Origin of the sequence: Algoriphagus aurantiacus, from assembly GCF_035156405.1 — a bacterium.
Lineage (GTDB): Bacteria > Bacteroidota > Bacteroidia > Cytophagales > Cyclobacteriaceae > Algoriphagus > Algoriphagus aurantiacus.
On sequence record NZ_JAXRUT010000018.1, the window covers coordinates 1 to 57,671 of the forward strand.

Here is a 57,671-nt window from a genome sequence, read left to right on the forward strand (position 1 = left end):
TCAATTTCTATAATTGTCTGGTTACTATATATACCGATCAAGTTAGAAGTAGTCGTAAACTGACCTGTAGTGAATAAAGTTACTGAATTCGTCCCAGCACCGAGAGATCCAGTATAGGTATTCGTCCATCTGCCATCCCACTGATTTTTAGCAATCACTGAATATAGCATGTGTGAAAAATTACCACTTACTTCTCCACCGGAAGCTTGTGATATTCTCAAAGGAAGGGAATATCTCTTTTCAAAACCAAATTGGTCTGGATTCACGGTTACCATAAAACTAGCTTTCTTTTCTCCCTGTGGAATAGTAACAGTAACAGAGTTACCACCCCCTGGAAGCTCATACATATTGTCTTCAATAAGAAAATACTCATCTCCATCAGATAGACCTTGGTCATCATTGTATGCCTGGATATCAGAAGGTGAAAGCTCTACAGTGACAGTAATATCCTCTGGAGCATTATAAGCACCGGAATATTGAACAATTACTTCAAACTGATCTTCAGGAACTACATCAAATGCAAGCGTATTCATTGGAAAAATACTACCTACAATTTCAAGCGGTGCTTGCTCTACTAGTTCGATTACACCAGTAGTTTTATCGGGATCGAAAAGCGGATCCTCATCCAAACAAGAAGTAAGTGTCACCATAGCAACAGCAAACATTCCTATTCTAGTTAATATATTTTTCATATCTATTTCTATTTATTTAGATTATTGTGGCTGCCAGAAGATCACATCTGTAAACTGATTAACGCCAGTAGGGACATTCTCAGGATTAAGCTGAAATTCAGAGGAAGCGTAAAGGTATCTTACTGGTAACTTATCTGCTCTACTAGAAGAAGATAGGATAGAAGCAAAACTTAATTCAGGATTAGAGGAGCCATTTACAATTGCAGGATAACCTGTTCTTCTAAAATCTGCCCAAGACTCATGTCCATTAATGAAGTTTAAAGCGATATACTTTTGAGTGATAATAGCCTCTAACTTCTCCTCAGCAGAACTAGTCAAAGAATAATTCACCAAATAATTATCAGGGTTGTCAGTCTTATAAAGTGCCACATCTGTGTCAGGATCCCAATCCTCAGAAGTTGCGCCACTAATATCCTCATACAAATATCTGAAAGAAGCAGTTACGCCATTATCAAAAGCCTCCTGATCGTCTCCTGAAAGATATCCTTTCAAATAGGCTTCTGCTTGAAGCAAATAAGATTCAGTGGCTAGCAAGATTGGAAAGTCAGCTGTTCTTCCTTTAAGAAGACCGATAGTTGCATTCGCATTAGCACCAGTACCACTTCCTACAAACCAAGCAGTCTGGCTAGAAAGTGCAGCAGGATTATCTATTAAATTCCCTAATTGACCAATTGGAGTGTTCGTAGGATAGCTTCTATACGTTGCAGCACCTCTACCATAATCTAGGATTTTTGTACCATCATAGAAAGTGTAGATATAGATACTTGGGATTGCTGATCTACCAAAACCAGAAAGAGAACCAGCGGCGTTAGAGTGATATCTCTCCCACAATGGATTCTGCTTACCAGCAGTAGCTATAAAACCCGGGTTAATCTTAGCATCTTCAGTTAAAAAACCTATAGTAGTATTCATTGCAGCAAACTCACTTGAAGCAAAAGAACTGGTCTCAGAAGAAGCCGCCATTTTTAAAAGCATTCTAAGCTTCAGTGTGTTGGCAAATTGAGCCCACTTAGTTACATCACCACTGAACATTACATCAGCTGAACCAAGGCCATTAGCACCTTCTGCCGTTGTAAAAGTAGTTATTGCTGTATTCAGCTGAGCTACTAAGTCCTGGTATATTGCAGTCTGGCTATCGTAAGCAGGAGTTACATTTGCCGATCCTAGAAGTCCTTCAGTATAAGGGACATCCCCAAATACATCTACCAACATAGCATAATCAAAAGCTTTCATCACCTTCGCCACAGCATTGAAATAAGCTTGGCTAGGTTCTTCAGCTGTGGACGTTTCGATGTATTGATAGTTGATCAAATCATCGTATGTAGCAGACCAAAGTCCATTATATGATGTTGTGGTCATGTTATAAGTAACAGTTGCACCCCATCCGCCAAAACCACCTGCATTGACAGTATATCCATTGATCCACATAGCATTAGTGTGGTAAGACAAAAGCAAATTTGCAGAACTTGTCAAAGCATTTGGCAATACCAACTCAGGCGTAGCAGATGTCGCCTGATTTGGGTTCTCATTATCTCCTAGAAATGACTCACAAGCTGTGAGGGAGATAAAGGAAGCGAGTATAAATATTCTTAGTATATTTTTCATTTCAATCTAATTAAAATGTTAAGGTGATGGAACCACCAAAGAACCTGGTTGGAGGTGTTGCAGCCAGAGTTACGATACCCACTGCGTTATTGTCAGAGAAATTGTAGTCAGGATCCGTGTAAACATTTGATTTCGGAGTGAAGATCAACAAGTTTCTTCCCTGTGCAGTAATAGTAGCACCTTGGATAAACCCAAATCTACTCATGAAGCTTGCAGGGAAGTCATAAGAAATCGCAACTTCTCTCAGTTTCCAGTAGTCACCGGAAACAAGGTAATTTTCGGCAATGTTTCTTCTAAATGAACCATCCGTCCAAAAGCCTGCTCCACCGTCTGATACTGTTACATTGGTATTCTCGATGTAAGACCCAGGATTTTCCGGGTCTTCATAGGAAGAATTGGGAATCACAAAACGCTCTCTGTTGAAATAGGTTGTGGTAATACCCGATCCAGAGAAGTCAAATAATCCACCACCATCATAAAGGATGCTGTAACCACCTCTGTATTCAGCTAAAGCAAATAATCTGAAGCCTTTGTATAGAATTTCAGCATTTACCCCTAACCTATGTCTAGGAGTGGTATTTCCTAGAATAACTTGCTCTTCAGCAACACTTGGATAACCAGACTGACCATCCACAATGATTCTATCCTGCTCATCTCTCTTATATACGGATCCTATCAATACCGGAAAGGTTTCGCCTTCTACAGCATATACTTGAGCATTTCCTCCAGTAGAAAGCCCCAGTCTTTTAGTGTCTTCAGCAAGCTCAAGCACTTTATTGTCATTGAAAGTATAATTAGCTCCTACGATAATCTGAAAGTTATTTCTTGCATAGGCCGTTACATTTAGCATAGTTTCAATCCCCTCGTTCCCAACTAGACCTGTATTTTGTAGGAAAGAAGAGAAGCCAGTTGAAGTAGCCACTCCTGTAGGAATTGTCTGATTTTCAGTCTCAGATTTGTAGTAAGTGAAGGCACCGTTTACTTTACCGTCAAACAAAATGAAATCTGTACCAACTTCAAATGAGGTTGTAATCTCTGGCTTTAAATCAGCGGCTACTAAACGATTATCCAAAGTATAACCAGAAAGGCTACCAAAAGGGAATCCATTAGAAGGGCTGAAAGTCGGATTTAATTGATAAGCACCAAAATTATCTCTGTCACCTAAGTTAACTTGACCTACCTGAGAAACACCACCCCTTAACTTCAACTGGGAAAAGAAGGTTGAATTTTGTAGAGCAGATATAGCTTCTGAAGCGACAAAAGAAACGTTAGCCGCAGGGTAGAAGAATGATCTATTATCCTTAGAAAGCGTAGAAACCCAATCATTTCTACCTGTTAATTCAAGGAATAAGTAATCTTTGTATGCTGTCTTGAACTGTGCAAATACACCTATTTGGCTAGCCTCGTAATTACCTTCACCTGCACCAGCCTCTCCTACTCTGTTGGATACGTTATATAGTCCAGGAATTACAATACCATTAGCACTTACTCCAATGCTTTTAGATCTATTCTGTCTTATCTGGTTACCTAACAATAAGTTGAAGAATAAATCCTCACCAACTGGTTTCTTCAAATTGATCAAGAAATCAGAGATAATCTGGTTGTTGAATCCAGACCCATCAGTTACACCACCGGCGATATCAGTCTTTGCAGCTGATATACCTTTGGTGTAATCACTGAATATAAACTGACCAGAAGTATTCTTATTGTAAAAGCTTCTATTAGAGATACCTACACGGTAAGTAAAGTCCAACCACTGAAGCGGCTTGTACTTCAGTTCCACATTACCTACGATATAATCGTTACCAGAAAGCTGGCGGTTGTTATCAATCGCAAAGTACGGATTATCGTAATACTCATTGTAATAACCGTTTGGATTAGCAAATGGATCATTTCTCCAGTCTTTGTAGCTAGTCAAAGGAATATGAGCAGGAGTTTGCAGAATATTGTCAAACATACCACGAGTAACTGTAGTGATGTCATATCTATTCTGGACGTAATTAGTTGATATATTTAGGCTAAGTTTATCATTGAACTTTCTAGTGCTGTTAAATCGAATAGAAGCTCTTGTAAAATTATCACTAGGTGTAGTACCATCGTTGTCCAAATACTGAGCAGAGAAGAAGTTTGTTGAATTTTCATCCCCACCACTAATAGAAACATCTGTTTGATTGGTAACTCCAGTTTCCCAAAAATCATTTTTGGCTCCGGTAGCAGAATAAGGTATAGTCTGGATAGAACCATCTTCTAAAGGCTTACCAATCTGCACCATAGACCCGTCGAATCTTGGTCCGTACTGCTGATTCTCATAAGGTACATACTGTTGAGGGTATCCACCTGCATATCCAGATCCAAATTCATTCTGAATTTCTGGATAGAAACTTACTTTCTCAAGGTTAACAGTATGTCCAACAGTTACTTTAGGAGCACCAGATTTACCTCTCTTGGTGACTATGATTAATGCACCGTTAGATGCTGCAGATCCATAAAGTGCAGCTGCGTTAGCACCATTAAGTACAGTAATTTCTTGTACATCCTGAGGATTAAGATTTCCCAAAATAGTATTTGGAACAATTACGTTATCCACTACGATTAGGGCTTCGTTGTTACCAGTCAAGGAACGGGCACCTCTCAATACAACTCTTACATTCGGATTTACACCCGAACCAGTTGTGTTGATTTGCATACCAGCCACTTTACCAGTCAAGCCAGCTGCTACGTTAGCTGCACGACCTTGAGCTACATCTCTAGTCTCGATACTTGTAGCATTGTAGCCCATCTCTACTCGTCTGGACTCAATACCCGCCGCACCTGTGATCACGACTTCACTCAAGCTCTGCACGTCTGGTTGCAAAGTAACATCGATTACAGATTGCTGTCCAATGTTGATTTCTTGGGTGACAGTTCCGATAAAACTAAACACCAACACGCTGCCGTCAGCAGGAATGTTCAATTCGTACTTACCATCAATGTCTGTGGCAGTACCAACGCTAGTACCTTTAACGAGTACAGTGGCGCCTGGAATTGGCTCACCGTCTTCGCCAGAAGATACTATTCCGGTTACTCTACGCCCCTGTGCAAATGCCAAGGCACTTACTAGGAAAAGCGAAAGCCCTAGGAGTAAAATTTTCTTCATAAGTATTATGATTTGGTTTATATTATGGTCAATGATATTCTTATTGATGGAATATCGCAAAACAGCAGGTTATTAATTTGATAGTGAGCATCTAAGTAGACGTTAATAAAACTCTCCTTTTTATAAAAAAACGAAATTATAATTGGACATAAGACAATATACACCCAGTAGTTGTGTTTTTGTTTTGTTATTTGAACGTTAACAAAAGTTAATTTTTTATTAAAACTATAGATGAGGCTTCAGGAACATAAGCGTAACCCATAAAAAATTTTATATTTCTAATTATGGCTTTTAGACAAAATTTTAATGATTCTATTGCTTAAATTAAACCTAATTATTGCCAGAAATGCCTCTTGAAGAAAATTAAAATCTTAGGACTTATTATTAAATTACTTAAAAACTAATCTAACAAAAATGTAATTTAATTAATAGTTATTTTTTGAGATCATTCTTAACCATGTAATAACATTGACCGCATTTCTATAAAATCTTAATAGTTATCCTACGGTTCAAGGCTTGATTTTGAAGACTATTGTTTGGAACCATTGGTTCCTTGTCCCCTTTTCCTTCCACTAACACTCTAGCTTGATGAAATCCATGCTCCATTAAATAATTCTGTACACTTTTTGCGCGCTGCAAACTTAGGGTCTGATTATAACTTTCACTACCAATATTATCGGTATGCCCTGTGATCAAAATATTTACATTCGGATTTTCTGCTAAAAATTTCACAAGTCTTTTCAGAGATGAGATTGACTCATTCTTTAAGCTATATTCATCAAATTCAAAAAATACATTTTCAAAGACGAATTCTTCTCCTGTCGCTACAGGTACTAAATCCACTTTCAAGTCTTTTACGTTTTTGATATTATCACGCTCTACATTATAAATCTTGGGCAGAAAGCCTTTTTTCTCCACATACAATCCTGAAATGGCTTTATCAGGATAAATCATAGTGAATGCACCTGTTTTCCCATCTGAATTAAATCTATAAAGTGTACTGTCATTGGTTAAGGAAACCAGTGACAAAGTAGCATCTATGGCCTCGCCTGTTTTTGAATTAAAAACTTTTCCTTCAGTTACTGTTAAGTTTTCTCCTAAGGATATTTCATCGGGAAATTTGAATCTATATAATAAGGAGCGGTCATTTTCTTTTTCGGAGGTAGTCAATTCAGTAAAATATGCATAGTCCTTTTGGGCAGTGATAAATAAAGCAACCTGATCCAGTTGATCATTGATTGGCAACCCAAGATTTTGTGGCTTGGTAAATTCCCCATCCACCACTTTTGAAAGTTGGATATCCATTCCCCCGAAACCAGGATGACCATCTGATGAGAAAAACAGTATCTCATTATTAAAAAACATAAATGGTGATATTTCATCTTTTGGAGTATTCACCACACCTCCAAGATTTTTTGCCTCTGACCAGGTAGCATCATTTTGCATGACACTATACCATATATCATTACCCCCAAAACCTCCTTTTCGATTGGAAGAAAAGAATAAAATCCGTCCGTCTGCAGAAAGTGAGGGTTGACTATCCCAGGATCTAGAATTGACATTTTTCCCCATATTTCGGGGACGTTGCCACATTCCATTTACCTTATAGGCAATATACAGATCACAGCTCCCCTCAGAATCCGGCGCATCACATGAGGTATAAATCAGGATATTACCATCAGCAGTAACTGAGCAAGTCCCTTCATTATAAGGCGAATTAATAGTCTGCGCTATACTTTGAGGTTTTGACCATTTACCCTCTGGCGATATAAAGGACATAAAAATATCCTCCTTGTCATTATTTCCAGTACCGTCTCTTTTGGTAAATAGTATCTGCTCCCCATCCGCTGTCAATACGGGAAAATACTGAAGTTGAAATTCGTTGAGAGGTGCTGGCAACTTCTCTTTTTCTATGGGTTGAAAATCATCCAATTGTAAAGCCAAAAACTCCATCTGCTCTTTCATCTCCATGTAGTAGCCAGATTTCCGGAAAGACACATCAAATAAAGGGTCTGTAGACACAAATTCGTCATATGCCTTTTGAAACTCTCCTAGTTTCAAATACAGATTGCTAAATACCCAACCTATGTCCGCTCGATGTTTGGTAGTTGCATTTTTTCCCCCAAGTCGTGCCTTTCCTGCAATGGCTGTTTTCTCAGCATCCTCAAGCTCACCTTGAGTAATCTGTAACTGAGCCAATTTAACGTAGGCCTCCAAAAATGACCCTTCGCGATTGATTGCATCTTTATACTTTGCTATGGCGGCATCATACTGCCGCGAAAGTGTCAGTCCCTCACCTTCTTCATACATCCTGATTGCCCTGCCATCAATGATCGAATAGCTTTGCGCGTTCGCGAAAGAAACGATCAATAAAAGAAGAATTCCGACTAAAACAGGGCGCATGGACTTAGGGTATGTCCATAAATTTATGAGTTTGAAGCGATATTTTCCATTTTGGATGCTTTTTTGCAAAATCTACAATAATTGGAGTGAACTTTTCAGCCTTGCTCCACTCCGGCTGAAGTCGCAATTCACAAGTAGATTTCACCAGCAAAGCATGCTCCTCGGCAAATGAAAAATCACTCTGATGAAAAACCACGACCTTCAACTCATCCGCTTCTGAATAGATAGAAGGGTGTGGTTTCTTGAATTTCTTTGGAGAAAAACAAACCCAATCAAAATCACCAGAGTATGGATGAGCTCCTGACGATTCTATATTGGTTTTAAAACCTTTCTCTTTCAAAAGTGCTGTCAATGGCCACAAATCGTACATCAAGGGTTCTCCCCCTGTGATCACAGCTAACCTTCCCGGATAAGCCAAAGCATCTTCAACAATTTTCTCGATGGAGAAAACAGGCCATTTGCCCGAATCCCATGATTCTTTGACATCACACCAGACACAGCCCACATCACAGCCTCCTAGCCGGATAAAATATGCGGGATGTCCAGTAAATCTACCTTCTCCTTGTATAGTGTAAAATGCTTCCATTACCGGAAGCTGGGTTCCTTGCGCAACGGCTTCTTCTATATTCATCTGAATTTTTGATAAAGCGGGCAATTGAACCGCTGGGTGAATTATGCCGCAAAGGTAAGGGTTTTGAATTGGAAAATTTGAAAATGGGAAAATTGAAAGATTAGCTTCACGAATTATTCTTCTTCAAATTTTACAATTCTTTCATCATCACAATCCGATAATCATCCACAGTACCTTTTCGGATTACTTCTATAATCTTAAAATTCCTGTTTAACCCAAAGGTGATCATTGGAGAAGTCTGTTTCTGGTTTTAAAAAAGATTTTTTCGAACCCGTTATTTCTCGCCCAGCTTTCCTGATATACGGCTAAAGCAGTTGCCACACCTTCCCTTCTAAACTTTGGGACAACGCCTCCCATCCAAGAATAAAAGATGTTGGGATTGTCACTTACATACCCGACCTTAAATCCCGCCAGCTCATCTTGTATTTCTGCTACCAGTGGTAAATGCACTCTGTTTTCCAATCTTTTGCTGTAGAAATCTAACTCCTCCTTGCCTCCAAACTCCGGAATGCACTCATGCACCGATAATAGCTCTTCTAGGGAAGCTTGTCGAACTACTATTTTTGACGAATCACTTTTCATTATGTGAGACTTAAAAATTGGAAAATTATATTCCTATTAACTTCTGCTATTCTGTATGATTCAATCTTTTTTAAGGGTTGGATAACTTACCCCCAATTGCTCCAAATAGCAAACCAGGCAGTTGGAATACCGGAGACACCCATTTCGATCTTAAAACCATTTTCTTTCAAAATCCCGTGAGGTAACTAGACGACTCCACTTCCTGAAAGCCCAATTCAGCAAAGCTGAAAATTTTATCTACCATCACCTGACTCATTTTGGCTTTCTGATCTACCAGATTTGCAGCTTCTTGTTTGAGTTCAGTAATTCTCTTCGGTGTCATTTTCTTTTGGGCAGAAGAAAAATGACTCACCAGAATTACAAACATGAATAAGCCGCCATAGCGGAATAGTAAAGTTGATCTCATAAAATCAGTGACTAGGTTGAAATGGAAAATACTAAAAATGATTAATTAATTCTGACAAAATGATCAAAGGAAAAAAATGGTTGTTTAGAGGAATTGTGAATTTGGATTCCAAAGCCCGTCAATTTTTCTATTTTTGCAGGCGATCAGGTAAAAAATAACGAATAATTCAATCATGGCGGAGTATAATTTTAGAGAAATTGAGAACAAATGGCAGGCTTACTGGGAGAACAACCAAACTTTCCTTGCCAAGGTAAATCCCGAAAAACCTAAATTCTATTCCCTAGATATGTTCCCTTATCCATCTGGTGCTGGTCTTCATGTAGGTCATCCACTAGGTTACATAGCTTCAGATATTGTTTCCAGATTTAAAAAACTGAAAGGATACAATGTTTTGCATCCTATGGGCTACGATAGTTTTGGTCTTCCGGCCGAGCAATATGCAATTCAAACTGGACAGCACCCCGCGATCACAACTGAGCAAAACATCACCCGGTACACCGAACAGCTGAAAAACATCGGCTTTGCCTTTGACTGGAGCAAAGAAGTGAGAACGTCCAATCCTGATTATTACAAATGGACGCAGTGGATCTTTATGCAGCTTTTCAACAGCTATTACGATCAGGAGGCGGACAAAGCACTTTCCATTGAGTCTTTGATAGCACGATTTGAAAAAGAAGGCAATGCAAATGTAAAAGCTGTATCGGACGACGAAACACCAAAATTTACTAGCGAAGAATGGAATGCTTTCTCCGAAAAGGAAAAGCAGGAAATGCTCTTAAAATACAGACTGACTTTCCTAGCTGAAACAACTGTTAACTGGTGCGCTGCTTTGGGCACAGTTCTTTCGAATGACGAAGTAAAAGATGGCTTCTCTGAGCGTGGAGGACATCCCGTGGAGCGAAAGAAAATGATGCAATGGTCTATGCGAATCACCGCGTATGCCGATAGATTATTGCAAGGCTTGGAAATAATAGATTGGTCTGAGCCGATCAAGGAAATGCAGCGGAACTGGATCGGGAAATCCATCGGAGCTGACGTGGTTTTCCAAGTAAAAGATTCTGATCAAACCATCAAAGTATTTACTACGCGTGTGGATACTATATATGGCGTCACCTATTTGGCTTTGGCTCCAGAGAGTGATCTTGCAGCGGCTTTGATTACTGAAGATCAGCGCGAAAAAGCCGAAGCTTACATCGAAGTAGCTAAAAACCGCTCGGAGCGTGAGCGCATGAGTGATGTCAAAACCATCTCAGGAGCATTCACAGGGTCCTATGCGATCAATCCATTCAACGGGGAAGAGATTCAGGTTTGGGTGGCCGATTATGTATTGGCGGGCTATGGTACCGGTGCCGTAATGGCAGTACCTGCTCATGATGAGCGGGATTACAACTTTGCAAAGCACTTCGGACTAGAGATCAGACAAGTGATCGAAGGCTCCATGGAAGAAGGCTCTTTCCCCGGAAAAGGTGGCTTTATCATCAATTCCGGCTTTATTTCCAATCTTTACATGAAAGATGCCATGGACAAAGCCATTGAGTTCTTGGAAGAAAAAGGTATAGGAAAAGGCAAAATCCAATACAGAATGCGGGATGCGATTTTTACCCGTCAACGCTATTGGGGTGAGCCACTTCCAGTTTATTTCAAAGAAGGATTGCCTTATCTAATTGAAGAAAAAGACCTGCCTTTGGTATTGCCTGAGGTTGATAAATACTTACCGACCGAAGATGGGGAACCTCCACTTGCCCGAGCGAAGGACTGGAACTACAAGACTCCTGAAGGTGAATTCCCTTTGGAAAGAAGCACTATGCCGGGCTGGGCAGGTTCTAGCTGGTATTTCTTCCGCTACACAGATCCTAAAAATGAAACTGAGTTTGCCGACAAAGCAAAAACAGATTACTGGGGCTCGGTAGATTTATATATCGGAGGATCTGAGCATGCAACTGGTCACTTACTTTATTCTAGATTCTGGACTAAATTCCTGTACGATCTTGGTGTAGTGAGCATAGATGAGCCGTTCCAAAAGATGATCAACCAAGGCATGATCCAAGGCAGATCTAATTTTGTGTATCGAATCAAAGGCACCAACCAATTTGTGAGCCATGGGCTGAGAGATCAATACGACACTTCTGCTATGCATGTGGATGTAAATATTGTCCACAACGATCAGTTAAATCTGGAGAAATTCAAAGCCTGGAGACCTGACTTGGCAGATGCAGAATTCATCTTGGAAGATGGCAAATACATTTGCGGATCTGAAGTGGAGAAAATGTCCAAGTCAAAATATAATGTGGTGAATCCTGATGATATCATCGAACGATATGGGGCAGATACGTTGAGATTGTATGAAATGTTCTTGGGTCCATTGGAGCAGTTCAAACCTTGGAATACTAATGGAATTGATGGTGTATATAAGTTTTTGAAAAAGCTCTGGAACCTGTATCACAGTGCTTCAGGTGATTTCAAAGTTTCGGACACAGAACCAAGCAAAGAAGAATACAAAGCCCTCCACAAGGCACTGAAGAAAATGGAGGAAGACATGGCTAACTTCTCCTTCAACACCTCAGTATCCAGCTTCATGATCTGCGTAAATGAACTTACTTCACTGAAATCCAACAAGCGTAAAATCCTAGAGCCTCTAGCCCTATTGGTTTCCCCATATGCTCCGCACATTGCTGAAGAACTTTGGAGTTTATTGGGAAATCCAGAATCAATATTTGCTTCCCCATTCCCAGAAGATGATTCGGAATCGAACATCTCAACCACAACTACAACTACTACTGCATTCCCAGAATACAAAGAAGAATATTTGACTGAAAGCACATTCGAATATCCGGTAATGATCAATGGCAAGATGCGCGCAAAACTCAATTTGGATCTTTCACTTTCCAAAGATGAAATCGAGAAAGCAGCTTTGGCTGATGATACTGTCCAGAAATGGCTGGAAGGAAAAGCTCCGAAGAAAATGATCGTGGTACCAGGAAAAATCGTCAACGTAGTAATTTAAGATTCATGTATTTCGATGAAAGGAGTAAGGAAAAAATTGATTTCTTTACTCCTTTCTTGTTTTAAGGACTAGTTTAATTCCCCAAAACCCAACAATGATCATCTACACCTATCCCGTACGAACAGCGTTCACTGACCGTGATTTGGAGATGATCAGCCCAGATTTAGAAATCAAACCGTTAGAGTTTACTCAAAACCCAGTTCAACTTCCATTTTACTTTATTTTACAGTTTTTTCAATTGCTTTGGTACCTGCCGAAAACCACGCAATATCTTTGCTTTTTTGGCGGTTATCATTCTGTATTACCCGTATGGTTGGGGAAGGTTTTTGGCAAGAAATGTATCATCCAAGCCGGTGGAACAGATTGTATCAACATGCCAGAAATCGGATATGGAAATTTCAGAAAAAAAAGGCTGCGAAAAGCTACTATCTACAGTTTCAGAAACTGCAGTTTGATCTTACCTGTGGCTGATGCTTTGGTAAAACAAGAGTATAGTTTTGATCCTTCCATTTCCCCAAAACAAGGACTTTTGAATTTGATTCCTGATCTTAAAACTCCAATTCAGGTAATCCCAAATGGATTTGATACTAAATTCTGGAAAGACACTGAAATTGTGCGATTAACCCAAACTTTCATTTCTGTGGCAACTGGCACTTCAAATCCCTCTAGAGCTATTGTCAAAGGCTACGATTTGATTGAACAATTAGCCTCTTTACATCCAGATTTTAATATCACATTGGTGGGAGACGAAAACTATTTCTCCCCCTATTCAAACATCAAAGTTCTTGGCAAACAGTCAAAAGTCGAATTGCGAAAGCTCTACAATTCTCATGAAATCTACCTTCAGCTTTCTACTTCAGAAGGTTTTCCTAATGCACTAGGGGAAGCTATGGCCTGCGGCTGTATTCCCATTGGGTCCGCTGTCGGTGCAATTCCAGAGATTATTGGAGATGAAAAATTGATCTTGCAAAAAAAGAACTATCCGGATTTAGAAGCCCTCATCTTTAATCTCCAAAAATCAGACGTAGCAAGCCTAGGCCAAATCGCTCAAGCAAGAATTCAGACCCACTTCCCCTTTGAGAAGCGGAAAAAGGACTTGATAAGAATCTTGGATTTCTAGAGCAAAAACGTTCCACTGATTTAATTCCAATATAAGGATCATACAACTAATTAACCACCAGCTATTTCCCTAAACAACCCCGATGTATTCTGCCCTAATCATCTGGAAATCGACAAAAGAAATATTGTGAAATCAGCAGCTTACAAGATTTAATGAAAAAATAATGAGTTTAATAGCACAAAAACATACGAGAAATCTATTCAGTATTTTAATTCTCAAAACAAGCCTTTTCGGAATTTTCAAGAGGGCTTTTTCACTTATGCCAAATTTTCAATTTTAAAGCACCAATCCTAATTCATTCACTCTTTTTAACCAACTTTTTGAATCTTAGCAAAAAAATGATCTGAATTAATAATTTTTTAAACCGATTTTCTCAAGTTAAACAATTTCATCAAAAAGTATTGCTATAAAAAAAGGGGGCTTTTCGGAAAAAGCCCCCAAGAGTGGGTCTATTGTCAATCATCTAAAACCAAATATACTTTTGTAATCCTTGCTGTGTATTTGTTTTTTTGATCTTGATACTTTGATAAACATAACGAAAATGTTTTAAAGCGCCCAAAAACAAATAATTGTTTTCTGCCAAAATTCATAAAAACTAACTCTTTTGGGACTGAAATACTTTTGGAGTTAACCCAAATTCTTGCTTAAATGCGCGAATAAAATAAGTGATATTGCGAAAGCCAGACATGTAACAAACTTCCTGTATCTGAAATCCGCCTATATTCAAAAATTGTTTTGCCAGCTTCAATCTCTCATGAAGCACAAATTCCATTGGAGTCAAACCCAGGTCTTGCTTAAAGGTGCGGATAAAATGCGCTTTGCTCATGCAAGCTTGAGATGCTAGCTCTTCAAGAGAAATTATCTCACGGATATTCTTCTTGATATACTCTACTATATGCGCCATCCTATTTCCAGCAGCCAATTCTTTGTAGGTCTTTTCCATCATGTCCCGAGCTTGGGTCTGACTCAGCCTGATTAAGAGTTCTTTGAGTGCTAGAGAAGCAATTAGGTCTTTTTCCTTTGAACCATCCTTGACTCCTATCCTTATAAAACGATTGATTATTTCTGAGAGATCCTGAGTATTGATCAAATGAAAATGACTGAGATCGAGCCCCCAATCTTTTTCAATCATCTTGTCCGGGAATTTTTCATTCAAAAGATTGAAAGTAGCTTCAATCATTTCTTTCGAAATAGATAGAGCAATGCATTGGGTAGGATTATCCAGTTGAGCCTCGGGAAAGTCGATTTTCATCACTTCATTTGGCGGGACTATCACTGACTCACCTGGCAAGTAATCAAAGCCTGGGCGATCAAATAAATGCATTACCTTTTTGCCTTTGAGCATGGTGGTCAAAACCAGATCTCCAAAAACCAAATTGACATCAGCAGCCTGCTGATGAGTTTCGAAAATATTTAACTCACAGTTATCCAACGTGTAAGTGGTTCGATTCTCCACCAATGTTTTCAAATCTCTGGTATTCCTCCAAGGGACACCAGCAATAAAATTATTTTGGGTCATGCTATTAAATTACAACTAATTCAAGGCTTTCTGAAATCGGATAGCCTTTTACAATTTCACTTAACTCTATTTATGCTCTATCCACATTTATCAACATAGGTTGATGGGATGTTGTTCCAGTGTAATTTTTTGTACTAGATACTATGGAGATTTGAACATAACCAAAATAACCGTCTAGTATGACAACATTAACATTATCTCAATCCAAGCCTCTGGATCGCCCATCCGTAAAGGCAAAATACGATCATTTCATTGGTGGAAAATGGGTGGCACCAAGTTCAGGTGAATATTTTGACAACATTTCTCCTATTGATGGAAAACCATTTACCAAGGCAGCAAGAGGAAACAAGGAGGATGTAGAAAAGGCAATAGATGCTGCTCATGAGGCTTTCAAGACTTGGTCCAAAACATCAGCAGCCGAAAGAAGTCGAGTGCTGAATAAAATTGCGGACATCATGGAAGAAAACCTTGAGATGCTCGCCCGACTGGAGACTGTAGACAATGGAAAAGCATTACGTGAGACGAGAGCAGCAGATCTTCCGCTTTGCATAGATCACTTCAGATATTTTGCTGGAGTCATCAGAGCCGACGAAAGCACGATTTCTGAGCATGATGAGCACACAATAAGCATCGCTCTACACGAACCGCTTGGAGTTGTTGCTCAAATAATCCCATGGAATTTCCCATTGCTCATGGCAACATGGAAAATTGCTCCCGCTCTCGCAGCAGGATGTTGTACAGTTGTAAAGCCTGCTGAACAAACTCCTACAAGCATTATGGTACTCATGGAGCTAATTGCAGATGTGCTACCCCCTGGAGTTTTGAACGTAGTCACAGGCTTTGGTGTAGAAGCGGGGAAACCACTTGCTTCATCCAACAGAGTGTCCAAAGTCTCATTTACAGGTGAAACGACAACAGGTCGCCTGATTATGCAATATGCCTCCGAAAATTTAATTCCTGTCACCATGGAATTGGGAGGTAAATCACCAAATATTTTTATGAAGTCTATTGCAGACGCAGATGATGAATTCTTCGATAAAGCAATTGAAGGAGCTGTCATGTTCGCATTGAATCAAGGCGAGGTCTGCACCTGCCCTTCAAGAATTCTCGTGCATGAAGATATCTATGACGTATTCATGGAGCGCGTTATAGAAAGAACCAAAGCTATCAAAATGGGACATCCATTGGCCGAAGACACTATGATGGGAGCCCAGTCTTCCAATGACCAGTATGAGAAAATTCTTTCTTATTTCGACATTGGAAAGCAAGAAGGAGCTGTTGCACTCTGCGGAGGCGAAAGCGCCGGACTAAACTCTGGTCTGGAAACTGGTTATTACATCAAGCCAACGATTTTCAAAGGCAATAATAAAATGCGCGTATTCCAAGAAGAAATCTTTGGTCCAGTCACTTGTGTGACTACTTTCAAGACTACTGAGGAAGCCATAGCTATAGCCAATGACACCATGTATGGTCTAGGTGCTGGCCTCTGGTCAAGAGATGCTCACGAGCTCTATCAAGTGCCACGCGCTATACAAGCAGGTCGTGTTTGGGTGAATTGCTATCACGCTTACCCCGCACATGCGCCATTTGGAGGCTACAAAAAGTCAGGATTCGGAAGAGAGAACCATTTGATGATGCTGGATCATTACCGACAAACCAAAAACATGCTTATCTCTTACGATAAGAATAAATTAGGCTTCTTTTAAATTGTCAATTTCTAAGATCAGTAAAGGCAGGGGAAGTCTCTCCTGCCTTTCTTTCCTTTAACCACGCCCAAAAAACCATGGAATTTATCAAAAGAGTCCTTATCACAGAAGCAGCAAAAGAAGTAATTGACACACTTCGTAAGCGTTGTGGTTCCGAACTCATGTTTCACCAAAGCGGAGGATGCTGTGATGGATCCTCTCCTATGTGTTTTGAAAAAGGAGGTTTTAAAGTAGGAGGCCAAGATATTTGGCTAGGTGAAGTTTATGGATGCGATTTCTTTATGAGTGCTGACCAATTCGAATATTGGAAGCATACCCAATTGACACTAGACATTACTCCTGGTCGAGGCAGTAGTTTTTCTATTGAAATCCCGATGGGGATTCGGTTTATGATCCGCTCCAAATTATTTACCTCGGAAGAATTAGAAAAACTAAGCCCAATCAAAACAGGCGATGAAATCGAGCATGTCGAAGAATGACACACAGTGAGATAAATTTACCTTGCGAGATTCCATGTGGCCTTTAAAAAACAATTATAGTCACATGAATTAGTAGAAGAAAGCTAAATTACTTTCAATTCTTCTTAAGAATCATTTTTTAGTATCTTCAAATGCATATCAATTAGCTATGGAGAAATCACTTATCGCACTTGGGGTTATAGCCCTAATTTATTTTGCTGCGAGAGTTACAGTATCTCCATATATCGAGTTTCAAAGAAACCCGTTCAAATCGTCATCACTCTATTCTGTGAAAATAGAAGCCCATGCGGTCTATGGAAGGATTGACTTTATCACAGACCTACATTGCGATGCACTTCAATTGGAAAAAGAGCTCATTCAGCATGGAGAGTTAGATAATTTAGATTACCCTAGAATAAAAGAAGCAAATACAGCCATGGAGACGATTACTATAGCTTCAAAATCGCTATCAGGTGAGAATGTGAAAAGATTTTTCCTATAATACTTAGAATAATGAACGAAGCACATATCCACCAAGTGAGCAAATACTTCCAAAAAATTCAGGAATACCTTCGGGAGTTTGTGTACGGAGGAATTGACGGCGCTATCACTACATTTGCCGTAGTAGCCGGTGGATTCGGCGCTAATTTGGATTCTGGAATTATCATAATTCTGGGCTTTGCAAATTTGCTTGCTGATGGCTTCTCCATGTCTGTAGGAGCATATCTATCCGCTAAAAGCGATAAGGAAAATTTTAAAAAACACGAATCAATTGAGTATTGGGAAATAGAAAATCTACCTGAAGTAGAGCGAGAGGAGATCACGGATATTTATAGGGCAAAAGGATTTCAGGGTGATTTATTGGAAAAAGTAGTGGATCAAATCACTTCCAACAAAGATCTATGGGTAGCCGAAATGATGAAAGATGAACTTAACTTAATGGAGGAAACCAAAAGCCCCTTTAAGATCGGCCTCGCTACTTTCGTATCTTTTATTATTGTTGGATTTATCCCACTACTAGTTTATCTCTGGACATTTTTCTACCCATCCACTATTAATATTTTCTTCTGGACAAGTGCCCTTACCGGGCTTGCCTTTGTAGTGATTGGAGCTTTAAAATCGTTAGTAAACCAAACTCCGGCGACTAAGAGCATTGCGGAAACAGTTGCCTTAGGACTTTTAGCTGCGATTGTAGCTTATTATGTAGGTGATATTCTTGAAAACTTTTTTATAAAAAAATGACATGAAAACCATAGATGAGGTGTTGGTTCGAATGGATCAAATAGTAGATGAGTGCAAAAGCCATCAATCACGCATTGGCTATTTTGCAATTCTATATAGACAAGTCACACGGAGAATAAGGGACGGGATCCTAGTACGGGAATTTGAAGACAACCCAAGAATGGAAAAACTGGATGTGCTTTTTGCAGGAAGATTTATTAATGCCTATGATGCATGGAAAAATGGCCAAAAGCCTACAGAAAGCTGGTTTTTGGCTTTTGAAGCTAGTAAGGCCAATAAGCATCTAGTTCTCCAACATTTATTTCTTGGCATCAATGCACATATCAATTTAGATCTGGGAATATCTGCTGCAGACACGATGGGGACCGAGCCTATTGCTGGAATTCAAAATGATTTCAATAAAATCAATTCCGTTTTGGCAGAATTGGTAGATGGAGTCAAAGACAATATAAGTAAAGTCTCTCCTATTTTTGGATGGTTAATCCCATTAGCCAAAGGCCGAGATGAAATGCTCTTGAATTTCTCAATCCAGCTCGCAAGAGACGGCGCATGGAAATACGCTGGAGAATACTATGCTTGCGAAGATCGAACAGCTTCAATACTGGAGCGAGATATTAACATTGCCAAGCTGGCAAACAAGCTGGTCAACCCAGGTAAGTTTTTATTGTTTATAGTGAAAATAGTGGGTTTCGCAGAATGGAAATCCGTCAGCCGAATAATGGATCAATTGGATAGGGTGGTGAAAGAAACTGAAACTCAGTAATTCAGTAAATTACACAATCGAGGTTTTGGCAGGCATTCAAAAAATGTATTCCGTCAAAAACCCTTCGCAGTTCAATACCGGGATTTTAGAATAATAAAAGCCGTCTAAATCTTCTGAGACTATCACTTCACAATCGCTCCCCAAAGCAGAATAATATTCCAATCCATCTTCAAAATCCTGGATTTGTCGGTTGGATAAAGTTTGGCTGCAAATAGTTTGATCCACAGTGGTCATCAAAATCTTTTTGGACAGCATTTCGATCTTCAATTTTGCCATGTCAGCACCACTCTTCTTTTCTGAAAAGTAAAATGCAATCGTAAGACAAATCGGAGAACTATAAAGTTTCATATCATCTCGATCGGCTAAACTAAGTACTCGTGAAGAAATAGGGAATAAGGGATACTCCTTGTTTAAGACAGAGATCAATACGTTCGCATCAAGAAAAATCTTCATTTCTTGGAAGAGAAGAACTCATCCTTCAAGTCCTTTCTGATTTGCGATTTTCGATATTCAATACGTCCCTCAGCGACGAAATCAACCCAATCAGATATGGGTAGCTCTTCGAGGGATTTATAATTTTTGGAGGTGATTTGAGAATAGAGATATTCAGTCAATCTAGAAAGACTGATGTTGTTTTGCTCTGCAAAAGACTTTGCCCGATCAATTACATCCTTGTCAAAGGATAGCGTAACTTTCGAATCCATATCGCAATTATTTAAATCATACGTAAAGATAATTATTTCTATACGTAAACCCAATTCACTTTAGCATTTCTCGAAAAACTAGTTAAAAAAATATAGAAAATCAGATTTCTATTAAACAGTTTTGTTATCAGCTCTTAAACTTAAACCCAGATTCAAACTCGGAGATTTCCGCTTCAGTCTGAGCCTTGTTTTTTCGATTGGTTTTATCTTTTTGGAGATCGGAAGCATAGAAATGAGTGTCTTGGAAGTATCCAACTCTTGCATCCGATTCGCCTTTAGCAAAAGTCCATTTTTCACCCTTGAAAAGTCTAACTCTATCTTCATGTAGTTCCAAATACTCATCGTAAGGTCCCCGTGGTGATATCAATTTCACGAAGATTGGTGCTGTTTCAATCGCAATAAAAAGCAACATAATGAAAACATTTGCCATAGCCATCGCTGAGCTTTCTTCCGTCAAAGCAGCAAGTGCTTCCATCCTAGCAGCAAGTCCATCGAAGCCTTCAATTCCAGGTTGCTGTTTTTCAAATTCTAGCTGACGTAGTGCAATAAATTCCCGGATTTGTGCTTCCAGCGTATCGATTCTCACTTGATTTCTCAGCCTCAACCCATCCAACGTCACTTGAGCAGCATCAAGTTGCTCCTCCTTCTTTTTTGCATTGGTTCCCAAGCCCACAATTCCACTTGTACTGGCAGTTTTTTCTCCAAATCGCTCAGCATCATATTCATTTTGCAGCTGATTACGATAAGTTTCGAAGTTCACCACTTCGGATTTTAACGTGTCAATTTTGGATTCAAGTTCTTGAATCTCCGGAAAGCCTTTAGCTAAGTTTAGCTTTGATTCCGCGATAAATTCAGTTCTCTTCTCATCGATTTTACGATCGATTTCCCGCTCAAACATTTTCAATTCCAAAGGTTTGGAAATCACTAAAGCGAGTAACACCGCGAGCACCAATCTAGGAATTGCAAGTTTCCACTCAGCCCAGGCATTTTCTTTCTTCCGCATACTAGACACGATGAATCTATCCAGATTGAAGATCATCATACCCCAAAGCAACCCAAAAAAGATAGCCGGCCAAATGGACTGGAAAACCATAAATAAAGCATAGCCTGCTGCCAAAGCTGCCAATACTCCGGTGAAGAACACCGTTGCTCCAATTCCTATATATTTATTGGATTCTGTGGGTGATCTCTTGAGTAAAGAGAAGTTAGCTCCACTGCAAAACCAGAAAAAACGAGTAATTCTATTCATATACAGTAATTGGTTGATCTAAATACATTACGCTAAAACTTCTCCAAAAATATAGACTTTGTGATTTCAGAAATGAAATGTGACGAATCCTTGTAAAAACGCTTATTCCTGACAACTAAGAGGTATTTTTAGTGATAAAAATTACCATTTGCCGCCAACAGGTCAAAATCGAATTATGTACGAACTGTTCGAAAATGCTCGCCATCTGCACGATTTTGTTCAGCAGATCTTAATCAGCAAACAATTTGAATATCCGCGACCTAAAAATTTACCCTCAACTTGAGTATATTTAACTCATGAAGAATTTTATCCCAGCTTTAGTTTTAGTCCTATTTACACAATTCACGTTCGCTCAGAATCTGCCTTTTCAAGAGGAAGTGAATAAGCGAGCTATTGAAATCGACTCTACTGGCTGGGAAAAAGGAAGTGTGGTCTTTACCGGCAGCTCTAGCGTAAGAATGTGGAAAAACCTGCAAGATCAATTTCCTGATGTAGCCATAATTAATTCAGCATTTGGTGGGTCTAAAGCAGATGAGTTACTCCTTCATTTGGACAAAACTGTCCTTCGGTTTGAACCCTCAAAAGTATTCATCTATGAGGGCGACAATGATATCAATTCTGGTCAGGAAATATCAGAAATCATGAGTAACCTAGATGAACTAGTCACGCAAATACATGCTAAGTACCCTAACACAATTGTTAACCTCATCGCAGCAAAGCCAAGTCCTGCTAGATGGGAAAAGAAAGTGTCTTATTTAGCTTTAAATGACCTGATTCGACAATATGCCACTACTCATGACAATGTAAATATTGTGAATGTCTGGGATATCATGCTGGATGAATCAGGAAAGCCTAGAGAAGACATTTTCATCGAAGACAATCTCCATATGAATGAAAAAGGTTATGCTCTTTGGAAGGAGATTTTCACACCATTTTTGGAGTAACTGGGAGCTATTCATCGTTAATCAAAAACCTGTTCTTATCCCACTCCTTGAGTTTGATCACCTCATTTACAATCAATTCCTGACCCTCCAATTCTTGAGGCCATTAGATTCAAAAAACTGTGGCGAGTCAATTTTTACCACATAAAAGTTTATGAAATTCTGCTAAATGTAATTTATAAGACAAACCGAGCAAGGATTCCTCTCGTATTTCACGTATTAGAATCTTAAAACACATTAAGTCTCAAAACAGAAATAGTTAAATTGAGTTTAGTGTTAAATGATTGCTATATCATCCATATCAAAAAAGAACCAAAACATGTTTAGCTCAAATAAACTTATAACACCCATGTTATCTCTTATCGTAGCACTGATGTTTGCCTGCGGAAACACATCGGTTCAAAATCAAGAAGCATCCGCAGATGCAAATAAACTTGCAGACTATCAAGGAAATACAGAACAAGCCACCTTTGCTGGAGGCTGCTTTTGGTGTGTAGAAGCACCATTTGAAGGCTTAGATGGAGTGATCACAGTAATTTCAGGATATGCCGGTGGCAAAGAGAAAAATCCAACTTACGGTGAAGTGTCCAGCGGAAAGACTTCACACAGAGAATCTGTACAGATCACCTTCGATCCCGAAGTGATCAGCTACTCTGAGTTAGTGGATATTTTCTGGCAAACTTTCGATCCTACCGATGTAGGTGGCTCCTTCTATGACAGAGGGTCTCAGTACGAATCTGCTATTTTCTATCATGATTCCGAGCAGAAGAGCGTTGCCGAAGAGTCAAAAAAGCTACTTGATAAGTCCGGAAAATTTGAAAAACCTGTAGCTACCCCAGTGATCAAGTACACAAACTTCTACCCTGCAGAGGAGTATCATCAAGATTACTATAAGAAAAAACCCCAGGACTACTACTCCTACAGAAGTGGGTCTGGGCGTGATAAATTCATCAAAGATCACTGGCCTGAGCTCAGCGAGAAACAATATAAAGCCCCTCCCAAATCTGAGTTGAAGAAAACCTTGACAGATTTACAGTATGAAGTAACTCAGGAAGATGCGACAGAGCTTTCCTTTCAAAATGAATACAATGGCAACAAAAAGGACGGGATCTATGTGGACATAGTCTCTGGGGCTCCTCTTTTCAGTTCCAAAGACAAATATGAATCAGGATCAGGATGGCCTAGCTTCACTAAGCCAATTGACGCTAGAGCATTAGAAAAGCCCACTGACGACGATCTTGGGATGCTAAGAGTGGAAGTCAGAAGCAAGTTTGGAAAAAGCCATATAGGACATGTTTTCTACGATGGACCAGAGCCTACTAGCTTAAGGTATTGCATGAACTCAGCAGCGATGAAATTCATCCCTAAAGAAGAGATGGAAGCTTCTGGGTATGGAGATTACTTGTGGTTGGTTAATTGATTTTTCTTCATAAGGCTACTTTCGGGTAGCCTTTTTTATTGACCGAGGGAGATAAGCGATTTTTTTGATAGGTTTTTCAATTATAAATCATCCCGATTTCTATCTTTAAGTCAAACTTGTTCTCATTATGAAAAAATTTGCTTGGATTGCTGGTATCGTTATAATCGGAATTTTCGCCGGGATATTTTGGTACAAATTCTACTTCGTATTTGGAGAAGGTGTAAAAGCAGGAAGCTTAAATTACTTCGTAAAAAAAGGAGTAATCTTCAAAACATATGAAGGCAGAGTAGTCCAGGAAGGTTTTCAAAGCCCTACAGCAGGAGCACTTCAGAGCAACGAGTTTCGGTTCAGCGTATCGGACGATGATGTTGCAGAACAGCTGGAAAGAGCTTCAGGCAAGTTTGTAGAACTTCGCTACAAAGAATATAATGGAATGCTTCCTTGGAGAGGTGCGAGCAACTTTGTAGTCACAGAAGTGCTAACAGTAAACAATTCGGGCAAAACTGACGGATCAGCTTTGCCCTTTGATCAATAATTAAGGACGAGTCCAGTAATCTACTACTGTCACTTTATCCAAATGAGGCCCGAGGATAGCTCCAAAAGCTTCATGGGCTGGATGAGGCAAATATGCATCTCTTGCTTCATTGGAATGAAATGTCAAAGTGAATGCATGAGTCAAACCTTGATTAAGACCTTCTGGACTGGTATTCATACCCCATTCAAACTCCTCAATACCTTCAATTTCGTTCTGAAGATTTCTGAATGCATCTATTACAGATTGAATATCTTCTGGAGATGAGGTCTCTTTGAAGCTAAAATAAACATTGTGTCGTAGTACTGAATCAGGTTTTGCTGTCATAGGTTCTTCGCGAATTTCTTCTGTAATTTCTGTTTCAACTTGTTTTTCTTTTTCAGCGCAGGAGAGTGCTAAAAATAAAGGAATAAAATAGAGTAGTTTTTTCATCTGTTTATAATTTGATTTTTAAGTGCATAACCTTTCCCGTGACGAAGGAAACGGGATGGAATCTCGCATGGTTATAATCATCTTAGTGTGGAACGATCTTCGTCATGCTCGATTTCATAGGTTATAGATTTTAGACTAAGCTAAGGAGATTCAACAAATTATTCTAAATCTAAGGAGGATAGTAAAACCTCAGTTCAAAATTTCGGGGACTTTCAGACTTTTTCTATATTTAACGAAATATTAGTAGGTCTACGAAATATAAATAAATGAAAAATCCTATCCATCTTACCCTCGCATTCTACTTAGTATTATTAACCATTGCAGCTAGTTGCTCTACAAAAAACGGAGATACCTCAAGTCAAAAGGAAGAAAAATATGAACTCATCAAAATAGACTCCTTCCAAGTGGACAATTTCACCAGAGTTTCTATCCTCGATTATAATCCAGATGAAAAGATTTATTTGGGCTATGCTATCAATGAAGATGACATTCTGGAGATCTCAGAAAACGGTACAATTACAAATCGAGTGAATATGAAAGGCGATGGCCCTGGGAAATATGGGAATTGGAACCCCATCGGCTTAGGGTTTGGGCCTGACAGACAGCGTATTGTTGAATTGCCATTTGCAGTATTCAGCTATAACAAAAATTATGAGGTAATACATGAGCATAGAATCATGTCCCCCCTTCCCATTCGTGCCAATACGCCTTTGGGAAGACCACCGTATTATCATGCAAATGACACCACATACCTACTAGTTGGCCCTAGCAACTATCTCACCGCCACTCATCTTATCCACAATCAGGAAGGCAAGGATACTCTGCAAAACTTCTATCAATTAAATATGCAGAGCGGTGCAGTAAAATCGGTTGTCCCTTATGAAGCGAACTCTATCTATAATTCAACAGAAAATATATATTCAGATTTAATGGGAAAATCATTTTTCATTGATCATAAAAGAAATGAATTAGCAGTAGTACAAAATTTAGATAGCGAAATTCTAATCTATAATTTACCTGCCCTTTCTTTAAGCCGTTCTATTCCGATTACTCATTCTGTATTTACAACCTATCCCCCCATCCCAATTGGCACTTCATTTTCAGACGAAAAAGCCATGCAATTAGGCAGGCTATCTGCCAAAAATCAAAAGCTTTTCAACCTTGGAAATGAAACCTATATCTTACAATATTTCACGGGAATATCACAGGCTGAGTATGATAGCAGAAACTCAGAAGAAAACCCGTATTTGGGACAATTTGATGAAGCGGAGCAGAGAATATTGATTTTCAAAAATGGAAAGCAAATCCAACATGAGCTCTCTGGCATAGATGGCAGTTTAATTCTTCCACTACCCGACAACAAAATACTAGTTCAGGAGCGTGAAAATATGGAAATTGAAGAAGAATTTACTCGCTTTTCCATATATCAACTTCAAACCAACTGAGCATGAAAGTGGCATTCTTCAGCACCAAATCCTACGACAAACAAAGCTTCGACCACATCTTACCAGATCACTCACACGAATTCACATATTTCGAACCTAAACTGGACAGCAACACCGTAGCTCTATCAAAGGGCTATGATGCAATTTGCACTTTTGTGAATGATAAATTGGATGAAAAAATCCTCAACATTCTTAATGAAATAGGGGTAAAAAGCATTGTGTTAAGGTGCGCTGGGTATAATCAGGTTGATTTGCAAAAAGCGGCTGAATTGGGCTTCAAAATATGTAGGGTACCTGCCTATAGTCCTGAGGCAGTTGCAGAGCATGCATTAGCATTATTAATGACTTTGAGCCGTAAAACACACAAAGCATATAATCGGGTTAGGGATAACAACTATTCCTTGGAAGGTCTCACCGGATTCAATATTAACGGGAAAACTACCGGAGTAATAGGTACAGGGGCAATAGGCAAGGCCTTCAGCAGAATCATGCTTGGTATAGGATGCAAAGTATTGGCTTATGATATCAAAGAGAATGAGGAACTTAAAAAGCAGGGAGTCACTTATATGTCTCTTGATGAATTATTGACTCTAAGTGATATCATATCGCTTCACTGTCCTTTGAATTCTGACACCTTCCATCTGATAAATAAGCAGAGACTAGCGCAGATGAAAGACGGAGTAGTATTGATCAATACAAGTAGAGGCGCATTGATAGAGTCCAAGGCAGTGATTCAAGCACTGAAAATCAAAAAGGTGGGGAATTTGGGTATTGATGTGTATGAACAAGAAGAAGATCTGTTTTTCCAAAATCGGTCAGAGGAAATTCTGCAGGATGAGGATATCGCCCGGCTGATGACATTTCCCAATGTCCTGATTACGGGACATCAAGCATTTCTCACTAACGAAGCTTTGTCACAAATCTCCGAAATCACTTTAAAAAACCTTGATGAGCTGGAAGAAGGCAAGAAATTGACCAACGAAGTAGTATGGAAAGAAGCATAACCCAATCTTTTTGAACATAAAAATGCCTGCAAATCATAGATCTGCAGGCATCAAACTTTGTATTTCTTAACTGGGCCAGGCCCGATTGGAATTACTTAGCTACTTTCACGTTCACAGCGTTAACGCCTTTTTTACCTTGAACTACGTCATAAGTAACGTGATCGTTCTCACGGATTTCGTGTACTAGACCTGAGTGGTGTACAAATACATCTTCACTGTTGTCTGCTGGTGTAATAAAACCAAAGCCTTTGGTTGTGTTAAAGAATTTTACTGTTCCTTCATTCATGATTACTAACTTTTTAAATTGGTGTTTCTATTATTTTGTTGTTGTGCATTGTTCGGATATTCTCTTCTAGGAGCATTTTCTTTCCTTTGCGGATTTTCTTTTTTCGGTGGTTCTGGTTCTGGCGGAGTGTCTGAGATGTTACCAAACTCATCCACGTACGCAATCATATCGTCCAGATCTCCGCTTTTCGGCTGATCCTTACGAGCAGCCATCTTTTCTTGCTTTTCTCTCTTTTTTCTCTTTTTAAGTTCTGCTTTTTGCTTTTTAATGAATGTGTTTTGGTTTTTTGACATTGCGACGATTTTAATTGACAAATGTTATGGCCCTACCGGTTTTTCCGGCCCGACCTGTCCGGCCAATTCTGTGGATATAACTATCCATAGACATGGGAAGCTGGTAATTGATCACATGGGATACATCAGCTACGTCTATACCTCTGGCCGCTACATCAGTTGCAACCAGTACTCGAGTCATTCCGGTTTTGAACTCATCTATAGTTCTATTGCGGAAATTTTGGGATTTATTTCCATGAATCAACCCAGACTTAATACCGGACTGATTTAATTGCTTGCTTAATTTATCCGCCAGCCTTTTGGTTTCAGTGAAAATAATCACTTTGTCTAAAGCAGCTCCTCTAAATAAATCAGCAAGTATATCAAACTTATTCTTGCCTTCCGGCACACGAATAATTTCTTGATCTACATTCTCACTGGTTGTTCCACCAGTATTTACTTTTATCTCAACAGGATTATTAAGTAATCCATCGATGAGTGCTTTTTGGCTAGGTTCTAATGTTGCTGAGAAAAGCATTGTTTGGCTTCTCTTAGTCATTAAATTTACGAGTTTTTTCACATCATGAACAAAACCCATATCCAACATACGATCAAACTCATCCAACACAAGTGTATTTACTCGGTTGAGATGCAGTAATTTACGGTTTGCCAGATCCAACAATCTACCTGGTGTACCTACAATCACATGAAGCTTTCTGCTTAATGCCTTAAAGTCAGAATTGATATTCGTGCCACCGATGAAAGTGTTAGAATATAAGTTCATTCCTTTACTAAGACTTTTAAATTCCTCTTCAATTTGCAAAGCCAACTCACGAGTGGGAGTTACAATCAAAGCTGTGAAATTCTGCGGATCTAGCTTAGCATGCTCAATGATCGGAATCAAAAAAGCACCTGTTTTACCAGAACCAGTATTTGATATACCAAGTAAATCTCTTCTATCCATCAAAGCAGGAATAGCCTGCTCTTGAATATTGGTCATACTTTCGTATCCTTTTGCTTCCAGATTTCTCAATAAAGAAGCATTCAGATTGACACTGGAGAAAGGTGTCTCTGAACGAAATCCTTGTTGTCCACTAGGCTGAGCCACTTTGACAAACAAATTAGGATCTAGTTTCGATTCCTTTTTCTTATTTTGAACTGGCCTTCCTGCCGGACGAGAATTTCTTCTTTGATTTGCAGGCGGTCTTGTAGTACTATTTCTATTTGTATTCATAGGAAAATTAGGCTTTGATTGGCTCCATTTCGGGTTCGTTACCCAATACATAGAGCATTTTGAAATGGTCCAACACAGCCATTAAAAAATGTGGTTTAGAATAATAAGGCACATTGAATTCCTCAGCTGTAGCCTTTACAATTGGTGCTATATCCTTATAATGCACATGGCAAATATCAGGAAACAAATGATGCTCTACCTGGAAATTCAATCCTCCAACAAACCAAAATAAAACTTTTGACTTAGGAGCAAAATTGCAGGTAGTAGCCAACTGGTGAAGTATTCTCTCTCCTTCTACTACACCGTTGGTGTCAGCTTTGGGGAAATCAACTACTTCTACGATATGTGCTATCTGGAATACCATTGTAATGACAAATCCAGTAACAAAGTGCATCATTACAAAAGCTAGAAGTATCATTCCCACAGAGAATGGTGAGAAAATAATCGGTAAACCTAACACTACAGCGAAGTAAGCCAGCTTAAGGAAAATCAATTTAACTATTCCCTTTTTGTATGCTTTCTCACCACCTTTTACTAGGCCTTTGTTGTAATATCTAGTGAATCTTATGAAGTCTTTTGCTGTCACCCATGAAAGGGTAGAAAGCGAATAGAAGAACCATGCGTATAGATGCTGATATTTATGGAGACCGTTTTTCTCAGCATTCGGGGAGAACCTTAGAAAAAATGGTGCATTAATATCGTCGTCATGCTCGTCAATGTTGGTAAAGCTATGATGAAGCACGTTGTGTTGAAGGTGCCAAACCATGGAGCTTGCTCCCACCATATCAAGAGTGTAGCCTATCCAAGTGTTAACTTTTTTATTTTTGGAATAAGAACCATGAATTGCATCATGCATTACTCCCATACCCACACCAGCCATTCCAAAAGCTGAAAATAAATAACATGCAAATAATTGGAATGTGGTGGTTGCCACGCCTGTAATCACTAACGAAATAGGCACAACATACAAGGAGACAAGAATGATGGTTTTGACAACCATTTCCGTGTTTCCGTACTTCGATTTGTTTGTGGACGTAAAATGTCCATAAACTCGTTTTCTTAATGTTTGGGAGAATTCAGATAATTCTGATTCTGAGAACCTTACTGTCTTAATGGCACTGAAATTAAATTATAAATACTAATGTTTCCCGTGGGATTTTCTCTGCAGGTTTTAATTCGAAGAACGGACTTGACCGATTCTTAAGAATTAAAAAAGTAGAAAGATGAAGAATTAAAACCTTTACGAGGGGAAACTCTTGAATTTGCTACTTAAGCAGGTTGATAATCAACGCATACTTTATTTCAAGTAAAAAGGATATCTCGTGGACAGCGCCTTTATGCGTACAAAGGTGAGGAGAAGATTTCGTAAATCCTAATACTGTATAAATCTTCCCTCATCTAGATCCACTAAATAAAGAAGATGGCTTTAAAAATGCAACATAGAAGCACTGAATCGTTCATCTTTTTTTACAAAGCAGATAATAGCAAACTTAATTCCATCTCCAATTCACAATTCCATTGACGTGGATCATCCCGACCTTATTATACTCCTGTCCAGCTTTTACGCTCGGATTTCCCAAGGCATCTTTATTCACAACCAACAATTGAAAATCGAGTTTTGAGATTGACTTGGGCTTATATTTCAGACCTAAGTTAACCTGACTGTATGATGGCATGTTATATTTATTCTCTGAAGGAGCATCCAAAGGAGGAAGCCAATGGAACCCTAAATGACTAAATACGCTCAAATTTGAATTGGGGAACGTGTATTCTGCAAAAAAAGTGAGCGCATCCAGTGAGCTGAATCCCTCATTTCTTTCTCTTGGGATAAATGTATACCAAGCGTCTTTCCCCCACTCTCTTGGACTAAGCCAAAGTCCTTCTCCTCCAGCTTTGGTATAATTCAAGTTAAGGTTCCATGCATTATTTCTGAAACCAAATTGAGTGGAGACCGCCCAGTTTCTGTCTTTGGGATCCTTGTACTGGAATGTTGGATTCTCATTCCCTCCATCTCCCAAGCCAGATTGGAACCCAGCCTGCACACCCCATAGCCAAGTAATTCCGGCTTTCTCATTCTGCCACTTTCTTTCCAATGTCGTCCAAATTGTATTAGAAATATTCTGAACCAAGGTATTGGATAAAGTCAGATTAACCCCGTACCACTCCTTTGTCACTTCAGTAATCCCTATCCACTTACTTTCGGTGCTTCCAGCATATTGGGAACCATCCCCATTCAGATTTCGACCAACTGGAAACACTCCGATACTTTCCCCTATTGAAAGCCATTCACTCGTCCCGCGCACACTCATCTTTCCGATTCCCCAAGCAGAGAATTCCCAGTTAGTATTTGTCGCAAACCAAACTTTCACTCCTTCTATTCCTGTGGGAGAAAGTCTGCCGTCTTGCGCATTGATCCAATCCGTATTAATCCCCATTCGCCCTACTGACACCCCCCACTTGGCTTTTGAATAGCTTAGCGATAGATTTTCCAACTTCCCAAAAAAACGATCCTGCTGATTTAACAGATCAAATAATCCTACTTCGTATCGATTTCCTCCTCCACTTACTGGATCTAGGGATGCTAGATCACTACTCCTAAGGTTTGCATAAACGCTATATCCAACACGAAATTCCCAGTGTTTGACATAATTAAATTTTGTACCCAAATTCAAACTAGTACCCAAAGCATAATCCTCCTTGTAGTCTTTCGAATAACTCGTACTCATCCAAAACATTCTAAAATGAACGTCAGGTGCCACTTGAAGCTTTTTATCTGGCTGCTGCGCGATAGTTAGAAATGGAATAAAAATGAGTAGTCCAAATGCAAATCTTTTCATTTCTTGGCAGAGGCTTTTATTGCCTGGAAAGGGCCAAACTTATGCTGTTCCTCAGAGAATTCATCAGCATAGGGACCGAAAGGATGATCCATAGGTTTTTTAGAAATATCCGGCCAATCATTTGGGAAATCTCGTATTGGCCTATCCAAACTATTCACATAAGCCGCTACATCCCAAGCTTCCTCATCTGTGAGAATTGGATTTTCGTAAGTCGCACCAAAGGGCATATTAGCTTTCACATACCCAGCAAATCTTGACATGCGGAATAGTCCGGCCCCCTGATTATAGCTATGCTCGCCCCAAAGTGGCGGATATATATAGCCATTGCCATCTGTTTTCATCACCCCTTGCCCATCGACCATATGACAGGTCACACATTGTCTTTCGTAAATAGTTTTACCTCGAATCGGATCTGCTGCTCTATCCAACAAAGGCACCTCATATATTCCGGCGCCTTTTGGTTTTTCTCCTTGTCGTACTTCCTGCCCAAGCCAATCCATGTAAGCAACGATGGCTATCATTTCCTTGCTATCATTTGGCAATATTTCACCATTCAAACTACGCTGGAAGCAGCCATTGATCCTCATTTGAATATCCTCGGAATTCCCCGATCTTCCACGCACTTTCGGATAGGTGCTTTTGGCAGCGGAATAATTATTTCCAAGTGGAACCGTACCTGCCTGCAAATGACAATTCTGGCAATTCAACCCGTTTGACATTTTTCTAACTTTCCCGTTTGGCCCAAGATATTCCGCCGTATTGGCTATAAGTTCACGGCCATATTTTATCTGGTCAGCATTAGGCTCTTCATCAACAGAAGTCCAATCTGGTGCAGTCCACATACCAACTGGATCCATCAAAGCAGTTGACTTAGTTTCCATCGGTGTTTGTTGAGCGTTGGTTAAATACTCTTGGGATGGCTCAATTCCTGTATAATCAAAATATAAAATACCGCCAACTAAGCCTACAAGGAGGCTAACCGTAACCAGAAGTCCGACAACAAGAGGAAATAGCTTTAAAAGAGGTTTAGAAGTCTGATTCATAATTATATAATCAAGCTACAAAAATGGAGTTAATCATCCTCAAAGCATGTGACGAAGATCACTTTGTCTATAGAAAAAACTATGATTTGAGCTTATGCTGGCATTATTATTTGGCTTCTGCTAAAAAAACCTGCTTTCCTTCTACTGTTCCTTGCACTATAAAATGATCCTGGTACTTATAAAGTTGAATATCGAGTTCATCACCCATGACACATTCCGCAAGGTAATTAATCAGAAATGGAAGTGTATGACAACCGTTTTCACGAAGGATATTTTCCACCCAGCGCACATAGCTGGTATTGTTTACATGATTATTTAAGTCCAGATCCGAATACCTGACTTTCAATTTCTCACTTTTCAGTAATTCCCCTTTTAGTCTGATCTTCTCTGGCTGCCACTCTGGCTTTTCCTCTGGATCAAAAAGCTCCGGCGGAAGCGCTTTTTCTGGCCTAAAAATCCGCTTGGTCACTACATTCATCAGCACCCAAGAACTCATTCCCTGACCGAGAATATCACCTTCGGAATTTGTGATCAAAAACTCACGGAAAGCAAAAAGCTTATCCACCCCCCTACCAGCAGTATAAACCTTGATCGAATCGCCCCAAGAAGGTAGATTTTTGCATTTTATATCAATTCGGGCAAGAATCCATGACAGATTCTGCTCTTGCAAGTTCCTCCCAAAATCAGCAGAATCAGCATGCCTCCAAGCTATTTCCTGAAACAAATTAGATAATGCTGTCAAGCTCAACTTCCCATCAGGATCGACCTGATAGGAACGAACTTCAAAATCTTTTTGAAACTGAAAGGAAGGATTGTAATTCATTTAGCTCGGCTAGGTGAAGGCTTGACAGGAATAAGAAAAACCGCCTTCCTAATACTCGAAAGCAAAGTAATCCCCAATCCAGACAAAGCAATTAATGCAAAAGAGACTTTCAAATTAAATAATTCCGCAATAAATCCTATCAATGGAGGGCCTAGTAAAAACCCGAAGAATGAAATGGTCGACACTAAGGCAAGAGCGACACTTGGAGAATACAACTTAGATCGGCCCGCAATGCTATATGAAAGGGGAATGATCGATGCTACTCCCAAACCGACAAGTAAAAATCCTGCCGTTGACACACCTACGGACGGGAACAAAACTGCTAAACTCAATCCAATAAATATCAAAACTCCACTTATCTGGATTACAGCCACCTTGGTAAATCTTGCAGCTATCTTGTCCGTAATAAATCTTCCTGAAGCCATTGCTCCCATAAAAGCGACGTATCCCAAAGCAATCAATGAAGGGTCTGACTGAACAACCTTCTTGAAGTAAACCCCAGACCAATCAAACATACATCCTTCTGCCATCATACCCAGAAAAGCAATAAGACTGATTCTTAGCAAAAGCGCATCTGGTTTTTTCATAACCAATCCGCCTCCACTTTCGGGAGTTTTTTTATCCTTGATAATATATCCCCTTGCGCTCAAAATAATTACAATAGAGATAACCATCACCGCTGCGTAATGCAGTGCAGGGGAAGCATTGAGAAAAATCATACCTGCTCCAATACCTGCTCCCGTAAATCCTGCCAAACTCCACAAACCATGAAAAGAGGCCAAAATACTTTTGCCCATTTCATCCTCGAGTGCCAGACCCTGGGTATTCAGTGAAATATTCATCACGTTTCCCAGCATTCCATAAAGAACAAGAACCGGAGCCAGCATATATAATGAGGGACTTAATCCAATCAATGGTAACGTCAACGCATAAGCGAAACTGCCAAACATAATGACTTTCCGGCTACCATATTGATGTACTGCCCACCCAGCTATGGGCAAACCTATGACTGATCCGATTGGCAAAAACAACAATAAAGTACCCAATTTACCTTCTGAAAGATCAAATTTGGCTTGTATATCTGGAATTCTAGCTGCCCAAGAGGCAAAACAAAGCCCGATAAAAAAGAAAAAAGCCCCCAGGGCAGTTCGTCTTTTGGAAAGTATGTTCATGTAAATAAATAGGTTTAAGAGGCTCACAAAAGTACGGAACATAACTTCAAAATCATGCGAGCCCCAGAACATTGCTTCTGAAATCTAGTTACCTTAGTCTACCTTATCTTATCAAAATATATATGGAACTGGTCATAGCAGGAGCCGTAATCGTTACCGCAATATTTATTGTGCGCTTTATAATTAAAAAAGTTTTTGACTAAAAAAACCACTTCCCTTTCAGAAAGTGGCCTGAACCAATCAATATTCTAATTCGGTAGTTTATCCGAAAATTTTCCATATACCCAGGTTCCCGCAACTGCTGAAAGTAGTGTCACAAGTACAACTGTGAATCCGCTTCCGATCTGCGCGAAAAGAGGCCCCGGACAGGCCCCAGTAATCGCCCAGCCCAACCCGAAGATAAATCCTCCGATGATCTGTCCCTTACGGAATTCCTTTTTAGGGATTTTGATTTCTTCACCAGCAATGGATTTAATCTTAAATCGCTTAATCAGTTGGATTGAAATAATCCCGGTCACAATCGCCGCACCTATCACTCCATACATATGGAAAGAATCCAATCGAAACATTTCCTGTATCCTGAACCAAGAAATAATCTCGGCTTTCACAAACACAATCCCAAATAAGATCCCGAGAATCAAATACTTTCCCAATGCCAAACCTGTCTCACCAGTCTCCTGAGAATTTGGCGCATCACAAACCACTTCTTGAATATTTCTTTCTGCTACCTTCATTTCTATTTTCGATTAAAATCCTACCAACTTCATTAAAGGAGCCAAAAACACCTGAGTCATCAGAAAACCACCAACCATAAAGAAAATGGTCGCGACTAGTGATGGCCATTGCAAGGAACTGATCCCCATGATCGCATGTCCAGAAGTACATCCGCCGGCGTAGCGAGTTCCAAATCCAACAAGAAATCCTCCTAAAACAAAGAATACTAATCCCTTAGCAGTGAATAAATTTTGCCAAGAGAAAATATCCGATGGCATCAAGCCTGAGAAATCGGTGATGCCTAATGCTGCCAAATCAACTTGCGTCTGTGTGGCAATGACTATTTCATTAGGATTTGACATAAATGTGGTAGCCACAAAACCTCCTATCAAAACGCCAAGTACAAAGACCAAATTCCAAGTCTCCTTTCTCCAGTTATATTGAAAAAAGGGGATTTTCGCAGGAATGCATATCGCACAGATATGTCGAAGAGAAGAAGAGATGCCAAAACTCTTGTTTCCCAAGATCAATAAGGCGGGAACGGTCAGGCCAATCAACGGCCCTGCCACATACCATGGCCATGGCTGGGATATCCAATCAATAAATTGATTCATATGTTATATGTTTGAGGGTAATTTATTTACCAAGCAGCATTGATTCCAGGAGCCTCATTTTCTTTGGCTTGCTGGCAGGAAGACCGATGACGTCCCAATGGCTATCTGGAGACCGAAGTCCCCTCAATGCTAGTGTTAAGCAAATCCTACGATACTCTATCATTTAGCTTTCTTAATAGCCGTGGTCTGTGGAGACACAGACCACTTCTATGAAATCTTGACTCTTGGATCTAGCTTCTTGAATCTTACGTCTTGATACTTACAATAACGTAGTAGGACATACGTAATCGGTTACTTCAAACTTTTCAGAATCCTTGATGGCTTGAAATCCACCATTGACATCTATCAAATTATCATATCCTCTTGCTCGTAAAATAGAATTAAAGACCATGGATCTATAGCCACCTGCACAATGCACGTAATATGTTTTGTCCTTATTAATTTTCAGCATGCTCTCGTTGATGTAATCAAGGGGGGCGTTCTCTGCATTCTCTACATGCTCTGAAAGGAACTCACTGTTCTTTCTGACATCCAGAATATTGATCTCCTGATTTTCTGCTTGTCGTGGTGCTAGCTCCTCAGCTGAAATGGATTCAATCTGATCGATTTCATGTCCTGCCTTCTTCCAAGAATCAATTCCTCCGTCCAAATATCCAATTGCATAATCATAGCCTACCCGAGCCAATCTCGTGATGACTTCTTCTTCTCTTCCTTTATCAGCTACGACTAGGATTTCTTGTTTCAGATCAGGGATCATAGCTCCCACCCAAACAGCAAAACTTCCATCAATTCCAATATTCACTGAATTTGGTACAAATCCTTTTGCGAAAACCTGAGGAGCACGGGTATCCAAAATCAAAGCACTTGTCTCATTCGCTACTGCTTCAAATTCGGCTGGATTTAAGGGCCTAACTCCTCTTTCCAATACCTCATCAATGCTGTCATATCCTTCAATGTTCATCATCACATTCTGAGGAAAATAGGCAGGCGGTGGAGTCAAACCCGTAAGCACTTCCTTAATAAACTCTTCCTTCGTCATCTCTTGAAGAGCATAATTTGTTTTCTTCTGGTTCCCCAATGTATCGGAGGTCTCTTTACTCATATTTTTTCCGCAGGCAGATCCCGCTCCATGTGCTGGATACACAATCAGATCATCTGGCAAAGGCATGATTTTATTCCGCAATGAATCGTATAGATATCCTGCCAGTTTATCTTGAGTTAACTCTGCTATGACTTTCTGTGCCAGATCAGGTCTTCCCACATCTCCTATAAACAGGGTATCACCTGTGAAAATTGCCTCAGGATTACCTTCTTCATTATAGAGCAAGTAACATGAACTTTCCATCGTATGTCCAGGAGTGTGAAGAACTTTTACTTTAGCCTTACCAATCTTGAATTCCTGTCCATCTTCAGCTACAATTGCATCAAAACCCATTTTCATGGTCGTAGGTCCATAAACAATCGAAGCGCCAGTCTTTGCAGACAAGTCCTGATGTCCAGACACGAAGTCCGCATGAAAGTGTGTTTCAAACACATACTTGATTTTAGCATTTCTTCGCTCAGCCTTCTCGATGTAAGGTTGAACTTCTCTAAGCGGATCAATGACCGCTGCCTCTCCATCTGACTCAATGTAGTAAGCTCCTTGAGCCAAGCAGCCAGTATAAATTTGTTCGATTTTCATGTGTTTATATTTTGTTTTTAAAGGCCACATGGAATCTCGCAGGCTTAACATCAACCCTCGGTGTAACGCTGAGTCATGCTCGATTTCATATGTATATTATTTATTTCTAATGGATACTCAAAAGTAGAACCTTCTGTCTGAGCGTAGAATGACTTTTGTCACACAACAATCAGACAGATTCTTTGATGTTGCTAGTGAGCGTTTTAACTAGTTGATGAGTCGGTACTACGCCAGACTCTCTCCATAGAATTTTACCTTTCTGGAAAAGAATCAACGTTGGCACACCGCGAACTTGAAATTTGCTCGCCGCCAATTGATTTTTATCTACATCTACTTTCAGAATGCGAACTTTATCACCCATTTGCTTGGCTGTGTCTTCCAAAATGGGCTGCATCATTTTACATGGACCGCACCAAGTGGCGAAGAAATCTACCAATACAGCTTGGTCTCCATCAATCAATTCTTGAAATGTTTTGGCTTGAGTACTCATGCTTTCTAGTTTTTAGTCACAACAAAAGTAGAAGCAAAATCAGTTCAGAATGGTAATTTATATCACATAGGGAGGACCACGTAAATCACTAAGAGTTTTAAAATACCTAAAATCGCCTTATTTGGCATTTATTTTTTTTATTTTCGCCTGTCAAATTCCATTCATTAAATGCTCAATTACAAGCAAATCAATAATCTGACCGGTTGGGTCGTTTTTGCGGTAGCTACTCTGGTTTACGTTCTTACTGTCGAACAAACTGCTAGTTTCTGGGATCCAGGAGAGTTTATTGCCGTAGCCTACAAACTCCAAGTACCTCACCCTCCAGGGGCTCCATTCTTTCTATTAGTCTATCGCATGTTTAGTTTCTTCGCTTTCGGAGATCCTCTGCAGGTAGCCTATTGGATGAATATCGGTAGTGCGCTATTCTCAAGCTTCTCCATCTTATTCCTTTTTTGGTCCATTACTTTATTTGGGAAAAGACTTTTCAATGTAACAGAAGGCCAAGAAAGCAAAGGAGAAACGATCACTTTGTTGGGAGCTGGAATCGTCGGATCAATGGTTTATACCTTCTCAGACAGTTTCTGGTTTTCGGCTGTGGAATCAGAAGTCTATGCCATGTCCTCGTTTTTCACTGCGATAGTAATTTGGGCATTCTTAAAGTGGGATGTAATCAAAGACCCTCGTGAAGAAAACAAATGGATGATTTTCATTGCTTACTTGGTCGGACTTTCTATTGGCGTCCACTTGCTAAACTTAGTTACCTTACCTGCTTTGGCACTCATCTATTACTTTAAAAAATACGACAAGCCAAACTTTAAAGGAGCTTTAATTGCGATGTTCCTTGGTGGAGTAGCATTGATCATTATCAATAACCTCATCATTCCTGGACTTCCTAGTTTGGCAGGATCTATGGAGATTTTCTTTGTAAACAGTATTGGTTTGCCTTTTGGGTCAGGAATCGTAGTATTTATGATCTTGTTTTTCGCAGGAGTATTTTTTGCCTACAGATATTCTCGCAAAAAGGGAAATGCGATTCTTAATACTGCTCTTTTATCCTTTATTTTCATTCTGATCGGCTATTCGAGCTATGCACTGATCGTCGTGCGTGCAAATCAAGATCCGATTATCAATGAAAATGCCCCAAAAGATATTATCAGTTATGTTTCATACCTGAAGCGAGAGCAATATGGCTACAGACCTCTGCTTCATGGACAGTACTTCACTGCGCAGCTGGTTTCTCAGGAAGAAGGCGCTCCTGTCTATATGAAGGGCAAGGATAAGTATGAGATTGTAGACTATTCTTTGGAAAATACCTACGATCCTACAAAAACGACTATTCTTCCACGTATTTACTCTACGCAAGAAAGCCACAAGAGACTTTATCGCCAAAAGCTTGGTCTGAGAGAAGGGCAAGATCCTTCCTTCGGAGACAACCTGTACTTTATGTTCTCACATCAGTTAGGGCACATGTATTGGCGCTACTTTATGTGGAATTTCTCAGGCCGGGAATCTGATTTTAGTGATGCGCCATGGATAGGAATCACGGATGCATTCAAAGATTATCCAGATTACATTACTGAAAATAAAGGTCACAATAACTATCTGATGCTTCCCCTTTTGTTGGGAATCATCGGTTTGTTCTTTCAGGCTAAAGTAGATCCAAAATCTTTCTATGTAAATCTCATGCTATTTCTGATGATGGGCGTAGTGCTGGTGATTTACCTGAATTCACCTCCGGTAGAGCCGAGAGAGCGGGATTACATTTATGTGGGTAGCTTCTATGCATTTGCCATTTGGATCGGAATTGGCGTGATGGCTATTGCCCATATGATTGCCAAAGGAACTAAAAACCTGGCAACAGCAGGAATCATAGCAACCCTGCTTACCATACCAGTTGCAGGATTGATGGCTGGTCAAAATTGGAATGACCACAACAGAAGAGACAGATATTTCTCAGTGGATTCTGCTCGAAACTTCCTAGCCTCTTGCGCACCAAATGCGATCCTATTCACAGGTGGAGACAATGACACCTTCCCTCTTTGGTATGTTCAGGAAGTAGAAGGATTTCGTACTGATGTGCGTGTGATCGTACTCAGTTATTTCGATACTGATTGGTATGTGGAGCAAATGACTAGACCTGTGAATGAATCTGAAGCACTGCCTTTCAGTCTGGATGCTAATCGCTACCAAAAAGGAACTAATGACGTCCTTTATGTAATGGAAAGAGAGAATCTAAATGCTATCTCAGTCCGGGAATACTTAAAACTTCTAAACTCAGGTTCTGATCTTCTCAAAATGGAAACGGGCGGCAAATCCGTTGCGAATATGGTTCCTTCGAGAAATCTTATTTTGGAAGTTGACAGTTCGGCTGTTGCCAATAAAGACATCATTCCGGAGCAGTTCGCTCCATTGTTTTCACCACAAATGAATCTCCAGGTCACTGGAAATTATGTCACCAAGGGCACGCTGATGCTAATTGATTTGATTGCTTCCAATAATTGGGATCGCCCGATTTACTTCAACAATACTTCGCTTGCGACCATTGGGATCAACATCCAAGAGCACGTAGTGATGGAAGGGTTGACTTACCGTTTGCTTCCTGTGAGAAAGCCAGAACACATCCGTGATGAGTTGGTAAACACAGATGTGGCCTATGAAAACTACATGACCAAGTTTGCATTCCGAGGCATGGATAATCCTGATGCCTATTTGGATGAGGAATATAGAAGATTCGCTTCTAACCACCGAAGTGCGCTGAACAGCATCGCTATTGCATTGCTGGATGAGGGTGATATGGAAAGAGCTGCAACACTTCTAAACTATGGCTTGGAAGTAATGCCAAATGAAGCGATCCCTTATGATCTCTCCAGTGGGCAGTCAGTCCCTCTTTTCTTCGAAGTAGGTGAAGATGAAAAAGCGCTGGACATTATCGATAAAGTCTCTAAGAAGTCTCTTGATATGATTGAATTCTACACCGAAGAAAACAGAACTTACGACAGAGAGATGATGATATCAATTGAGATGATCCGCTATTTCATTCCGTTATTGGAGGAAAGAGGATACCAGGAAAAAGCCCAAGAACTCAAGCTTAGAATGGAACAATTCCTTGGCTCGCAGGAAAGTGGCGGAGGGGTGTTGAATAGAAGATAAAAGTTGATTTTTCAAATAAAAAGGGATTCGAAATTGATTCGGATCCCTTTTTTTATGTTTTTATTGACCACGAAGACCGCGAAAGGAAGCGCAAAAATCACAGCTCCCTCAGGGAAGATTATCATATTTTGCTTTATTGATAAAGCAATTTTAGATCTAATTGATCTATGGATAAAGCAAAATGTAACATTTCAGCTTTAGTCAAAGGATGATTTAAAAGCTATATTTTATGCAATATCTACAATGATGTAAAATTCAAAACAACACCCGCGTCCTCTGTGAAAAATCTTGCAAACTCTGTGGCTAAAAAAATCAAATAAACCGCTTTATAATCCATAAAATCAAAGCCAATAGAAACACTACAATTGAAATCTTATTGATTCCATGCATCATTCGTAGGTTGATGCTTGACTTCTGATTAGGATCTGGCTTTTGAAAAACACGGACAAAATAGTTTCCAAATTCACCCATCTTGAAGAAATCTTTGACTTTGTTATTTTCAGACATGGTTTGATTTTATTGGGTAAACAGTCAGGTTTGTATAATGGTTTACTGAATTCTCAAGAACCTAATTCTGGAGAAGCAGGCTAACGATAATAATTAAATAATTTCCGGTTCGTTCCACATGCCGTCTTCTTTGATAATTTCTATCAATTTGTCTACGGCCTTTTCTGAAGGGACAGATCGCTTCATCACTTCTTTTCCTTTGTAAAGAGTGATTTTACCTTTCCCTGAACCCACGTAACCATAATCAGCATCAGCCATCTCTCCAGGGCCATTTACGATACAGCCCATAATTCCGATTTTCACGCCTTTCAAGTGATCAGTTCGCTTACGGATCATAGCCGTAGTTTCTTGCAGGTCAAAGAGTGTTCTGCCACAGGAAGGGCAGGAAATGTATTCCGTCTTAGACATCCTAGTTCTAGCCGCTTGGAGCACTCCAAAACCCACAGAATTATGAAGTTTGATTTGTGCTAGAACTTCCTCGCGGGAATGTGCTTTCTCCTTTTCTAAAGAAATAAAGATTCCATCGCCCAAGCCATCTATTAACAACCCTCCTACGTCAGTTGCTGCATAAAGCATGGTTTCATCCTGAGACTGATCTGGGTAGCTTACTTTCACAATCACCGGGACCTCGGTCTTGGCTTCAAGCAAACTCACGAAAGCTCTTCTCAAGGCAGGCATTGCATGTTTATTCTCTGTTTTCAGGATAAAAACAGTATTTTTTCTCTGGTCTGCTAACACGATTGCTTCAGCAATTTCTGTATCGAAGACTTCAAGGAAATTCAATTCTGAATGGAATTTCTCAGCAGTTGAGAAACTCACCAAATCGAAAAGTGGGAATTTATTTTGCTGGTCAGATCCGACAGTCCAAATCGCCGCATCCTGGATTTCCTTCATACCGTTTGGCAGCATAAAAGGAATTGGATTCGCACCAGAATAAACGAAGTCGCAACCCTGATCATTCATTTTCCACTTGTCCAGTTCTGGCAAATAGAAATGACCTACGGACTTCATTTCCTTCTCGGTGATTTTCTCAATCTTCGATATATCAGTAATTACTCTAGGGACATTATGCCCTCCAAAATTGTAAGTCTCTTCACTGTGGCGCTTAAAATGCTCGTATGGATTTACCGGGTATTCTTGAATTGGCTTGATCTCAGCGTGTCCTGAGCGTTTTGCATAACGATCAATTAATGCTTTTGCCACTGGCGCTTCAAACTCAGGGTCTTCGGTCAAGGATACCCGAACCGTATCCCCTAATCCATCTTCCAATAAAGTACCGATGCCTACTGCCGACTTGATCCTTCCGTCTTCCGCTTCTCCTGCTTCAGTTACTCCGAGATGAAGCGGGTAAGGTTTGAAACCACCTTGATCCAATTTCTCAACAAGTAATCGGTAGGCTTGAACCATCACTTGCGTATTGGAAGACTTCATAGAAATCACGATATCGAAGTAATTCTCATCCTCACATATCCTCAAAAACTCCAACGCTGACTCTACCATTCCCAGTGGAGTATCACCGTATCTACTCATGATCCGATCAGAAAGAGAACCGTGATTGGTCCCAATTCGCATAGCTGTGCCGTGCTCTTTACAGATTTTCACCAAAGGCAAAAACCGCTCGCGAATACGGTCCAACTCTTCCTGATAAGTTGCATCAGTATATTCTATTACTTCAAATTTCTTTTTGTCAGCATAATTCCCCGGGTTCACACGCACTTTCTCAACTATCCTCGCTGCAACTTCAGCAGCATTTGGAGTAAAGTGAATATCAGCAACCAATGGTGTATTGTAGCCTCTTTTGCAAAGCCCATCCTTTATATGTTGAAGATTTTCTGCTTCCTTAATACTTGGCGCAGTGATTCTTACAAGTTCACAACCCGCCTCAATCATACGGATACTTTGCTCGATGGAGCCCTCGGTGTCCATAGTATCCACCGTTGTCATGGATTGCACCACAATTGGATTATCTCCGCCTACGATGACATCACCGATTTTCACAGGAATAGTTTTTCTCCTGGAATAACTTGTCAAGCTATCGCAATACAGCTGATCTAATGATTTGATTATTGGCTCCATGTGGGTTATATATCTCCTAATTGAGGTCGGATTACTAATTCTTCAACAACTGATTGAGGCGAAAGTTTATATGCAGCCCAGACACTTTCGGCTACATCCTCGGCTTTCATAAATCTTTCGATCGGCATATCAACCCCTTCCCAGCTTGCGGTGTAAGTTGCTCCAGCAAGGATAGAGGTTACTTTGATTTGGTGAGGTTTCAACTCTTCCCGCAGGCATTTGGTCATACCCAACATAGCCCATTTTGATACAGCATAACTCCCACCATTTGGATAGGCAGTCAAGCCTGCTACTGATCCCATACTGAAAATATGACCTGACTTGCGGGCAATCATTTCCTGAGCAAATCCTCTGGTCAAGTAATAAGCAGAATACAAATTGGTCTCCATCATCAGTTCAAAATTTCCTGCTGGCTCGTCATGAATCGCTCCTGGGATAAACACTCCAGTATTATTCACCAATACATCCGGAATACCCACAGCCTTTATTTCAGCTACAAATTTCAACACATCAGCTTTTTTGGAAAGATCAGCCTGCATTGCACTTACTTTTATGCTAGTATATTTTTCTTCCAAAGAAGTCTTCAATGCAGCAAGATCAGCCTCATTACGCGCACAGGTGAAGATATCAAAACCCTCCGCTGCAAATCGCTCAATGATAGCTCTTCCTATTCCCTTTGTGCCTCCAGTAACGAGGATGCTTTTACTCATTTGATTCGTAGTTTAATAGTTAGTATGACAACTATTTAGCTTACGCAAAGTTACATTTTTTTATCAAAACAGCGCTGAAACTTGCATTCTCCCTACATGGACTATCCTTTCCAAGCCCTGAGAATTCCTGCCTTCATAAACTAGATTGAGCTGTAGTCCTTCCCCAATCTTTTGTAGCCAGTTGACATTCCAGGTCAAATTGCTGCCTGGAGTCAACGCTTGAAGCATTTCATAGCCAACAGGAGAATTAGCGACACCATTGTAATCGATCTGAATCAATTTCAAATTCCCTGTCAATGTGGTTTTTACCGCGCGTGAAAGACGAAGATCTATCCCCACTTGATGCAATAAGGCCTTTTCTTTGAACTCCACTGTGGCAGTATTTACTTTCCCAGTAAAATTATATGTCGCTGTAGTCCTGAAATATGGAGTGGGTTGCCAAGAAAATTCAGGGCCAATTTGATTTTGAGAGATATTGTAATTTCTATTATCTAAGAAATCTGAAGCAGAAATCCGATTGCCTATACCCGCCAAAACCCTTATAGTTGTCTGCCCATTGAAATTATATCGGGTATTCAATTTCCAATCTTTCTGAATTAAATCTTCGAAACCTCCGGATAATAACTGCTTAAACTGAGAATCAAAATACGATAGATCAAAACCGTAGTTAGCAGAAGCGCGATTGAAGAAGAAGCTAGATCGTATCACCTGACGAAGTGAGAGAATTTCTTCACGATTCACTCCCCCTACAAAGGGGTTTATTCGATCCACAAAGTCATCCGAAGTTACTTTTTTCTCCACACTTAGGCTTGTAGTATTCGAAAATTTATGTAGAAATGCCCGCAAGCCCCCACCCTCTTTCCAGATTTCAGGGAATTTTGCCTGAAGTCTATAATTTAAAATACTGGTGTACGCCTGAATGTAGGTGTCAGTCGGTACAAAAATTTTAATGTACTGCTTCTCCTCAGGATTTATCGCAAGATAAAACTCATTCAGCTGCTGTACACCATCACCATTATCGTCACGCCAAGTATGTGTACCATCGCCATTTGGAGCTGGTAAAAAGACAAATTCACGCTGCAATTCGCGCCCATTTCCAATAGCATAGCTTACTTCATTTCGAATTAGATTTTTACCCAAACTTCCTTGATAATCAAGCTTGCCCATCACATTTAGTTCGGATTCTAAGTCGCGCTGCAAATATTCTAATTCACGGTACGTGAACGTGCTGCTCAAACTGTGTTGAGTCCATTGCTTTCGGAACGTGAAGTTGGAGGTAAAAGCTCTGGTATCTTTTAACAGTTCACCAGCAAAAGGGGCTTTATCCTCACGCCATGCAGCATCTGCCAAAAAGGAATAGCTAAGCGAGTCATTGCTTCGCAAATAGAGCAAATGCTGCTTAAAATTCATTGCGGTACTTTGCACAGAATCTGTCTCCGCATTCCTGTAGGCATTTTGATCCAAAGAGAACTGATAACCCGGAACGATTATTTTAGAATTATAACTCACATCTCCGAGATATCTAGTCCAATCAGACTTCAGTGAATCCTGATCTGAATTCAATCGAAAGAATTCTTGTCTGAGTCGAATTTTACTCCCCAACTGCAAGTTCCAGTTTGCAGAATGCTGTGTGCCGTTTAGTACATTTTCTCTATTTCTTAAGTAAAAAAGATAGTCAAAGCGATTGTGCGCATCCTTTTCAAAACCAATACCCGCACGAAAAAACTGCTCGGCAGCAGCATTTTGCAAAGTTTCCGGACTCAATCCCCAATCCCGGTCAAACTCAATGAATCTGAAACGATCAATAAAATTGAAGTATGTTGAGTTGTACTCGTATTCCGTCTGTCCCTTCATAGTATAGCCTTTGAAAAGTGAGGACTCCCGACCCTCACTTTGCAGACCCACCTTCATCCCCAGCCCTTGGTTATCCTTATCATCCGATCCAGAAAACAGATTATTGTCCACTGAAGAAAGAGCCAGTTCTGTATAGACTTTTTCGTGCTCATTCAGCTTTATTCTTGTTCCTGCCGTCACCATCCGCTTGCTATCAGGAAGTGGAAGTTGGGACAAAATGGAATAATCACCCTGAGACTGTCCATTCAGCCTTGGAACATATTCGTAGACTGTTCCATTGGACAATTGGCTGGAGCGACGATAATCTCCAAGCCCGGCACCAACTTGTGAAAAGCCCAATTCATAATGCGCCAATTCAGGATCATTCGAATATTCATAATAAACCAAGGAATCCCCAAACTCATCAAATTCAGTAATTTTCGCATATAAAATCCTGTTCTGATCAAAAGCTACGCTATCGATCCTCGGAATTCTAGCGAGTTCTGCACTGTCACCCACTGAGGCCATAAGACCAAGTTCTTCCTGCGAGAAATCAGTAAATAAAGGCCTGTTTCTATTGTCCTTTTCCTGATAATAGTTCAAATACACATCAACTTTGCCATTGGTTTGTGTATGATTAGCACCAATAATAGATCGAGAGTAATTCCGCTCCGCATATTCAAAATCCACACGAACCCGAGAATATTGCGTAATCAGAACTTTGGGAGTAAAGGTGATTTCTGCCTGATTATAATCAATCACATAATCTTCATTAAATCCACGTTTGAGCTGTTTTCCGTCTAAAAACACGCGCTCTGAATTTGCCATAATGATTACAAAACGTTCACTATTTGGCCCACTAACCCGATAAGGGCCGAGCACTCCTTCCAAAATAGGTAATTGTATGGAAGCGAATTTCCCTTTGGCGATAGAGGCAAACGCCTGTGAACTTGCAGTCCAGTTATCGTTCAATTTGTAATCTGAAGTAAATTGAAGTCCCTGCACATTTTTATAGTACCGCAAAAACTCAGATTGTCTTTGCTGCAGCACCACATCACCCGCAGCCAAGCTAAAATCATCGTTATAAAGTTCGATCAGCACATTATCAAAATCCTGAATCTGCTGAGTATTTCCCTCAGGCTGGAAAGGAACATTTTGATCGGTAATACTTGCCCGGATTTTTAGATTTTCAGAAATATCACCTTCCAGTTGAAGGTTTAGAGCGGAGTTCACAAATACGTTTTGCGTATTTCCGAAGGATATTCCCCGTGTGAGACTTCCGGATTTATAGAGATTTGTAGTGGGAAAAAGCTCTTCGCGAAAGTCAAAGGCTGGCAACTCTGCCATTCGATTATCTTTAAATTGAGCGGTGGAGTCATAATCCGATAATAAAGTCCTTCGTGCAATCGGCTGATCTAAGCGAATTGAAAAAGTTCTGTAGCAGAGCAAAAGTGAATCCGGTTTGATGTCATTTCCAAAAACCACCAGAAGCTTATTCGTGCTAAGTTCATACTTGAAATTATAGGATTTTCCTTTTTTATCGGTAAACCCAATGCTCTCCTCCAGTAGGGAAAGTGAATCCGGAACAGCCGGGGTTTCGAATATCTCCGACTGTACCCATCGGCATTTTTCCTGAGCTTTAACCGAAGTAAAAAAGCTAAGCAACAAAACCCAGAAAAGTAGCCAAACTCGCATGCTCACTTCTAAATGCCTTTTGATTGAAAGGTACTAAAAAGATGAATTATCCTATCAATGGAAAGGTGAGATAGAAAGTAGTTCCCTTACCAATCTTAGTTTCAAACCAGATTTTGCCTCCCGCAGTCTCAACACCACTTTTTGCGATAGCCAATCCCAAACCAGATCCGGTGGACTTGGTCGAGAAATTAGGGATGAAAATCTTATCCTTCAGGTCATCTGAAATGCCTTTGCCATTGTCCGAAATTTCAAGGAAAACGGCCTGATCTGTCATCCAAAGCCATATTCTAATTACTGGCCTCACTCCCGGCTCTACGGCCTGAATGCCGTTTATTACGAGATTTGATATCACTCTTCCAAAAAGCTTATCATCTCCCATAATCGGAATATTCTTGGTAAATGAATCATCTTGGAAAACCAATTCTACTTGTTGGTCACCACTGAACAGCTCCAAGACTTTATTCAGCACCGATTTAAAATTCATCAACTCGTTATTCGGCAGTGGCATTTTTGCAAAAGTTGAAAACGAAGAAGCTATTCCACTGAGCGCATCCACTTGGTGAATTAACGTTTCCAGTGATCTTTTCAGCTTTTCAGCGTCGTCCAGTCTTCCTGCGTCTTGGAGACGGATCAAATGCTGGAGTGTAAGCTTCATTGGAGTCAACGGATTTTTGATCTCATGGGCAACTTGCTTTGCCATCTCCCGCCATGCAGATTCTTTCTCGGTAGAAGCAAGTACTTTCTTACTGTTTTCCAGTTTGAAAAGCATGTTGTTATATTCATTTACCAGCAGGCCAATCTCATCTTTGGAACCCCAGTACATAGGCTCATTATTCTCCAAGTTGGTGGCTTTTAACTTTTGTGTAAGCAATTTAAAAGGGAAAGTAAGATTGGTCGAGACAAAGTAAGACACGAACAAAAACAAGATAAAAATCACCACAAAGGCATTGAAAATATTGCTCAACACATCAGCAATCAGTGTATTCAATTCCGTCTCTGATTCGAAGAAAGGCACCGCCAAAATCCCTAGATTCTCTTGGCTAGCTGCGGCAGGAATTGATAAATAAACCGCCTTATAACGCAATCTGCCTATTTGTTCTTCTGCCAAATACTGACTTTGGCCCATTTCCTCGATCTCAGCGATTGCCTTTGGATTGATCAGAGGAGCAAGAATTTTCTTATCAAAGATGTTCGGACGATTTGTGGATTCCAGCTTTCCCTCTGCGCTGTAAAGATGGATATCACTAGCGGTTGTATTGGCCAGTTCATTTACCTCTTCGTTGAGTGCATCACTATCCACAATTCCAAGTCGTTGATTATTCAGGAAGCTGCCGAGATTACCTCTGATCAGTGCCGCCTTTTGGATATACTGTCGATCTAGATCATCGCGATAACTATTTGCCAAAAGGCCAATGGTTATAATACTGATAATGATAATAGGAAAGAAAAAAGCGAAATTCAGGTAAAGTTGAAGCTTAGTGGAATAATTGAATTCAAAATTTTTGACTCCTGTGATTAGGGTATTGATCAGAATAGTTAGGAAAGTCATGATCACAAAGAGCACGAAGAACAGGGATATATTTCCAAAAAAGTGCGCTAAGGAGATATTCCTGGAGGATATGACAATCAATTCATCCCCATTTTTTATCCCAAAATGATGAAACCCACCTTGATGAACGCCTTCCGTCAACAACCCTTTCCTATTTAAAACCTGCTCAAAACCATTGCTCAGATAATTAAACGAACCAGAGTTCCTGATAAATTCACTATCCTTGAAAATAGCATAGTCATAAAGTACTTGATCAAGCTTGTCGTTATATTTCTTATCCAACAATAATTTAGGATAGACACTTGTAGGCTGAACTCGTAGCTGTCGAAGCTCAAGAAAAACAGTTCCAAGCGATGAACCTTCTTTGCTCATTGGTACAAATGCTACAAAGCGATTTCCACTAGTAGACTCATTGCCACGGATAAAATACAAATCTTTAACGCTCGTGGCATAGTCACTTTTCATATATTCAAGCTGAAGATCCTTAATGTTTTCTGAATCTGAAGAACCTAAAATCTGCTGACCTGATGATGAAAAAATACGGACTTGGACTTCAAACTGATCAAAGTAATTATCCAGATAAATTCTTCGGATTTTAGTTTCTATCGGTTCCTTGGAGAAAAGTGGGTCAGCAATTCTATTTTGAATGAACAAATCACTTTTGATGCGAGTGAATATTTCTCCTAAAAAAAACTCTGTCATTACATCATTCTCGATTAGATTTTGATTTGCAAAGCGAGTTTTGGATTGCATCAATACACTTTTCTCCGTCTGAAAAGTACTAATACCCCCTACAATTGCCGTCACCAGGCACGCAAAGAAAAAGGTGAGAAAAGTGTCCAATCCTAGCCTAAAGGCATTTTTAAAAAGCTCAAGCCTAATAATAGTAATTAAAAACCCTAGATGAATAAACCAAACTACACCGCCCCAAACTGTAAAAAAGAATAAGATTCCTCCAATGGGAAGCCCAATGATTACTATCCATTTGTAATAAACTTTTTTGCGCGGGTTGATCTCCAATAGCAAACTAAACAACGTCAGTGTAAACAACACATACATTGCACCCCATAGAAACAGCATGAAGAAACTTATCCCCTTAAACCAATCAAAGGAAGGGATAGAGCTAATGTCCAAAGCCCATTGGGAATTGATCATCAAATCCCTTGGTAGTGACCACACCATATACATACCAATGGAGCTCACAAGTAATGAGAAAAAGAGGAATACACGGACCTCATTCGGTGACTTCAAGACTTTAATCTTCTCATGCATTGCTCTGGACGCAAGCTGGTAGATCACCATTGCCAAGATAAGAACACCACATAGGGTATTGATCAGTAAATCTCCAAGACTTGGATTGAACCAAGAAGATGCATAATTAACTGGATCAAATAATGACAAATTCAGATAGTTGCTTGGGAAATCCAGCAACAACATCATCATTCTAAATGCGCCAAGAACAAAAATCGCATAACCTATAGACTGCCATCTTCTTCCAGATTTCCACTTGGTAAGTACAAAATCAGAGCTCAACAGGAAATAAAGCAGGAAAACTGAAGTAAAGAAAATTAGTATAGCGGGGTTAACTACTCTTCCTGCCGGACTGTAGCCAAATAGGAAATTGATTCCAAAAAGCGGTATCCCTGCTGGGTTCTTAACAATTGATGTTCCTTCATCAGGATTAGCAAAAAGCTCGAACCGATCGTTGCCAAAGATGTTTGGATTAGCACCTGTGATCAAATAATTGTTCTCAATATTCCCTGGCCAAATCAAGCGAAGTACATGAATCATCACATACTCAGCCCCATTCCTTTTGACATTTCTAACCTTAAGCAATAATGTCCCATAGGGATCTTCAAGGAGTTGGTATTCTCTTGCAAGGTCTACTTGAGAAAAATCAAGCGTAAGTGTAAAATCTGACCAATACAAGAGGTCTTTTTGGGGACTAATAATAAAAAATGGATGTTTGTGAATAGGTGTACTTATCAGACCAAAACTTAAGGTATCATTTGGTCTGATATCCATTAGAATCTGAATAAAATCCTCATCGAATTCCTTATCAACAGCCTGAACGCGGTCCTGTAAAGCTTGCAAATAGGTGTCCTGTTCGCTTTTCTGAAAGAAAAAGAAATTCAAGACCAACACAGCAAGAAGAGAGAAAATACTGATCAAGATGATCAGGCGACGGGAATCATGCTTCATTTAGGTGTAAAATAAAAAAAGCAAAGTCCTTGATCAAACTTTGCTCCTCTATTCGATTAGTGCAGTGCTATTTTTGCCTTTCTTTTTTTAGCATTTCGATACCAGAAAAAGCCCAGCACCATAGCGATAAGATAGGGCATAACAAACAGGTACATGATTCCAAGATTCAAACCAGCTCCAATACTTGTATCACCATTACTTACATTATTTTCTACAGATGCCCGACACATAGCGCATTGAGCAAAACTTGCTGTTTGGGTCAGCAAGACTACGAGTGAAAGGACTCCTATTTTGAAAGCTTTTTTCATGCTATTTCCTACGTCTGCGACGTGTCCGGGTTCTAATGAATATAATAAGGACTGATCATCAGGTACACTATCACCCCACTGACAGTCACATAAAGCCAGATTGGATAGGCAAATTTAACAACTTTTCTGTGCTTCTCACGCTGATCAGTGTATCCATAGTAATAAGCAAAGAGGATTGGAAAAAGTGCAACCGCAGCCAAAATTATATGTGTCAGTAATAAGAAATAATAAACGCTTCTAACCACCCCTTCCCCTCCAAATGAAGTTCTTTCAGCTCCTGCATGATAGATCACGTAAGAAACCAGGAATATTGCCCCCAATCCAAATGCGATTGTCATAGAGGCACGGTGATAGGGAATATTTCCTTTTTTGATAAATAACAATCCCGCAACTAGGGCTAGGGTGGCTGCAGTATTGATCACTGCATTTAGATGTGGAAGAAAATATACCCATTCCGCTCCTAAATCAATTTTAGAAGGCATGAATATAAGTACTGCAACAGCGACAGGTATGATTACAGAAATGGCAATAATCCATCCCCTAACCTTACCCTCATTTTCTAACAGACTATTTTCCTTCGTTTGCATGTAATAATACTTTAGTCTCTAACATCAATAAATCCACATCCTCACGGGAGGTTCCGCTGTAGTATCCTCTGATCCGTCCAAGTTCATCGACAAGCACAAACTTGTCACTATGCACAAAATCATCTGGAACCCCCAACCCATCAACAGTCGGAATAATAAATCCACATTTGGCTAAGTCATAGGTTTCTTGAACTCCCCCAGTAAGAAAGTCCCACTTACCAGCGTCTGCATTATGCTCTTCAGCATATTCTTTAAGAATTTCAGGTGTATCATAAGTTGGATCGATACTAATGGACATGATCTGAATTTGATCATTGTCTCTAAACATATCATTGACCCGCTCCATTTCTGCTGACATTTTAGGACAGATACTCGGACATGATGTAAAGAAAAAGTCCACTATGGTAACCTTCCCCTCCATATCTTCTCTTCCTACTTTTTCACCTTCTTGATTGGTGAACGAGAACTCAGGGATGTAATGCTGAGTAGTATCAGCAATTGGACATTCTCTAAATGGATTATCCACTCCTTTTTCAAAAAAGACAGGGATATCGTAATTGTTACTGCCAAAGCCTTTAAGAAACAGGAAAATCAAAATGGGCACCAAGAGGATGCAAACAAGCACTAACCCTTGCAAAATTCTCAAACTTCTCATAATAGGGGGTTAACAAAAAAGAAGGTCAAAGTGTCTAACTTCAACCTTCTTTTTTTGAAAATTATTTTGAAATTCTGACTAAAACCAGCGCATTGAAAATATGTCTGAGCCTTCTTTTAAAAGAACTATGATCAGCCAGAACAAAAATGCGATAGGCACTAAGATGGCATAGATCATCGGCTTAACCTCGTCACCAAGGTGCATAAATTCCATCATGATATATTTGGCTTTCCATACAGTCAACGCGATGAACAGGAAGTAAAGCAAAATACCTCTATCCATGGTGAAAGCCATTACAAATTCCGCAGTGGTAATAGCAAGCAAAATGAAGGCAGTCTTCCAAATTTTCTTGATCTTATCATTATTCCTAGGAACAACGTTAAGCGTTGATTTATTTTCTTGAATATCCATAATTCTAATTTTTATAGCTTAGATCAGGTAGAATAAAGTAAATACAAAGACCCAAACCAGGTCAACAAAGTGCCAGTATAATCCGATTTTTTCAACCATTTCATAGTGGCCTCTTCTATCGTAAACTCCTACAGCAGCTTGATAAAACACCATAAACAACAGTAGAACTCCTATAGTAACGTGAAATCCGTGAAATCCGGTGATGAAGAAGAATAGGTTCGCAAAAGATGCTGGCCCATATTCATTCACTAGTAGATTAGCTCCAAATACTGTTTCTGTCACATTCCGTCCCAGATCATTGATATAAGTAAGTACCACGCCACCATCCGATCCATGGATAAAGTGATTCCACTCCCAAGCTTGGCAACTCAAGAAAGTGATACCCCCAACTAGTGTCCAAAGCATCCATTTTACCACGTCATCTCTATCATTTCTATGACCAGCTTCTACAGCCAAAACCATTGTAACAGAACTAGCTATCAAAATGAAAGTCATCAAACCTACAAAAACTAGAGGTGCATGAACTCCATGTACAAATGGAATAGCATCAAACACCAATTCAGGAATTGGCCAATATTCGTTGGAACCAACAAAATCATTGGCAGGTCCGGCATAAGCTGGATAGCTAACCCGAATTGAAAGGTAAGTAATCAAAAAAGCGGCAAAAGTAAAGATATCCGAAAGAAGGAAAAACCACATCATGAGTTTTCCATAACTGGCTTTGAGAGGTTCGTTACCGCCTCCCCAGACGCCTCTTTTCGGGCTTACTCCTATAGCAGTAGAATGCGCAGACATAAGATATTGATTTGTACTTGGTTTATTTTAATGATTCAAAAGCAAAAACATAAATAGATATAACCACAATGCAGCAAGAAAATGCCAGAATGTAGTGGCCATTTCGAGTGTATCCATTGACTTGGAATGCACTTTATATCTATAAGTCGAAATTAATACAATAATCAGAAATATCACACCGCTGATTAAGTGAATAGCATGCAATCCAGTGAATACATAGAGAAATGACCCTGAAGGATTACCTACAAAAAACACATTTTCATCCACCAGTGCTACCCAACTGTACCATTGCCCCACAAGGAAGGCAATACCAAACAGAACTGCTAGACTAAGGCCTGACCGTACACCTGCTAAATTATCTTTTTTAGCTGCTGAATAAGCATATTGAAGGCAAATACTACTTATGATTACTATTCCTGAAGTGTACCAGAATACAGTAGGAAGATCATATTCTAGCCAGTTTCCTTCTGATTGTCTTACGATATAAGCACTCGTAAGTGCTGCAAATATCATCACGATAGTAACTAAGAAAAGCCATAATGCAAACTTCTTAGGGTGCATTGCGATTGGCTGATCTACCATATCGACGTACTTAAGTTCCTTTTCCATCATTACGGTAGTTTATCTAATAAGTAAGCAATCTGTACGATTGGCAAATACAAAAAGGAGCCAAACATAATACGTAGAGCTGATTTCCTCGAGCAATCTTTCATTAATGAGAAAGTCTGAGCAAGGAAGAGCACTCCACAAACAGTCGCTACAATACCTGAAGTCATCCCTGTAAGTCCAAAATAACTTGGCAACAAACCAAGAGGAAGAAGGAATAAGGTATAAATCATTATTTGAATAGCGGTATTTAAATCTTTACCACCACCACTTGGCAATAGTTTGAACCCAGCGGCTTTATAATCTTCATCACCTACCCAAGCAATAGCCCAGAAATGCGGAAATTGCCAGATGAATTGAATTCCGAAAATAATCAAAGCTTCATGAGAAATAGAGCCTGTAGCCGCTGTCCAGCCTAAAAGGGGAGGTAAAGCACCAGGAATAGCTCCGACAAAAACCGCTATTGGCCCTACTCGCTTCAATGGAGTATATACAAACACATAAAGCACCATGCTCAAAATCCCCAACCAAGTAGTAAGCGGGTTGGTGAAATACCAGAGTAAACCAACACCTATAACAGCAACTATGGAAGTAACCCAAAGTGCTTCTTGAAGGGAAATAAGTTTTAAGGGAAGTGGACGGTTTTGAGTACGCTTCATCAGCTTATCCAAATCACGCTCTAAGATTTCATTGGCAGCACAGGATGCACCACTGATTAAGAAGCCGCCAAGAGCTAAGCCTATAAAGCCAGACCAGCCGAAACTTGCTCCTCTATCACCAAGTATGTAGCCAAAGATTGCTGAGAATGTAACCAAAGCAGATAGCCTCAATTTGATCAACTCAGCGTAAGCTTTTAACTTGCTTAATACTTGACTACTAATATGGTCAGTTACTTCAACTGTCCTCATGATCAATTTGTATTTAATCGAAACTGAATGTTTTCTCTGATTTCAAGGAGCAAGATGACTTGCACACCTATAATCAGCGAACCTAATAAGAGATGGATCGGCTGAAGGAAAGCTGGAATACCAAAGTATGACATTCCCATTCCCGTAGCTATTTCCAGTATAATCAGAATCATCAAGACCTGAGACCAAAGATTTACTTGAGATCTTCTGAGGGTATATTTAATTGCCCAAAAGAAGTATAAAACATGGATTCCAAGCAGAACTAATGAAAAGGACCTATGAATGAGAAAATCTAACCCTACTCTACCTACCCACTCTTCTCTAAGCATATTCCCAAGTGATAAAGAAATGATATCAATTTGCTCTCGAACCTGAGTGCCAAGTACGACTTGAACCAACATTAAGACAATGCCTATCAATAATACAAGCTCTATTCTTCTCGGCACATCCATTTTCACACCTCTACTTTTGATCAATCTTCCAGATCTGTGATATACATAGATCAAGAGAGAAACCAACAGCAAAGCCAGCATCATATGGAAAGTGATCATCCAGTGTAGCAAATTGGTAGAAACTACAATAGATCCTATCCAGCCAATGAAGATGACTAGGATGAGATTGAAAATAGATAAAATAGGAATCCCCCTATCCATCTTACTAAGTGGAAATGACTTCCATACAGTAAGAATAATCAATAATCCAATCACCACTCCAGCCAAACGATTCAGATATTCAATCCATGTTTTCACAGGATTGAATTCTTCTTCTATGAGAATTGACTTGTCATTTGCTATTTCCTTAGCCTTTTCTGAAAATCCTAATTTTTCAAGTGTTGCCACGAACCGTTCGTTCTTAGCTAATCTTTTATTTAGATAAATCTCCTGATAATTTGCCGGTAGCTGCTCCACACTAGTGGGAGGAATCAACGAACCAAAGCATTTCGGCCAATCAGGACAGCCCATGCCAGAACCGGTACTTCTAACTATCCCGCCGATAAGAATCAGTAAGTAAACAGCAATCACCGTAATCAAACTGACTCGGCGAAAGCTGGTAATTGATTTATTAGTGATTTGGTTCATTTGAAACCAGAACGTCCTCTTCTTCTTTCATAATCTCCAACTCCACTTTCACCAATTCCTGCTCATGAGGAAGATTAGACTCTGGAGTTGCGGAAAGAGGAACTGTCTGCGGAATGAAATCCTCTTCAGCACCAGGCTTTGAGTAATCGTATGGCCATCTATAAACAGAAGGTATTTCACCTGGCCAGTTGCCATGTTCTGGATGAAGTGGAGTAGTCCACTCAAGTGTATTTGATTTCCAAGGGTTCAATGTTGCTTTTCTACCTTTGTACATTGAGTAGAAGAAGTTGAACAGGAAGATGAACTGTGCGGCGAAGGTAACTATTGCAGCTACTGATACGAACATGTTCAAATCAGTGTACATGTTGGCAAACTCAAAGTTTGTCCAGCTATAGTATCTTCTTGGAAATCCTGCAATACCTATGTAATGCATAGGGAAG

51 protein-coding genes (1 of these 51 running past the window's edge) are annotated in these 57,671 nt (G+C 39.8%); 13 read left to right on the top strand and 38 right to left on the bottom strand.

What is annotated here, in order from left to right:
* The 7 genes from SYJ56_RS16875 to SYJ56_RS16905 form a co-directional block, all read right to left on the bottom strand.
* Positions 1-692 (bottom strand): DUF1735 domain-containing protein (locus SYJ56_RS16875; protein WP_323836104.1); only part of this gene is annotated, 692 nt, incomplete at its 3' end.
* Between the two features lie 21 nt (positions 693-713).
* Positions 714-2,297: a SusD/RagB family nutrient-binding outer membrane lipoprotein gene (locus SYJ56_RS16880; RefSeq protein ID WP_323836106.1), complete on the bottom strand. Its 1,584-nt coding sequence runs from the start codon at positions 2,295-2,297 to the stop codon at positions 714-716.
* A gap of 10 nt (positions 2,298-2,307) precedes the next feature.
* Positions 2,308-5,433: a SusC/RagA family TonB-linked outer membrane protein gene (locus tag SYJ56_RS16885; protein WP_323836108.1), complete on the bottom strand. Its 3,126-nt coding sequence runs from the start codon at positions 5,431-5,433 to the stop codon at positions 2,308-2,310.
* Between the two features lie 480 nt (positions 5,434-5,913).
* Complete coding sequence (locus SYJ56_RS16890) at positions 5,914-7,836, bottom strand: OmpA family protein (protein WP_323836109.1); 1,923 nt, start codon at positions 7,834-7,836, stop codon at positions 5,914-5,916.
* A gap of 4 nt (positions 7,837-7,840) precedes the next feature.
* Positions 7,841-8,467 carry a 7-carboxy-7-deazaguanine synthase QueE gene (locus tag SYJ56_RS16895; protein ID WP_323836111.1) on the bottom strand — a complete coding sequence of 209 codons (627 nt, stop codon included), beginning with the start codon at positions 8,465-8,467 and terminating at the stop codon, positions 7,841-7,843.
* Between the two features lie 225 nt (positions 8,468-8,692).
* Entirely contained in the window at positions 8,693-9,049 is a 357-nt protein-coding gene (locus SYJ56_RS16900; RefSeq protein WP_323836113.1) for a GNAT family N-acetyltransferase, read from the bottom strand.
* A gap of 166 nt (positions 9,050-9,215) precedes the next feature.
* Positions 9,216-9,455, bottom strand: coding sequence for a hypothetical protein (locus SYJ56_RS16905; RefSeq protein WP_323836115.1), 240 nt, complete (start codon positions 9,453-9,455; stop codon positions 9,216-9,218).
* A gap of 172 nt (positions 9,456-9,627) precedes the next feature.
* On the opposite strand from SYJ56_RS16905, the gene leuS reads away from it, so the two are divergent.
* Together leuS and SYJ56_RS16915 are read left to right on the top strand one after the other, a co-directional pair.
* Entirely contained in the window at positions 9,628-12,459 is a 2,832-nt protein-coding gene (gene leuS / locus SYJ56_RS16910) for a leucine--tRNA ligase (protein WP_323836118.1), read from the top strand.
* Positions 12,460-12,553: 94 nt separating this feature from the next.
* Complete coding sequence (locus SYJ56_RS16915; protein ID WP_323836120.1) at positions 12,554-13,579, top strand: glycosyltransferase family 4 protein; 1,026 nt, start codon at positions 12,554-12,556, stop codon at positions 13,577-13,579.
* A 595-nt stretch (positions 13,580-14,174) separates the two neighbouring features.
* On the opposite strand, the gene SYJ56_RS16920 is transcribed toward SYJ56_RS16915, so the two are convergent.
* Complete coding sequence (locus SYJ56_RS16920) at positions 14,175-15,098, bottom strand: AraC family transcriptional regulator (protein WP_323836122.1); 924 nt, start codon at positions 15,096-15,098, stop codon at positions 14,175-14,177.
* 179 nt (positions 15,099-15,277) lie between these two features.
* Between SYJ56_RS16920 and SYJ56_RS16925 the strand changes: the two genes are divergently transcribed.
* From SYJ56_RS16925 to SYJ56_RS16945, 5 genes are all read left to right on the top strand, one after another.
* A complete protein-coding gene (locus SYJ56_RS16925; protein WP_323836124.1) occupies positions 15,278-16,804 on the top strand; it encodes an aldehyde dehydrogenase family protein in 1,527 nt (508 codons plus the stop codon).
* Positions 16,805-16,881: 77 nt separating this feature from the next.
* Entirely contained in the window at positions 16,882-17,283 is a 402-nt protein-coding gene (locus SYJ56_RS16930) for a DUF779 domain-containing protein (RefSeq protein WP_323836125.1), read from the top strand.
* Positions 17,284-17,431: 148 nt separating this feature from the next.
* A complete protein-coding gene (locus SYJ56_RS16935) occupies positions 17,432-17,764 on the top strand; it encodes a hypothetical protein (protein WP_323836127.1) in 333 nt (110 codons plus the stop codon).
* A gap of 11 nt (positions 17,765-17,775) precedes the next feature.
* On the top strand, positions 17,776-18,504 hold the full coding sequence (locus SYJ56_RS16940) for a VIT1/CCC1 transporter family protein (protein WP_323836129.1): 729 nt from the start codon (positions 17,776-17,778) through the stop codon (positions 18,502-18,504).
* Between the two features lies 1 nt (position 18,505).
* The gene (locus SYJ56_RS16945) at positions 18,506-19,267 is read left to right on the top strand and encodes a DUF5995 family protein (protein WP_323836131.1); all 762 of its coding nucleotides are present in this window, start codon (positions 18,506-18,508) and stop codon (positions 19,265-19,267) included.
* Between the two features lie 36 nt (positions 19,268-19,303).
* On the opposite strand, the gene SYJ56_RS16950 is transcribed toward SYJ56_RS16945, so the two are convergent.
* From SYJ56_RS16950 to SYJ56_RS16960, 3 genes are all read right to left on the bottom strand, one after another.
* Complete coding sequence (locus SYJ56_RS16950; protein WP_323836133.1) at positions 19,304-19,720, bottom strand: PIN domain-containing protein; 417 nt, start codon at positions 19,718-19,720, stop codon at positions 19,304-19,306.
* Complete coding sequence (locus SYJ56_RS16955; protein WP_323836135.1) at positions 19,717-19,971, bottom strand: DUF6364 family protein; 255 nt, start codon at positions 19,969-19,971, stop codon at positions 19,717-19,719. Before SYJ56_RS16955 ends, SYJ56_RS16950 begins: the two co-directional genes overlap by 4 nt.
* A gap of 127 nt (positions 19,972-20,098) precedes the next feature.
* Positions 20,099-21,220, bottom strand: a complete 1,122-nt coding sequence (locus tag SYJ56_RS16960; RefSeq protein ID WP_323836137.1) for a DUF4407 domain-containing protein — start codon at positions 21,218-21,220, stop codon at positions 20,099-20,101.
* Positions 21,221-21,516: 296 nt separating this feature from the next.
* On the opposite strand from SYJ56_RS16960, the gene SYJ56_RS16965 reads away from it, so the two are divergent.
* The 3 genes from SYJ56_RS16965 (at position 21,517) to SYJ56_RS16975 (ending at position 24,116) form a co-directional block, all read left to right on the top strand.
* On the top strand, positions 21,517-22,164 hold the full coding sequence (locus SYJ56_RS16965) for a GDSL-type esterase/lipase family protein (RefSeq protein ID WP_323836139.1): 648 nt from the start codon (positions 21,517-21,519) through the stop codon (positions 22,162-22,164).
* A 346-nt stretch (positions 22,165-22,510) separates the two neighbouring features.
* The gene (gene msrA / locus SYJ56_RS16970) at positions 22,511-23,581 is read left to right on the top strand and encodes a peptide-methionine (S)-S-oxide reductase MsrA (protein ID WP_323836141.1); all 1,071 of its coding nucleotides are present in this window, start codon (positions 22,511-22,513) and stop codon (positions 23,579-23,581) included.
* A gap of 127 nt (positions 23,582-23,708) precedes the next feature.
* Positions 23,709-24,116, top strand: coding sequence for a hypothetical protein (locus SYJ56_RS16975; protein ID WP_323836143.1), 408 nt, complete (start codon positions 23,709-23,711; stop codon positions 24,114-24,116).
* Here SYJ56_RS16975 and SYJ56_RS16980 read toward each other — a convergent pair whose 3' ends face one another.
* Complete coding sequence (locus SYJ56_RS16980) at positions 24,117-24,545, bottom strand: Dabb family protein (RefSeq protein WP_323836145.1); 429 nt, start codon at positions 24,543-24,545, stop codon at positions 24,117-24,119.
* A gap of 266 nt (positions 24,546-24,811) precedes the next feature.
* Between SYJ56_RS16980 and SYJ56_RS16985 the strand changes: the two genes are divergently transcribed.
* Positions 24,812-25,990: a hypothetical protein gene (locus SYJ56_RS16985; protein WP_323836148.1), complete on the top strand. Its 1,179-nt coding sequence runs from the start codon at positions 24,812-24,814 to the stop codon at positions 25,988-25,990.
* A gap of 2 nt (positions 25,991-25,992) precedes the next feature.
* Positions 25,993-26,994: a 2-hydroxyacid dehydrogenase gene (locus SYJ56_RS16990; protein ID WP_323836150.1), complete on the top strand. Its 1,002-nt coding sequence runs from the start codon at positions 25,993-25,995 to the stop codon at positions 26,992-26,994.
* A 91-nt stretch (positions 26,995-27,085) separates the two neighbouring features.
* On the opposite strand, the gene SYJ56_RS16995 is transcribed toward SYJ56_RS16990, so the two are convergent.
* The 12 genes from SYJ56_RS16995 to trxA form a co-directional block, all read right to left on the bottom strand.
* Positions 27,086-27,280, bottom strand: a complete 195-nt coding sequence (locus tag SYJ56_RS16995; protein ID WP_086501652.1) for a cold-shock protein — start codon at positions 27,278-27,280, stop codon at positions 27,086-27,088.
* 5 nt (positions 27,281-27,285) lie between these two features.
* Positions 27,286-27,573 carry a cold-shock protein gene (locus tag SYJ56_RS17000; protein ID WP_320898154.1) on the bottom strand — a complete coding sequence of 96 codons (288 nt, stop codon included), beginning with the start codon at positions 27,571-27,573 and terminating at the stop codon, positions 27,286-27,288.
* A gap of 10 nt (positions 27,574-27,583) precedes the next feature.
* Entirely contained in the window at positions 27,584-28,786 is a 1,203-nt protein-coding gene (locus SYJ56_RS17005) for a DEAD/DEAH box helicase (RefSeq protein WP_323836152.1), read from the bottom strand.
* A 7-nt stretch (positions 28,787-28,793) separates the two neighbouring features.
* Positions 28,794-29,786 (bottom strand): fatty acid desaturase family protein, encoded by a 993-nt coding sequence (locus tag SYJ56_RS17010; RefSeq protein ID WP_323836154.1) that lies wholly within the window; start codon positions 29,784-29,786, stop codon positions 28,794-28,796.
* A 490-nt stretch (positions 29,787-30,276) separates the two neighbouring features.
* Positions 30,277-31,623, bottom strand: a complete 1,347-nt coding sequence (locus SYJ56_RS17015) for a hypothetical protein (protein WP_323836156.1) — start codon at positions 31,621-31,623, stop codon at positions 30,277-30,279.
* Positions 31,620-32,666 (bottom strand): c-type cytochrome, encoded by a 1,047-nt coding sequence (locus SYJ56_RS17020; RefSeq protein ID WP_323836158.1) that lies wholly within the window; start codon positions 32,664-32,666, stop codon positions 31,620-31,622. Before SYJ56_RS17020 ends, SYJ56_RS17015 begins: the two co-directional genes overlap by 4 nt.
* A 106-nt stretch (positions 32,667-32,772) precedes the next feature.
* Entirely contained in the window at positions 32,773-33,489 is a 717-nt protein-coding gene (locus SYJ56_RS17025; RefSeq protein WP_323836159.1) for an acyl-[acyl-carrier-protein] thioesterase, read from the bottom strand.
* Positions 33,486-34,661, bottom strand: a complete 1,176-nt coding sequence (locus SYJ56_RS17030) for an MFS transporter (protein ID WP_323836160.1) — start codon at positions 34,659-34,661, stop codon at positions 33,486-33,488. The genes SYJ56_RS17025 and SYJ56_RS17030 overlap by 4 nt, the downstream gene beginning before the upstream one ends.
* A gap of 248 nt (positions 34,662-34,909) precedes the next feature.
* On the bottom strand, positions 34,910-35,395 hold the full coding sequence (locus SYJ56_RS17035) for a DUF6691 family protein (RefSeq protein WP_323836161.1): 486 nt from the start codon (positions 35,393-35,395) through the stop codon (positions 34,910-34,912).
* Between the two features lie 12 nt (positions 35,396-35,407).
* Positions 35,408-35,989: a YeeE/YedE family protein gene (locus tag SYJ56_RS17040; protein WP_323836162.1), complete on the bottom strand. Its 582-nt coding sequence runs from the start codon at positions 35,987-35,989 to the stop codon at positions 35,408-35,410.
* A 259-nt stretch (positions 35,990-36,248) separates the two neighbouring features.
* Positions 36,249-37,670, bottom strand: coding sequence for an MBL fold metallo-hydrolase (locus SYJ56_RS17045; protein ID WP_323836164.1), 1,422 nt, complete (start codon positions 37,668-37,670; stop codon positions 36,249-36,251).
* Between the two features lie 169 nt (positions 37,671-37,839).
* Positions 37,840-38,160 carry a thioredoxin gene (gene trxA / locus SYJ56_RS17050; protein WP_323836166.1) on the bottom strand — a complete coding sequence of 107 codons (321 nt, stop codon included), beginning with the start codon at positions 38,158-38,160 and terminating at the stop codon, positions 37,840-37,842.
* Between the two features lie 168 nt (positions 38,161-38,328).
* Between trxA and SYJ56_RS17055 the strand changes: the two genes are divergently transcribed.
* Positions 38,329-41,310 carry a glycosyltransferase family 117 protein gene (locus tag SYJ56_RS17055; protein ID WP_323836168.1) on the top strand — a complete coding sequence of 994 codons (2,982 nt, stop codon included), beginning with the start codon at positions 38,329-38,331 and terminating at the stop codon, positions 41,308-41,310.
* A 312-nt stretch (positions 41,311-41,622) separates the two neighbouring features.
* On the opposite strand, the gene SYJ56_RS17060 is transcribed toward SYJ56_RS17055, so the two are convergent.
* The 14 genes from SYJ56_RS17060 to SYJ56_RS17125 form a co-directional block, all read right to left on the bottom strand.
* Positions 41,623-41,817 carry a DUF6728 family protein gene (locus tag SYJ56_RS17060; RefSeq protein WP_323836170.1) on the bottom strand — a complete coding sequence of 65 codons (195 nt, stop codon included), beginning with the start codon at positions 41,815-41,817 and terminating at the stop codon, positions 41,623-41,625.
* A gap of 93 nt (positions 41,818-41,910) precedes the next feature.
* A complete protein-coding gene (gene ispG, locus SYJ56_RS17065; RefSeq protein WP_323836172.1) occupies positions 41,911-43,893 on the bottom strand; it encodes a (E)-4-hydroxy-3-methylbut-2-enyl-diphosphate synthase in 1,983 nt (660 codons plus the stop codon).
* Between the two features lie 5 nt (positions 43,894-43,898).
* The gene (locus SYJ56_RS17070; protein ID WP_323836173.1) at positions 43,899-44,603 is read right to left on the bottom strand and encodes an SDR family oxidoreductase; all 705 of its coding nucleotides are present in this window, start codon (positions 44,601-44,603) and stop codon (positions 43,899-43,901) included.
* Between the two features lie 63 nt (positions 44,604-44,666).
* Positions 44,667-48,131 carry a hypothetical protein gene (locus tag SYJ56_RS17075; protein WP_323836175.1) on the bottom strand — a complete coding sequence of 1,155 codons (3,465 nt, stop codon included), beginning with the start codon at positions 48,129-48,131 and terminating at the stop codon, positions 44,667-44,669.
* Positions 48,132-48,177: 46 nt separating this feature from the next.
* Positions 48,178-51,882, bottom strand: coding sequence for a HAMP domain-containing sensor histidine kinase (locus SYJ56_RS17080; protein WP_323836177.1), 3,705 nt, complete (start codon positions 51,880-51,882; stop codon positions 48,178-48,180).
* A gap of 56 nt (positions 51,883-51,938) precedes the next feature.
* Complete coding sequence (locus SYJ56_RS17085; protein WP_323836179.1) at positions 51,939-52,190, bottom strand: hypothetical protein; 252 nt, start codon at positions 52,188-52,190, stop codon at positions 51,939-51,941.
* A gap of 32 nt (positions 52,191-52,222) precedes the next feature.
* Positions 52,223-52,777: a DUF420 domain-containing protein gene (locus tag SYJ56_RS17090; protein ID WP_323836181.1), complete on the bottom strand. Its 555-nt coding sequence runs from the start codon at positions 52,775-52,777 to the stop codon at positions 52,223-52,225.
* Entirely contained in the window at positions 52,758-53,432 is a 675-nt protein-coding gene (locus tag SYJ56_RS17095; protein WP_323836183.1) for an SCO family protein, read from the bottom strand. The genes SYJ56_RS17090 and SYJ56_RS17095 overlap by 20 nt, the downstream gene beginning before the upstream one ends.
* A 78-nt stretch (positions 53,433-53,510) precedes the next feature.
* Positions 53,511-53,843: a cytochrome C oxidase subunit IV family protein gene (locus SYJ56_RS17100; protein ID WP_323836185.1), complete on the bottom strand. Its 333-nt coding sequence runs from the start codon at positions 53,841-53,843 to the stop codon at positions 53,511-53,513.
* A gap of 18 nt (positions 53,844-53,861) precedes the next feature.
* On the bottom strand, positions 53,862-54,638 hold the full coding sequence (locus tag SYJ56_RS17105) for a cytochrome c oxidase subunit 3 (RefSeq protein WP_323836187.1): 777 nt from the start codon (positions 54,636-54,638) through the stop codon (positions 53,862-53,864).
* A 27-nt stretch (positions 54,639-54,665) separates the two neighbouring features.
* Entirely contained in the window at positions 54,666-55,247 is a 582-nt protein-coding gene (locus SYJ56_RS17110; RefSeq protein WP_323836189.1) for a cytochrome c oxidase subunit 3, read from the bottom strand.
* A 2-nt stretch (positions 55,248-55,249) separates the two neighbouring features.
* Positions 55,250-56,152, bottom strand: coding sequence for a heme o synthase (gene cyoE, locus SYJ56_RS17115; RefSeq protein ID WP_323836190.1), 903 nt, complete (start codon positions 56,150-56,152; stop codon positions 55,250-55,252).
* Positions 56,153-56,154: 2 nt separating this feature from the next.
* On the bottom strand, positions 56,155-57,231 hold the full coding sequence (locus tag SYJ56_RS17120; protein WP_323836192.1) for a COX15/CtaA family protein: 1,077 nt from the start codon (positions 57,229-57,231) through the stop codon (positions 56,155-56,157).
* A protein-coding gene (locus tag SYJ56_RS17125) for a cytochrome c oxidase subunit I (RefSeq protein ID WP_323836194.1) crosses the window boundary here: on the bottom strand, positions 57,215-57,671 show its final stretch. The gene runs 1,418 nt beyond the window's last position; 457 of the gene's 1,875 nt are visible here — the last part of the coding sequence; the start codon falls outside the window, past its right edge; its stop codon occupies positions 57,215-57,217. The genes SYJ56_RS17120 and SYJ56_RS17125 overlap by 17 nt, the downstream gene beginning before the upstream one ends.

Excerpts from the sequence above, each read along its gene's own strand:
- SYJ56_RS16905 (WP_323836115.1), bottom strand. The coding sequence starts at position 9,455 with ATGAGATCAACTTTACTATTCCGCTATGGCGGCTTATTCATGTTTGTA.
- SYJ56_RS16980 (WP_323836145.1), bottom strand. The coding sequence starts at position 24,545 with ATGAAAAAACTACTCTATTTTATTCCTTTATTTTTAGCACTCTCCTGC.
- SYJ56_RS16890 (WP_323836109.1), bottom strand. The coding sequence starts at position 7,836 with ATGCGCCCTGTTTTAGTCGGAATTCTTCTTTTATTGATCGTTTCTTTC.
- SYJ56_RS17015 (WP_323836156.1), bottom strand. The coding sequence starts at position 31,623 with ATGAAAAGATTTGCATTTGGACTACTCATTTTTATTCCATTTCTAACT.
- SYJ56_RS16935 (WP_323836127.1), top strand. The coding sequence starts at position 17,432 with ATGGAGAAATCACTTATCGCACTTGGGGTTATAGCCCTAATTTATTTT.
- SYJ56_RS16965 (WP_323836139.1), top strand. The coding sequence starts at position 21,517 with ATGAAGAATTTTATCCCAGCTTTAGTTTTAGTCCTATTTACACAATTC.
- SYJ56_RS17035 (WP_323836161.1), bottom strand. The coding sequence starts at position 35,395 with ATGAAGGTAGCAGAAAGAAATATTCAAGAAGTGGTTTGTGATGCGCCA.
- SYJ56_RS16895 (WP_323836111.1), bottom strand. The coding sequence starts at position 8,467 with ATGAATATAGAAGAAGCCGTTGCGCAAGGAACCCAGCTTCCGGTAATG.
- SYJ56_RS17000 (WP_320898154.1), bottom strand. The coding sequence starts at position 27,573 with ATGTCAAAAAACCAAAACACATTCATTAAAAAGCAAAAAGCAGAACTT.
- SYJ56_RS16940 (WP_323836129.1), top strand. The coding sequence starts at position 17,776 with ATGAACGAAGCACATATCCACCAAGTGAGCAAATACTTCCAAAAAATT.
- SYJ56_RS16990 (WP_323836150.1), top strand. The coding sequence starts at position 25,993 with ATGAAAGTGGCATTCTTCAGCACCAAATCCTACGACAAACAAAGCTTC.
- SYJ56_RS16995 (WP_086501652.1), bottom strand. The coding sequence starts at position 27,280 with ATGAATGAAGGAACAGTAAAATTCTTTAACACAACCAAAGGCTTTGGT.
- SYJ56_RS16945 (WP_323836131.1), top strand. The coding sequence starts at position 18,506 with ATGAAAACCATAGATGAGGTGTTGGTTCGAATGGATCAAATAGTAGAT.
- SYJ56_RS16950 (WP_323836133.1), bottom strand. The coding sequence starts at position 19,720 with ATGAAGATTTTTCTTGATGCGAACGTATTGATCTCTGTCTTAAACAAG.
- SYJ56_RS17005 (WP_323836152.1), bottom strand. The coding sequence starts at position 28,786 with ATGAATACAAATAGAAATAGTACTACAAGACCGCCTGCAAATCAAAGA.
- SYJ56_RS17055 (WP_323836168.1), top strand. The coding sequence starts at position 38,329 with ATGCTCAATTACAAGCAAATCAATAATCTGACCGGTTGGGTCGTTTTT.
- SYJ56_RS17020 (WP_323836158.1), bottom strand. The coding sequence starts at position 32,666 with ATGAATCAGACTTCTAAACCTCTTTTAAAGCTATTTCCTCTTGTTGTC.
- SYJ56_RS16985 (WP_323836148.1), top strand. The coding sequence starts at position 24,812 with ATGAAAAATCCTATCCATCTTACCCTCGCATTCTACTTAGTATTATTA.
- SYJ56_RS16925 (WP_323836124.1), top strand. The coding sequence starts at position 15,278 with ATGACAACATTAACATTATCTCAATCCAAGCCTCTGGATCGCCCATCC.
- SYJ56_RS17100 (WP_323836185.1), bottom strand. The coding sequence starts at position 53,843 with ATGGATATTCAAGAAAATAAATCAACGCTTAACGTTGTTCCTAGGAAT.
- SYJ56_RS17095 (WP_323836183.1), bottom strand. The coding sequence starts at position 53,432 with ATGAGAAGTTTGAGAATTTTGCAAGGGTTAGTGCTTGTTTGCATCCTC.
- SYJ56_RS17045 (WP_323836164.1), bottom strand. The coding sequence starts at position 37,670 with ATGAAAATCGAACAAATTTATACTGGCTGCTTGGCTCAAGGAGCTTAC.
- SYJ56_RS17030 (WP_323836160.1), bottom strand. The coding sequence starts at position 34,661 with ATGAACATACTTTCCAAAAGACGAACTGCCCTGGGGGCTTTTTTCTTT.
- cyoE (WP_323836190.1), bottom strand. The coding sequence starts at position 56,152 with ATGAGGACAGTTGAAGTAACTGACCATATTAGTAGTCAAGTATTAAGC.
- SYJ56_RS17010 (WP_323836154.1), bottom strand. The coding sequence starts at position 29,786 with ATGGTTGTCAAAACCATCATTCTTGTCTCCTTGTATGTTGTGCCTATT.
- SYJ56_RS17090 (WP_323836181.1), bottom strand. The coding sequence starts at position 52,777 with ATGCAAACGAAGGAAAATAGTCTGTTAGAAAATGAGGGTAAGGTTAGG.
- SYJ56_RS16960 (WP_323836137.1), bottom strand. The coding sequence starts at position 21,220 with ATGAATAGAATTACTCGTTTTTTCTGGTTTTGCAGTGGAGCTAACTTC.
- SYJ56_RS16930 (WP_323836125.1), top strand. The coding sequence starts at position 16,882 with ATGGAATTTATCAAAAGAGTCCTTATCACAGAAGCAGCAAAAGAAGTA.
- SYJ56_RS16915 (WP_323836120.1), top strand. The coding sequence starts at position 12,554 with ATGATCATCTACACCTATCCCGTACGAACAGCGTTCACTGACCGTGAT.
- SYJ56_RS16975 (WP_323836143.1), top strand. The coding sequence starts at position 23,709 with ATGAAAAAATTTGCTTGGATTGCTGGTATCGTTATAATCGGAATTTTC.
- SYJ56_RS17085 (WP_323836179.1), bottom strand. The coding sequence starts at position 52,190 with ATGAAAAAAGCTTTCAAAATAGGAGTCCTTTCACTCGTAGTCTTGCTG.
- SYJ56_RS17080 (WP_323836177.1), bottom strand. The coding sequence starts at position 51,882 with ATGAAGCATGATTCCCGTCGCCTGATCATCTTGATCAGTATTTTCTCT.
- SYJ56_RS17120 (WP_323836192.1), bottom strand. The coding sequence starts at position 57,231 with ATGAACCAAATCACTAATAAATCAATTACCAGCTTTCGCCGAGTCAGT.
- msrA (WP_323836141.1), top strand. The coding sequence starts at position 22,511 with ATGTTATCTCTTATCGTAGCACTGATGTTTGCCTGCGGAAACACATCG.
- SYJ56_RS17070 (WP_323836173.1), bottom strand. The coding sequence starts at position 44,603 with ATGAGTAAAAGCATCCTCGTTACTGGAGGCACAAAGGGAATAGGAAGA.
- SYJ56_RS17110 (WP_323836189.1), bottom strand. The coding sequence starts at position 55,247 with ATGGAAAAGGAACTTAAGTACGTCGATATGGTAGATCAGCCAATCGCA.
- SYJ56_RS17075 (WP_323836175.1), bottom strand. The coding sequence starts at position 48,131 with ATGCGAGTTTGGCTACTTTTCTGGGTTTTGTTGCTTAGCTTTTTTACT.
- SYJ56_RS17060 (WP_323836170.1), bottom strand. The coding sequence starts at position 41,817 with ATGTCTGAAAATAACAAAGTCAAAGATTTCTTCAAGATGGGTGAATTT.
- leuS (WP_323836118.1), top strand. The coding sequence starts at position 9,628 with ATGGCGGAGTATAATTTTAGAGAAATTGAGAACAAATGGCAGGCTTAC.
- SYJ56_RS16885 (WP_323836108.1), bottom strand. The coding sequence starts at position 5,433 with ATGAAGAAAATTTTACTCCTAGGGCTTTCGCTTTTCCTAGTAAGTGCC.
- ispG (WP_323836172.1), bottom strand. The coding sequence starts at position 43,893 with ATGGAGCCAATAATCAAATCATTAGATCAGCTGTATTGCGATAGCTTG.
- SYJ56_RS17105 (WP_323836187.1), bottom strand. The coding sequence starts at position 54,638 with ATGTCTGCGCATTCTACTGCTATAGGAGTAAGCCCGAAAAGAGGCGTC.
- SYJ56_RS16900 (WP_323836113.1), bottom strand. The coding sequence starts at position 9,049 with ATGAAAAGTGATTCGTCAAAAATAGTAGTTCGACAAGCTTCCCTAGAA.
- SYJ56_RS17040 (WP_323836162.1), bottom strand. The coding sequence starts at position 35,989 with ATGAATCAATTTATTGATTGGATATCCCAGCCATGGCCATGGTATGTG.
- SYJ56_RS16880 (WP_323836106.1), bottom strand. The coding sequence starts at position 2,297 with ATGAAAAATATACTAAGAATATTTATACTCGCTTCCTTTATCTCCCTC.
- SYJ56_RS16955 (WP_323836135.1), bottom strand. The coding sequence starts at position 19,971 with ATGGATTCGAAAGTTACGCTATCCTTTGACAAGGATGTAATTGATCGG.
- trxA (WP_323836166.1), bottom strand. The coding sequence starts at position 38,160 with ATGAGTACTCAAGCCAAAACATTTCAAGAATTGATTGATGGAGACCAA.
- SYJ56_RS16920 (WP_323836122.1), bottom strand. The coding sequence starts at position 15,098 with ATGACCCAAAATAATTTTATTGCTGGTGTCCCTTGGAGGAATACCAGA.
- SYJ56_RS17025 (WP_323836159.1), bottom strand. The coding sequence starts at position 33,489 with ATGAATTACAATCCTTCCTTTCAGTTTCAAAAAGATTTTGAAGTTCGT.